51 protein-coding genes and 1 riboswitch (2 of these 52 running past the window's edge) are annotated in these 57671 nt (G+C 51.0%); of the genes, 45 read left to right on the top strand and 6 right to left on the bottom strand.

Annotated elements, in window-relative coordinates; all coding sequences use genetic code 11:
• Positions 1–244 carry the end of a lipoyl(octanoyl) transferase LipB gene (gene lipB / locus PRIO_RS22875; protein WP_020429639.1) on the top strand. The gene continues 479 nt to the left of window position 1, outside the view, so the window shows 244 of its 723 coding nt (coding positions 480–723); its start codon lies beyond the left edge, outside the window; its stop codon occupies positions 242–244.
• 79 nt (positions 245–323) lie between these two features.
• Here the strand turns inward: lipB and prli42 are convergent, their stop codons facing one another.
• Positions 324–425, bottom strand: coding sequence for a stressosome-associated protein Prli42 (prli42, locus tag PRIO_RS35670; protein ID WP_020429640.1), 102 nt, complete (start codon positions 423–425; stop codon positions 324–326).
• A gap of 96 nt (positions 426–521) precedes the next feature.
• Between prli42 and PRIO_RS22870 the strand changes: the two genes are divergently transcribed.
• A complete protein-coding gene (locus PRIO_RS22870; RefSeq protein WP_020429641.1) occupies positions 522–1649 on the top strand; it encodes a M20/M25/M40 family metallo-hydrolase in 1128 nt (375 codons plus the stop codon).
• Between the two features lie 127 nt (positions 1650–1776).
• On the opposite strand, the gene PRIO_RS36195 is transcribed toward PRIO_RS22870, so the two are convergent.
• A complete protein-coding gene (locus PRIO_RS36195) occupies positions 1777–1950 on the bottom strand; it encodes a hypothetical protein (RefSeq protein ID WP_020429642.1) in 174 nt (57 codons plus the stop codon).
• A gap of 77 nt (positions 1951–2027) precedes the next feature.
• On the opposite strand from PRIO_RS36195, the gene PRIO_RS22865 reads away from it, so the two are divergent.
• From PRIO_RS22865 to PRIO_RS22820, 10 genes are all read left to right on the top strand, one after another.
• Positions 2028–2600 (top strand): NUDIX hydrolase, encoded by a 573-nt coding sequence (locus PRIO_RS22865; protein WP_020429643.1) that lies wholly within the window; start codon positions 2028–2030, stop codon positions 2598–2600.
• The gene (locus tag PRIO_RS22860; RefSeq protein WP_020429644.1) at positions 2591–3784 is read left to right on the top strand and encodes an endonuclease Q family protein; all 1194 of its coding nucleotides are present in this window, start codon (positions 2591–2593) and stop codon (positions 3782–3784) included. Before PRIO_RS22865 ends, PRIO_RS22860 begins: the two co-directional genes overlap by 10 nt.
• 565 nt (positions 3785–4349) lie before the next feature.
• A complete protein-coding gene (spoIIM, locus tag PRIO_RS22855; protein WP_020429646.1) occupies positions 4350–4982 on the top strand; it encodes a stage II sporulation protein M in 633 nt (210 codons plus the stop codon).
• A gap of 219 nt (positions 4983–5201) precedes the next feature.
• Positions 5202–5669: a ferric iron uptake transcriptional regulator gene (gene fur, locus PRIO_RS22850; protein WP_020429647.1), complete on the top strand. Its 468-nt coding sequence runs from the start codon at positions 5202–5204 to the stop codon at positions 5667–5669.
• 249 nt (positions 5670–5918) lie between these two features.
• The gene (locus PRIO_RS22845; RefSeq protein WP_020429648.1) at positions 5919–6152 is read left to right on the top strand and encodes a DUF4227 family protein; all 234 of its coding nucleotides are present in this window, start codon (positions 5919–5921) and stop codon (positions 6150–6152) included.
• A gap of 153 nt (positions 6153–6305) precedes the next feature.
• Positions 6306–7199, top strand: coding sequence for a site-specific tyrosine recombinase XerD (gene xerD / locus PRIO_RS22840; protein ID WP_020429649.1), 894 nt, complete (start codon positions 6306–6308; stop codon positions 7197–7199).
• Positions 7200–7387: 188 nt separating this feature from the next.
• Entirely contained in the window at positions 7388–8566 is a 1179-nt protein-coding gene (gene deoB / locus PRIO_RS22835; RefSeq protein WP_020429650.1) for a phosphopentomutase, read from the top strand.
• An 82-nt stretch (positions 8567–8648) separates the two neighbouring features.
• On the top strand, positions 8649–9473 hold the full coding sequence (locus PRIO_RS22830) for a purine-nucleoside phosphorylase (protein WP_020429651.1): 825 nt from the start codon (positions 8649–8651) through the stop codon (positions 9471–9473).
• Between the two features lie 281 nt (positions 9474–9754).
• Positions 9755–10621, top strand: coding sequence for a purine-nucleoside phosphorylase (locus tag PRIO_RS22825; protein WP_020429652.1), 867 nt, complete (start codon positions 9755–9757; stop codon positions 10619–10621).
• Positions 10621–11952, top strand: coding sequence for a pyrimidine-nucleoside phosphorylase (locus PRIO_RS22820; RefSeq protein WP_020429653.1), 1332 nt, complete (start codon positions 10621–10623; stop codon positions 11950–11952). The genes PRIO_RS22825 and PRIO_RS22820 overlap by 1 nt, the downstream gene beginning before the upstream one ends.
• A gap of 277 nt (positions 11953–12229) precedes the next feature.
• Here PRIO_RS22820 and PRIO_RS22815 read toward each other — a convergent pair whose 3' ends face one another.
• Both PRIO_RS22815 and PRIO_RS22810 read right to left on the bottom strand, forming a co-directional pair.
• Positions 12230–12685 (bottom strand): AraC family transcriptional regulator, encoded by a 456-nt coding sequence (locus PRIO_RS22815; protein WP_046504838.1) that lies wholly within the window; start codon positions 12683–12685, stop codon positions 12230–12232.
• A gap of 121 nt (positions 12686–12806) precedes the next feature.
• On the bottom strand, positions 12807–13844 hold the full coding sequence (locus tag PRIO_RS22810) for a serine hydrolase domain-containing protein (RefSeq protein WP_020429656.1): 1038 nt from the start codon (positions 13842–13844) through the stop codon (positions 12807–12809).
• Between the two features lie 719 nt (positions 13845–14563).
• Between PRIO_RS22810 and PRIO_RS22805 the strand changes: the two genes are divergently transcribed.
• The 4 genes from PRIO_RS22805 to PRIO_RS22790 all read left to right on the top strand — a co-directional run bounded on the left by PRIO_RS22805 (position 14564) and on the right by PRIO_RS22790 (position 17916).
• Positions 14564–15514 (top strand): DUF1177 domain-containing protein, encoded by a 951-nt coding sequence (locus PRIO_RS22805; protein WP_020429657.1) that lies wholly within the window; start codon positions 14564–14566, stop codon positions 15512–15514.
• 65 nt (positions 15515–15579) lie between these two features.
• A complete protein-coding gene (locus tag PRIO_RS22800; protein ID WP_020429658.1) occupies positions 15580–16248 on the top strand; it encodes an AroM family protein in 669 nt (222 codons plus the stop codon).
• A 16-nt stretch (positions 16249–16264) separates the two neighbouring features.
• Positions 16265–17209, top strand: a complete 945-nt coding sequence (locus PRIO_RS22795; protein ID WP_020429659.1) for an aminopeptidase — start codon at positions 16265–16267, stop codon at positions 17207–17209.
• Between the two features lie 50 nt (positions 17210–17259).
• Positions 17260–17916, top strand: coding sequence for an aspartate/glutamate racemase family protein (locus PRIO_RS22790; RefSeq protein WP_020429660.1), 657 nt, complete (start codon positions 17260–17262; stop codon positions 17914–17916).
• A 239-nt stretch (positions 17917–18155) separates the two neighbouring features.
• On the opposite strand, the gene PRIO_RS22785 is transcribed toward PRIO_RS22790, so the two are convergent.
• Entirely contained in the window at positions 18156–19535 is a 1380-nt protein-coding gene (locus PRIO_RS22785) for an MATE family efflux transporter (protein WP_020429661.1), read from the bottom strand.
• Positions 19536–19951: 416 nt separating this feature from the next.
• On the opposite strand from PRIO_RS22785, the gene PRIO_RS22780 reads away from it, so the two are divergent.
• The 11 genes from PRIO_RS22780 (at position 19952) to PRIO_RS22730 (ending at position 33385) form a co-directional block, all read left to right on the top strand.
• The gene (locus PRIO_RS22780) at positions 19952–20437 is read left to right on the top strand and encodes an RrF2 family transcriptional regulator (protein ID WP_046504830.1); all 486 of its coding nucleotides are present in this window, start codon (positions 19952–19954) and stop codon (positions 20435–20437) included.
• A gap of 136 nt (positions 20438–20573) precedes the next feature.
• Positions 20574–22007, top strand: a complete 1434-nt coding sequence (locus tag PRIO_RS22775) for an MDR family MFS transporter (RefSeq protein ID WP_020429665.1) — start codon at positions 20574–20576, stop codon at positions 22005–22007.
• Positions 22008–22063: 56 nt separating this feature from the next.
• The gene (locus PRIO_RS22770; RefSeq protein WP_020429666.1) at positions 22064–22957 is read left to right on the top strand and encodes a class I SAM-dependent methyltransferase; all 894 of its coding nucleotides are present in this window, start codon (positions 22064–22066) and stop codon (positions 22955–22957) included.
• Positions 22958–23039: 82 nt separating this feature from the next.
• Positions 23040–23741: a DsbA family oxidoreductase gene (locus PRIO_RS22765; protein ID WP_020429667.1), complete on the top strand. Its 702-nt coding sequence runs from the start codon at positions 23040–23042 to the stop codon at positions 23739–23741.
• A gap of 458 nt (positions 23742–24199) precedes the next feature.
• Complete coding sequence (locus PRIO_RS22760; RefSeq protein WP_020429668.1) at positions 24200–25726, top strand: PucR family transcriptional regulator; 1527 nt, start codon at positions 24200–24202, stop codon at positions 25724–25726.
• A gap of 253 nt (positions 25727–25979) precedes the next feature.
• Positions 25980–26990, top strand: a complete 1011-nt coding sequence (locus tag PRIO_RS22755; protein WP_020429669.1) for an ABC transporter permease — start codon at positions 25980–25982, stop codon at positions 26988–26990.
• Between the two features lie 21 nt (positions 26991–27011).
• Complete coding sequence (locus PRIO_RS22750; RefSeq protein ID WP_020429670.1) at positions 27012–27911, top strand: ABC transporter permease; 900 nt, start codon at positions 27012–27014, stop codon at positions 27909–27911.
• Between the two features lie 109 nt (positions 27912–28020).
• Positions 28021–29622 carry an ABC transporter substrate-binding protein gene (locus tag PRIO_RS22745; RefSeq protein ID WP_046504825.1) on the top strand — a complete coding sequence of 534 codons (1602 nt, stop codon included), beginning with the start codon at positions 28021–28023 and terminating at the stop codon, positions 29620–29622.
• Positions 29623–29765: 143 nt separating this feature from the next.
• Positions 29766–31049 carry a M20 family metallopeptidase gene (locus tag PRIO_RS22740; protein ID WP_020429672.1) on the top strand — a complete coding sequence of 428 codons (1284 nt, stop codon included), beginning with the start codon at positions 29766–29768 and terminating at the stop codon, positions 31047–31049.
• Between the two features lie 399 nt (positions 31050–31448).
• Complete coding sequence (locus PRIO_RS22735; RefSeq protein WP_020429673.1) at positions 31449–32426, top strand: ABC transporter ATP-binding protein; 978 nt, start codon at positions 31449–31451, stop codon at positions 32424–32426.
• The gene (locus PRIO_RS22730) at positions 32423–33385 is read left to right on the top strand and encodes an ABC transporter ATP-binding protein (protein WP_020429674.1); all 963 of its coding nucleotides are present in this window, start codon (positions 32423–32425) and stop codon (positions 33383–33385) included. The genes PRIO_RS22735 and PRIO_RS22730 overlap by 4 nt, the downstream gene beginning before the upstream one ends.
• A 734-nt stretch (positions 33386–34119) precedes the next feature.
• Here PRIO_RS22730 and PRIO_RS34045 read toward each other — a convergent pair.
• Positions 34120–34407 carry a hypothetical protein gene (locus PRIO_RS34045; protein WP_052741511.1) on the bottom strand — a complete coding sequence of 96 codons (288 nt, stop codon included), beginning with the start codon at positions 34405–34407 and terminating at the stop codon, positions 34120–34122.
• A 293-nt stretch (positions 34408–34700) separates the two neighbouring features.
• Here PRIO_RS34045 and PRIO_RS22715 point away from each other — a divergent pair, with 293 nt between their 5' ends.
• From PRIO_RS22715 to PRIO_RS22630, 18 genes are all read left to right on the top strand, one after another.
• Complete coding sequence (locus PRIO_RS22715; RefSeq protein ID WP_046504817.1) at positions 34701–35741, top strand: acyltransferase family protein; 1041 nt, start codon at positions 34701–34703, stop codon at positions 35739–35741.
• A gap of 320 nt (positions 35742–36061) precedes the next feature.
• A complete protein-coding gene (locus PRIO_RS22710) occupies positions 36062–37255 on the top strand; it encodes a D-alanyl-D-alanine carboxypeptidase family protein (RefSeq protein ID WP_039789900.1) in 1194 nt (397 codons plus the stop codon).
• A gap of 174 nt (positions 37256–37429) precedes the next feature.
• Positions 37430–37783: an anti-sigma F factor antagonist gene (spoIIAA, locus tag PRIO_RS22705; protein ID WP_020430354.1), complete on the top strand. Its 354-nt coding sequence runs from the start codon at positions 37430–37432 to the stop codon at positions 37781–37783.
• Positions 37780–38235: an anti-sigma F factor gene (gene spoIIAB, locus PRIO_RS22700; protein WP_020430355.1), complete on the top strand. Its 456-nt coding sequence runs from the start codon at positions 37780–37782 to the stop codon at positions 38233–38235. Before spoIIAA ends, spoIIAB begins: the two co-directional genes overlap by 4 nt.
• 11 nt (positions 38236–38246) lie before the next feature.
• A complete protein-coding gene (gene sigF / locus PRIO_RS22695) occupies positions 38247–39002 on the top strand; it encodes an RNA polymerase sporulation sigma factor SigF (protein WP_020430356.1) in 756 nt (251 codons plus the stop codon).
• Between the two features lie 791 nt (positions 39003–39793).
• Positions 39794–39886, top strand: a riboswitch (cyclic di-GMP riboswitch).
• A 51-nt stretch (positions 39887–39937) separates the two neighbouring features.
• On the top strand, positions 39938–42037 hold the full coding sequence (locus PRIO_RS34040) for an S-layer homology domain-containing protein (RefSeq protein WP_020430357.1): 2100 nt from the start codon (positions 39938–39940) through the stop codon (positions 42035–42037).
• A 25-nt stretch (positions 42038–42062) separates the two neighbouring features.
• The gene (locus PRIO_RS22685) at positions 42063–48944 is read left to right on the top strand and encodes a DUF6531 domain-containing protein (protein WP_231869738.1); all 6882 of its coding nucleotides are present in this window, start codon (positions 42063–42065) and stop codon (positions 48942–48944) included.
• 363 nt (positions 48945–49307) lie between these two features.
• The gene (locus PRIO_RS22680; RefSeq protein WP_046504813.1) at positions 49308–49652 is read left to right on the top strand and encodes a hypothetical protein; all 345 of its coding nucleotides are present in this window, start codon (positions 49308–49310) and stop codon (positions 49650–49652) included.
• 1224 nt (positions 49653–50876) lie between these two features.
• A complete protein-coding gene (locus PRIO_RS35020; protein ID WP_231869964.1) occupies positions 50877–52415 on the top strand; it encodes an RHS repeat domain-containing protein in 1539 nt (512 codons plus the stop codon).
• Positions 52416–52484: 69 nt separating this feature from the next.
• Entirely contained in the window at positions 52485–53012 is a 528-nt protein-coding gene (locus PRIO_RS22665; RefSeq protein WP_046504810.1) for a hypothetical protein, read from the top strand.
• 489 nt (positions 53013–53501) lie between these two features.
• Positions 53502–54014, top strand: coding sequence for a hypothetical protein (locus tag PRIO_RS22660; protein ID WP_046504807.1), 513 nt, complete (start codon positions 53502–53504; stop codon positions 54012–54014).
• 367 nt (positions 54015–54381) lie between these two features.
• Entirely contained in the window at positions 54382–54588 is a 207-nt protein-coding gene (locus PRIO_RS22655; protein ID WP_046504804.1) for a hypothetical protein, read from the top strand.
• A gap of 95 nt (positions 54589–54683) precedes the next feature.
• The gene (locus PRIO_RS22650; protein ID WP_046504801.1) at positions 54684–54893 is read left to right on the top strand and encodes a hypothetical protein; all 210 of its coding nucleotides are present in this window, start codon (positions 54684–54686) and stop codon (positions 54891–54893) included.
• 257 nt (positions 54894–55150) lie between these two features.
• Positions 55151–55681 (top strand): hypothetical protein, encoded by a 531-nt coding sequence (locus PRIO_RS22645; RefSeq protein WP_167345655.1) that lies wholly within the window; start codon positions 55151–55153, stop codon positions 55679–55681.
• A 166-nt stretch (positions 55682–55847) separates the two neighbouring features.
• Positions 55848–56003 (top strand): hypothetical protein, encoded by a 156-nt coding sequence (locus tag PRIO_RS36185; protein WP_167345654.1) that lies wholly within the window; start codon positions 55848–55850, stop codon positions 56001–56003.
• A gap of 185 nt (positions 56004–56188) precedes the next feature.
• Entirely contained in the window at positions 56189–56533 is a 345-nt protein-coding gene (locus PRIO_RS22640) for a DUF3969 family protein (RefSeq protein WP_046504795.1), read from the top strand.
• A gap of 624 nt (positions 56534–57157) precedes the next feature.
• Positions 57158–57337: a ribbon-helix-helix protein, CopG family gene (locus PRIO_RS22635; RefSeq protein ID WP_020432339.1), complete on the top strand. Its 180-nt coding sequence runs from the start codon at positions 57158–57160 to the stop codon at positions 57335–57337.
• Between the two features lie 140 nt (positions 57338–57477).
• Positions 57478–57671 carry the 5' portion of a DUF6809 family protein gene (locus PRIO_RS22630; protein ID WP_020432341.1) on the top strand. 103 nt of this gene lie beyond the right edge of the window, so only the first 194 of its 297 coding nucleotides appear in the window; the start codon lies at positions 57478–57480; the stop codon falls past the right edge of the window.

Raw genomic sequence — 57671 nt, 5'->3', positions numbered from 1 at the left:
CAGAGGGTTCATCACCAGCCACGGGTTCGCGTTCAATGTCACCGCAGGGATCGGAGAACGGGGGTTTCAGGGGATTATTCCCTGCGGGATTGCCGAATACGGCGTTACCTCGCTGGAGGAATGTGCCGGGCGTTCCTTTGAGCTGGGGGAAGTAGCCAGGGAGCTGGTGCCTTGTTTTCTTAAGCATTTTCCTTATGAAGCAGCGGCTGCTGTGGAACCGACGGATGTGCTGCAGACCGATTAAGAAGCGTACAGACATGTGCGGTCAAGTCAAATAGCGCCCGGAGCATCCGGACGCTATTAATAACGGGCCATGGCGGCAATTAACCGGCCAGAAAAGGCTCCAGGACGAAGAGCACGGTAGAGGCGATCATGGCGAGCAGCATAACATAGATAACGATGCGGAACCATTTTTGACGTTGCATGAGTGACTCCTTTGGAATTAGTGTAAGTTAAAAGCATATGAAATGTTTAGCACAATACTATCATTGTAACGTATCCGTGAAAGAGAGGGAAGTCCGATGATCTCACAAGAACGCTTGATTCAGGAATTCATGGAGCTTGTCCGTGTAGACAGTGAAACTGGGAACGAACGGCAGATTGCCGACGTGCTGATTGAAAAATTCGGCGCCCTGGGCCTTACCGCCATTGAAGATGATTCCAGGGAGCGCACAGGACACGGGGCGGGCAATCTGTTCGTGACCTGGCCTGCCGAGGAAGGAACGGCTGCACCCAAGCTGCTGTTCACCTGCCATATGGACACCGTTGTTCCCGGCAAAAATATTCAGCCTTCCCTTGGTGAAGACGGCTGGATTACCAGCGACGGCAGCACGATTCTGGGCTCGGATGACAAGGCCGGACTTGCAGCCCTGTTCGAAGCCATCCGTGTCATTCAGGAGCAGAAGCTGGCACACGGACAAATTCAGTTTGTCATTACCGCAGGAGAAGAGTCGGGGCTGCTGGGTGCCCGGAACATGGACCCGTCCCATCTGGATGCCGAGTTTGGCTTTGCGCTGGATTCCAACGGCGAGGTTGGAGCCATTGCTGTAGCAGCGCCGGCCCAGGCGAAGGTAACGATGCAGATTTTTGGCAAATCCGCTCATGCCGGTGTCAATCCTGAAGATGGAATCAGCGCCATTCAAGTCGCCAGCAAGGCGATTTCGGCGATGAAGCTTGGACGCATCGACAATGAAACAACAGCCAATATCGGCAAATTTGCCGGCGGCGGTCCGACGAATGTGGTCTGTGATCATGTGCAGCTGGATGCGGAAGCGCGGAGCATTGTGCAGGAGAAGGTAGAGCTGCAGATCGCTTCCATGCGTGAAGCGCTGGAGACGACGGCCCGTGAATACGGCGCAGAGAGCGAATTCCGCAGTGAGATCATCTATCCGGCATTCAGCTTCAATGAGCACGATCCTGTGGTGCAGCTGGCGGAACGTGCGATTACCTCTATGGGGCTGACCCCACGGCGGTTCCCGTCGGGCGGCGGCAGCGATGCTAACGTGTTCAACGGATTGAAGGTGCCAACGGTAAACCTGGCGGTCGGCTATGAAAATATTCATACTACCAAAGAGCGGATCAAAGCCGGGGATATCGTCAAGGTGGCCGAACTCGTTGTAGCTATTGTAAAAGAAAGTGTAAAAGGCTAACCCCCACGGGCGACAGCATTGGCTGCTGCTGTGAAATGCATGAAGGAGCTGTCTCCGGTAGATCCCGGGAACAGCTCCTTGTGTTTACGCGGCCTGATGCATATCAGGGCGGCTGCCAAGCGGGAGACTATCCGGCTTTGGAGGCGCTGTTCCGCGATTCAGAGTGCAGCATCAGGATGTAGGCCAGAGGCATATCACGCCCATATTGCTTGATCCACCCGGCCATGACGGCCCTTATTTGTTCCGGTTTACCTACCATTGTGACGGCGGATGAGCTTGTACGGACAAGGATATCATTCATGCCTGCATTCCTTCTTTCCTCTTAAGTTTGCTATAATACACCCTATGCATACCGAAGCTAAAGGAGACCATAAACCTATGAAAAAAGATGAAATTACCCGCAACCCCGCACTGGACGAAGAAACCTTGTCCACTAAGCCGATTTTCGTAGGCAAAATCATTTCACTGCAGGTGGATACGGTGAAGCTGCCTGACGGCAATACGGCAACGCGCGAGGTCGTGAAGCATCCGGGGGCTGTGGCCGTATTGGCGCTGAACCAGGGCAAGATGCTGGTCGTTGAGCAGTACCGCCAGCCGATGCACCGCACGGAAGTAGAGATCCCCGCAGGCAAGCTCGATCCAGGCGAAGACCCGCTGGCTGCGGCCGGGCGTGAGCTTCAGGAAGAGACCGGGTTTCACAGCGGGGAGCTGAAGCTGCTGAAGTCCTTCTATACCTCTCCCGGCTTTGCGGATGAAATCATTCACTTATATGTGACGGATAATGCCCAGCCTGGGGATATGGCGCTGGACGAGGATGAGTTTCTGGAGGTATCCGAGCTTACACTGGAGGAAGCGTATCAATACATTGCGGATGGGCGCATTGCCGACGCCAAAACAATGATGGCGGTCTACGCCTGGCACCTATTTACGCTTACAGGCCAATGGCACTAGGGGCTAAGCTGCGGAGTTATTATTGCGACCTGCATGTGCATATCGGGCGGACATCGGCAGGACAAGCTGTCAAAATCAGCGGCAGCAGCAGCCTTACCTTCGCCGGAATCGCCAAGGAAGCTGCGCAGCGCAAGGGGATGGAGCTGATCGGCATCATCGACAGTCATGCGCCGGGAGTGCTGGCGGATATCCGCGCTCTGCTCGCCTCCGGCGAGATGAGCGAAGCGGAAGGCGGCGGTATTGCCTACCAGGGAACGACCATTGTGCTGGGGACGGAAATTGAAATCCGCGAGCCTGGGCGAAAAGAGTGCCATGTCTTGGCCTTCCTGCCGGACCTTGCAGCCATGGAGGATTTCAGCAGCTGGATGGGCAAGCATATGCGGAACATTAATCTGAGTTCCCAGCGGCTGTATGTTCCGGCCCGGGACCTGCAGGATGAGATCTGCGGCCGGGGCGGCATTCTGATTCCGGCACATATTTTTACGCCGCATAAAGGACTGTACGGCTGTACAGCCGAGCGGATGGCCGAGCTGTTTGACCTGGAGCGGATCGCTGCAGTGGAGCTTGGGCTGAGCGCCGATTCGGAAATGGCCGGGTATATCTCAGAGCTTGATCCTTTTACCTTCCTGACGAATTCGGATGCCCATTCCCTTGGGAAGATCGGCCGTGAGTATAATGTAATCGAAATGGAAAAACCTTCGTTCAATGAGCTGAAGCTCGCCCTCGCGAGGCAGGAAGGACGTAGGGTCAGCGGCAACTTTGGGCTGAATCCCCGGTTGGGCAAATATCACCGCACCTATTGTGCGGGCTGCGGCAGCATAGTCGATGAAGCGTATGCTACTTCGGAGCGCTGCCCGTATTGCGGCAGCCAGAAGCTGGTTCAGGGTGTATTCGACCGGATTCTGGTCATCGCCGACCGCGAGCAGCCTCTGATCCCGGCGCACCGGCCACCGTATCACTACCAGGTGCCGCTGGAATTTATTCCGGGGCTTGGCAAACGTAAGCTGGAGGCGCTGCTGGCGGCTTTTGGCACGGAGATGAGAATCCTGCACGCTGCCGGTGAGGCGGAGCTGGCTGCTGTCGCCGGAGCAGAGCTGGCCGCGCATATTGTAAAAGCCCGTTCCGGCACGCTGGAGCTGTCCTCCGGCGGCGGCGGGACTTATGGCAAGGTAGTAAAAGGGTAGGATGGAGCTGTTTCATGAGCAGGTGTATCTGCTGCGGGTGAGGCAGCTTTTTGTTTCATCAGCAGAAATGCCGTTGCTGAGGCCGCTGGCGGGAATTAGGCGAAACAACGGCGGAGACTCCGTTGTTAAAACACTGCCGGAGGGGAACGTGCAATGAGAGGTAAAAATACCCTTGATTTGGCCGCAAGCGAGCTAAAGGAGGGAATGAGAGGTAAAAGTACCCTTGATTTCGCCGCAAGCGAGCTAAAGGAGGGAATAAGAGGTAAAAGTACCCTTGATTTGGCCGCAAGCGAGCAATGGGAGGGAATAAGAGGTAAAAGTACCCTTGATTTCGCCGTTAGCGAGTTATGGGAGGGAATGAGAGGTAAAAGTACCTTTGATTTCGCCGTAAGCGGTCTGCCTGCAGAGGAGATGGTTATTCGGCATAGACGGCCCCAAAGCAACGGCATAGACGCTGTTGGCTCACACACTAAGCCCGGCTGCTGTTCAGGCCTGCAAGGACAAGTCATAGAGCGGGGCGTTTTCTCATATGGTGTAACATATGACCGGAAAGGAGAACGTCCCGATGCGCAGTTTGCGGCTGATGATGAAGGAACAGACGCCTCTTTATATTTTTGTCGCGGTATTGTTTTTGGTTGGGGTCGTTTTCGGGGCCTTAATCGTAAGTGCGCTGACGCTGGATCAGCAGCAGGAACTTGGAGATTACCTGGGGAATTTCTTTGTCACCGTGGATCAGCAGGGACTGCCTGCAGCGCCAGACTCCTACTGGGACATTGCTGCGCTGAATCTGAAATGGATTGCTCTGATCTGGATTCTTGGACTATCTGTGATTGGCCTGCCGGGCATTCTGATCCTCGATTTTCTCAAAGGCGTGCTGATCGGCTTCACCGTCGGCTGCATGGTCAGCGAATACTCCTGGCACGGCATGCTGTTCGCGCTGGTCTCGGTTGCGCCGCATAATCTCGTGCTGATCCCGGTGCTCCTGGTAGGCAGCGCGGCAGCGATTGCCTTTTCCCTGCTGATGATCCGCAGCCGGGTGCTGGGCCAGCGGCGCTCTCCGGTTACCCGTCCTTTTGTCATGTACACGGTGTTATCTTTTGGACTGGCAGTGCTTGTGCTGGGGATTTCCGGCTTCGAGGCCTGGGTGACCCCGACCATGATGCGTTGGGTTACACCCCTGCTGGTTTCCAAAGGCTAAGAAAAAAGGAACGCTGCATCCCGTCATTTTAGAAATTGGAAATCAGCTTACATAAGGGGAAATGTGCCCAAGAAAAGACCTGCTGCCGCATTCGCTTGCTCCTCCGGTTCTGCTGACCGCCCTGTTCCAAAAGCGTTTGACTTCTCAAAGGCACTCACCCTATAATGGAAGAAGTGATTTGAAGCCCGGTGCGGTAATTTTCCAAGGGGGAGGCAGACAATGGAAGCCCGGATAGATAAGATTAAGCAACAGCTACAATCCCAAGGATATAAGCTCACACCCCAACGGGAAGCAACGTTAAGAGTACTGCTGGAGAATGAGGAAGATCATTTAAGCGCAGAAGATGTTTTCATGCTGGTGAAGGAGAAAGCTCCGGAGATCGGTCTTGCCACTGTCTATCGTACCTTGGAGCTGCTCAGCGAGCTTCATGTCGTGGAGAAGATCAATTTCGGAGACGGCGTGGCCCGTTACGATCTGCGGACAGATACGGCGAAACATCATCATCACCATTTGATCTGCGTGCAATGCGGCACGATGGATGAGATCCGCGAGGATTGGCTTGGGCCGCTGGAAGAACGGCTTGAGAAGGAATTTAATTTTACCGTACTTGATCATAGACTTGATTTTCACGGAATTTGCTACCGTTGCAAGGACAAGAACAACACAGACAGCAATCCTTCCGAATAAGCTTATATAGAAATAGAAGTTCATCTTGTGTAGATGAGGATTTACCGCATAAGCTCTCCCCGGTACGGTTACCGGAGGGGGCTTTTTAAATGATTCAGTTAGTCTTCATACATAATAGAAGCCGCCGGCGCATACAGTGTAGGACGAGTCAGCAGAGCTGACGGCTGCAGTTTTTTGCCGTGGGTAGTCCAAGCATACGGAGCAGTCTGAAACTCATATTCATTCCACTATTTTTTAGGAGGAATCCCCATGATCGTCTCGGTGCCCAAAACCATGCGCCGGCTGTATTTTATGACAATGCTGGTGACCTTGAGCTGTCTTGCTTATTATGGTATGAGCTGGATCAGCAGCTGGATTAATCCTTTTGAACAGAGCGAAATCCCCGAAGGCACAGCCATCCGGGCATTCCGGGAGGTTCCGCATTCCCCCGAAGGGCTGAGCGCCGGAGAGAGGCTGCGGTTTTATTACTGGTACGGAGAGTAAGGAATGTGCCGCAAGCAGGAAATGGCTGTGAGTCCGTCGAAAATGCTAAGACGGGGCCCGGCATGGCCTGCTTTTACATAGCCGCCCTGGGTCCCGTATCAAATATGCAGCAGAATGCTGAGAGCAGCCTGAGTCTGACAGGAGCGTGGATTGATGAGGTCACATTTGCAGCCGTTTATGCAGTATTTGTCCGAGGACAAAGGCTTATCGCCAAGCACACTTGAGTCCTACGGACGGGATATCTCGCAGTTTATGGATTTTGCCGATGAGCGGGGGTTGTCCTCTCCGGAAGACATCAAAAGATCACATATTATGCTCTATCTCGCGGCACAGCGCGGAGCCGGGCGCGCAGCCGCAACGGTGAACCGTAATACGGTGTCACTCCGGGCTTTTTTTCATTATTTGCTGAGAGAACGCTTGATCGGGCAGGACCCGACGCTGGATATGGACAAAATCAAACCAAGCAGCAAGCCGCCTATGGTGCTGAGTGTGGAAGAGATGGACCGGCTGCTGAACGCACCGGGCGACGACACTCCCCAGGGCAAGCGCGATAAGGCGATGCTGGAGCTGCTCTATGCTACGGGCATCCGTGTCTCCGAGCTGATCTCGCTGAACGTGGAGGATGTGCATACGGAAATGAAATATGTCCGCTGCACCGGGGCTTCCGGCAAGGAGCGGATCGTTCCCATTGGCGCGATGGCCGCTGAAAGTGTAGCCCAGTATACCACGGGCATGCGGGACAAGCTGCTGCGCGGCAATCTGAATGAACCGGCCTTGTTCCTGAACAGTCTGGGCGGAAGGCTGACCCGCCAGGGGTTCTGGAAGATTATTAAGAAATACGCCCGGGAAGCCCAGATTGAGCAGGATATTACACCGCATACCTTAAGACATTCGTTTGCGGCTCACCTGCTGGAGGGGGGAGCGGATCTGCGTTCCGTGCAGCAGATGCTTGGGCATTCCGACATTTCGACTACCCAGATTTATAGCGGAATTGCCCGCAAGAATATGAAGGAAGTCTATGAGAGCTATCATCCTCGGGCGAGATAGCCGGTTTTAGTGGAGAGATAGCAGCTTACCTTAACCCTATTTATGCTTAGGAGCAAGCAAAAGATGCTTTTTGTGAGTAAGATCGCTATGATGGAATCATACTTAAACCTAAGGCTCCACTTGGTGGAGCTCTCTTGTTTGAGCTGTGCCCCAAAGACTTGCATACTATCAAAGGAGTGAAGACGGCAATGTCCTCATTTAAACGAATCGGATTTATTGTACTGGACAGTGTAGGTATCGGTGAAGCGCCGGATGCTGAAGGTTTTGGAGATAAAGGGGCCCATACCCTGGGCCATATTTTGGAGCGGGTGCCGGGTCTGAAGCTTCCTAATCTGCAGCAGCTAGGCCTTGCGAATATCGCACCGCTGCCGCCGCTTGCCCCCGTGCCTGCCCCAACCGGATATTACGGTAAAATGCAGGAGGTTTCCGTTGGCAAAGATACGATGACCGGCCACTGGGAGCTGATGGGACTCAAAATTGAGATTCCCTTCAATACCTACCCGGACGGCTTCCCGGCCGAACTGATCGAGAAATTTGAAGCGGCTACCGGCCGCAAGGTCATCGGCAACAAGCCGGCCTCCGGCACCGAGATTCTGGTGGAGTACGGCGAGGAACAGATGAAGACGGGCGCCTGGATTGTATATACCTCCGCAGACAGTGTGTTCCAGCTTGCCGCACATGAAGATATTATCCCGCTGGAAGAGCTGTACCGCGCCTGCACAATCGCCCGCGAGCTGACAATGGCTCCCGAATTTTCAGTAGGCCGCGTGATCGCCCGCCCTTATATCGGCGAACCGGGGAAATTCGTGCGCACGCCGAACCGTCATGACTATGCCGTGAAGCCGCCGGAGCCAACGGTAATGAACGCGCTGAAGGATATCGGCAAGGACGTGATTGCCGTCGGCAAGATTAACGATATTTTTACGGGTGAAGGGGTTACGGCAGCCTACCCGACCAAAAGCAATGAGCATGGTATCGAAACTACGATTGCGGAGCTGCGCAAGCCGTTTGACGGCTTTTTATTCACCAATCTGGTCGACTTCGATTCCCTGTACGGCCACCGCCGCGATCCAGAGGGTTACGGACATGCACTGGAGGTGTTTGACCAGGCGCTGCCGGAGCTGCTCTCCACACTGACGGAGGACGATCTCCTGATCATCTCGGCAGACCATGGGAACGATCCGATCCACAGCGGAACGGATCATACGCGTGAATATGTGCCGCTGCTGGTATATAGCCCAAGATTCAAGCATCCGGACAGCCTGGGTATCCGCCAGACCTTCTCCGATGTGGCCGCAACGATTGCGGACAACTTCGGGGCGAAGGCGCCGCAGTACGGGACAAGCTTTTTGGCGGAATTGAAGTAATCAAGCCGATGCTTGCGATGTGAATTCGTACGATACTGTTCAGAGAAGAAGTTCTGACAACTCTTTAGGAGGCAATATAACCATGAACGTAGTAACCCAGAGCAACATTCAGGAAGCAGCCGTCTATATCAAGGATAAATGTCCCGTCGCCCCGGAGATTGGCCTGATTCTCGGTTCCGGCCTTGGCGTCCTGGCGGATCTGATCACCGATGAGGTGGTTATTCCCTATCATGAAATCCCGCATTTTCCTGTGTCCACGGTAGAAGGGCATGAAGGGGAACTGCTGATCGGCATGATCGAGGGACGCCGTGTAGTGATGATGAAAGGCCGCTTCCACATGTATGAGGGCTATGGGCCGGAGACGACGGCTTTTCCGGTTCGCGTGATGAAGGAGCTGGGCGTAGCCAGCCTGCTGGTCACCAATGCCGCTGGCGGCGTGAATACGGACTTCACACCCGGCGATCTGATGCTGATTACCGATCATCTGAACCTCACCGGACGGAATCCGCTGACCGGACCGAATGACAATGCGCTGGGCGTGCGGTTCCCTGACATGTCTACCGCCTACAGCCCCCGCCTGATTGCGGTGGCCAAGGAAGCTGCGGCAGCACAGGGTTTTGAATTCAAGGAAGGCGTCTATGCCGGTCTGCTGGGGCCTTGCTATGAAACCCCGGCCGAGATCGTGATGCTGCGCCGCCAGGGAGCGGACGCAGTAGGAATGTCCACGGTTTCGGAGACGATTGTAGCCCGTCATGCCGGTATCGAAGTGCTGGGAATTTCCTGCATCACCAACATGGCCGCCGGAATTCTGGATCAGCCGCTGAACCATGCGGAGGTTATGGAGACGGCGGATCGAGTGCGTGAGCACTTTTTGAAGCTGGTGCTGGCGCTGATTCCGAAGATGTAGGCCGGAACATCCGGCTGAACTATATAAGTTGAACTTGAGAACTTCATAAATAGGGTAAAAGTGCGGAGGGGAAGTTTGGAACTGGAAGAGCGGTAGCGTCCGCCTTTGTCACCGGATTTCAACCGCAAAAGGCGGTTCCAATCAAGAAATTCTTACGACAACAGCGGCTGGAAGTCCAAACATTCTCCGTAGTCCCGACGAAGTCCTTAATGTAAATATCTTAAGTTCGCTCTATATAACCTATTAACCATACACAATTGAGATCCGGGAGGATGTTACTGATGACACAACAACATGCAAATACCCCTTACGGCATGCAGGTGAAAGAAGCCGCTGAATATATTCAAGCCAAATTGGGGGCCTACGCGCCAACAATCGGTCTGATTCTGGGCTCCGGCCTTGGCGATCTGGGCGATCAGATTGAAGATGCGGTGTACTTGCCCTACGAGGAAATTCCCCACTTTCCGCGTTCGACGGTGGAAGGCCATGCCGGACGGTTCGTGATCGGAAAGCTGGAAGGCAAGGATGTTATGATTATGCAAGGCCGGTTCCATTACTATGAAGGCTACGCCATGCGCAAGGTTGTATTGCCTGTATATGTAATGGCCAAGCTCGGCATAGGTACGCTGGTGATTACCAATGCGGGCGGCGGCATGAACCGTTCGTTCAAGGCCGGCGATCTGATGCTGATTACCGACCATCTCAACATGACCGGCGACAATCCGCTGATCGGACCGAATGATCCGGAGCTGGGTGTGCGGTTCCCGGACATGTCCCGGGCGTATGACCCTGAATATATTGCGCTGGCCAAAAAGCTGGCGGGTGAAGTAAAAGGCGTGAACGGCGAAACGCTGGTGCTGCAGGAAGGCGTCTATGCCGGAATCAGCGGCCCAACCTACGAAACACCGGCTGAACTGAAAATGCTCGCAGCCCTCGGGGGAGATGCCGTGGGCATGTCCACTGTGCCGGAAGTGATTGTTGCCAGGCACAGCAGATTGCGTGTGCTCGGCATTACCTGTATTACAGATATGGCGATTGGAGATGAGCTGGAGCCGTTGACGCATGAGCAGGTGGTACAGGTAGCGAACCTCACGAAACCGAAATTTATCGGCCTGGTGCGTGCCTTTGTGCGTGAGGTACAGGCATAATGCGGGCAGTTGACCTGATTCAGAAAAAAAGAGACGGCGGGGAATTAAGCCGCGAAGAAATCGCCTACCTGATCCAGGGCTACAGCAAAGGCGAAATTCCCGATTATCAGATCTCCGCCTGGGCGATGGCGGTCTATTTCCAGGGGATGAATGCGCGCGAAACCGGCGATCTGACCCTGGAAATGGCCATGTCCGGCGATCAGGTTGACCTTAGCCCGATTGCGGGCATCAAGGTGGATAAACACTCCACCGGCGGTGTGGGTGACAAAACTACAGTTGTGCTTGCTCCGCTTGTTGCCTCCGCCGGCGTACCGGTCGCCAAAATGTCCGGCCGCGGACTGGGACATACCGGAGGCACACTCGACAAGCTGGAATCCATCAGCGGCTTCTCGGTAGAGATGGACCGGGAACGCTTCTTCACTCAGGTTGGCGAAATCGGAGCGGCTGTGATCGGCCAATCGGGCAACATCACCCCAGCGGACAAAAAGCTGTACGCGCTGCGTGATGTGACGGCGACAGTGGAATCGATTCCGCTGATTGCCAGCTCCGTCATGAGCAAGAAAATCGCTGCCGGGGCAGACGCCATTGTCCTCGATGTCAAAACCGGCAGCGGCGCATTCATGAAAACGCTGGACGATTCCATTGCGCTGGCGCAGGCCATGGTCGATATCGGCACACATCTTGGCCGCAACACGGTGGCCGTCATCAGCGATATGGGCCAGCCGCTTGGATACGGCATCGGCAATGCCCTGGAAATCAAGGAAGGCATCGAAACCTTGAAGGGCCAAGGGCCAGCGGACCTGGAGGAAGTCTGCCTGATTCTGGGCAGTCAGATGCTCGTTCTCGGCGGCAAGGCAAAGGACGAGACGGAGGCACGGGCGATTCTGAAGTCCCACATTGCGGACGGCAGCGCGCTGGCCAAGTTCAAGCAGATCGTTGCGGCACAGGGGGGGGACATCACTCAGGTGGAGTCTCCCGGCACGCTGCCGTCTGCGCGGACCTTCATTGAAGTGAAGGCGGTAACTGCCGGGTACGTGGAAAGCATCCAGGCCGAGAACATCGGCATCGCAGCCATGCTGCTAGGGGCGGGACGCGAAACGAAGGAATCGGCTATTGATCTGGCTGTAGGCATTCAGCTGTCCAAAAAAGTCGGCGACGCCGTAGCCGCAGGTGAAACGATAGCGGTGCTGCATGTGAACGACGCCGGAGCGGATAAGGTGCAGGAGGCCGAAGCCAAGGTGCTGGAAGCCTACCTGATTTCCGCCGAGCCGGTGCCGCCGCAGCCGCTGGTGTTCGCGCTGGTAACCAAGGATGGGGTAACGCGGTATTAATTATAAAAAGCGAACATGAAAAAGTAACAAAAGGCAAAAGGGATGGAGGGGAAGTTTGGAACTGTAGGAGCGAATGCGTCCGCCTTTGTCTGCGGATTTCCACCGCGAACAGCGGTACAAATCAAGAAATCTGTAGACAACAGCGGCCGGAAGTCCAAACATTCTCCGTAGTCCCGACGAAGTCCCTAATGTAAATATCTTAAGTTCACTCTATTTAGCTGAAGATAATCAACAGCGGCAGCCCTGGACGGGAAAACGTCCGGGACTGCCGCTGTTTTTATTGAACAGGCACACAAATTTCGCAATAATGACGATTAACAAGTTCAACGGTATACCGCTCCAGGATGGGTCTTGTTTCGTCCAGAGTTAACCCCTGATTCGCCAACTCCGTGAATATATCAACCCAGGCCTTTTGAACAGCTTCTGCAGTATGAGGGATCTTAAATACCGCATAACTTCCTCCGCTAATACTGCCCGCGCTGACTTCATCAGAATTTACACTGTATTCCTCAGGTACCACCAGACATGCATCGTACCGGCAATTTTCCGGTTCCACCAAGGCAGGATTGTCTTGGGCAATCCCGAGGATAACAGACATACTGTCAGTAAAGGAATTAGATTGTACCCACCCTTTAAATTTCTCCATTAACTGTGAGTTGGCCATTCCATAAGGACCCTTCTGTCTCATGTATACAATTTTAGAGTACGGTATGTCTTCAACGGTTACGTTCATATGATCTTCTCTTTCATATAGAGTACATCGATGCCTGAACCCATCTTATGATGCTTTAAAATGAAAAACAACACATTTTTTATAAAAAAAATGTCAGCTCAGCCTCCAGGTTTCACCTGTGTCATACATTCGTATGGGAGTTCAGGCACTCTTCTATCGCCCGCATCATCCGGTATGCGCCCCGGCTGTGGTTGCAGAGAACGGCTGTGGTAACGCCGCTGGCCGGATAGTAAGCGGAGTGGAAGGATACGCCGGGATCGTAGCCCATCACATGATATTTATAAATCCCCCCGCCGCGCTTCGTAATCCACACCCCGTAGCCGTAATATTCTTCTTTGTCGTCATGAATATGAGGGGCAAGCAGCAAGGCAGTCAGCTCCGGTCCCAGCAGCTTATGCTGAAGCAGCCCTTCCCATAGCAGGAGCATATCAGGAGCAGTGACGAACGCGCCGCCGTCCGCGCCCCCTTTTACCGGAATAGAGTAGATGTTGGTGGTCCAGGTTCCGTCTTCATTCTCAATATATCCATGGGCCGTATTAGTGGGGAGTGCATCCAACGAAAAATACCCCGAGTCTGCCATCCCGCTAGCCTTGAAAATAAACTGCTCCACATAATCCGTGAATGCCATCCCGCCAAGCTTCTCCACCAGCAAGCCGAGCAGGATGTACCCCGCGTTATTGTAATGGAACCTGGTACCTGGCGTGAATTTCATCGGCAGCTCCTGGAACATCGGCAGGAAGTCCTTAAGCTCCCGCAACTGATACATTGGCCGTGTGGTCCACAGTGAGGCGAAATCATCCATCGTCTCTTCATCAAAATAATCGGGAATGCCCGAGCTGTGGGTCAGCAGGTGATGAACGGTAATGTCACTGCTGAACCGGGGAAACTCTGCCTGCTCCAGAATATCCATGATTTTGCTGTCGAGTGCAAGCTTGCCCTGCTCCATCAGCTGGCAGACGGCAATCGCTGTGAACAGCTTGGAGCCGGAAGCATGGCCATACCGCGTGTCCGGACGGTTGGGTCTTGTGTCTGCTTTGCTGGCATAGCCGTATGCGCCGGAGACTGCAGCATGGGTGCCGCTTTTTACTAATATAGTTCCCGAAAAGCCCGTTGCTTCAGCCTCAGTTTGAATGATGGTGTGAAGTTGTTCCTGCGTCATGTTGTTGTCCTCCTGATAAATCTTCCGCTTCCTTGCCTGAAAAAGCTGGCATGATTGTATTCTCTGCAGTAAAATGCTCATTTTGCGGCGGGAAATCGCCTTCTGTTGTATTCTGTGCAATTGATTTTCGCGAATGAGGGCTAAAAGCGCCCTTTCCCGGAGATCTGCTGCAGAGAGTGCAATAGTTTCTGTTATTAAGTGATTTGAAGGGGAATCTGCTGTATGAAGTGCAATAGAGTGTGTCTGTATGTGTTTCAATATGTGACTGTATGTCTCTGGGGGAAAACATCGAAAGCCCTGCATCTGCAATTCCGGGCTCCTGCTAACTTTCCGTGACCAGTATCCGGTGTCCGTTTATCCGCTTACTTCTTGTTCACGATATCATGCTGCCTGCTGAATAAGATATACCGACTTCTTTTAAGAATGGTTTATTCCTTGTTTATACTCAGTGCCTCCCCAGTGTATACCTAGTTCCTGCCTGTAATACCATGTAATTCCATGGGCCTTCCCCGTATGCTCTCCGTTTGGCTCTATTGCTTCCTGTTTGCTCCCAAGAAAACGCCGTCCGGGGCAGAGCGTACGCCTTGAGTAAGGTTTATCTGCAAAGGACAAGAAAAGCAGTGCAGTTTTGGCAGGACGGTACATTGTGGAGCGTTTGGAATTTAAGATAGTATAACTCTAACAGATTGAGAGAAAGCACATCCGGGGAGGAATTATAAATGGCACTTCATCAGACGATTACGGTTTTGAACACGATGGACAGCGCTTTTGTGAATGGAGAGCAGATCAGGCAGCTGTTCGCTGCGTATCCTGCGGTTCAGGTAGAAGTGAGGAAAGTTGAAGGCGATAAAGGCAGCACAGAATTCGTGAAAATTACAATCCCGGGCAGTGAAGGCAAGGGAGCAGGCGGCAATGCGCCAACGTTCGGCATTGTGGGCAGACTAGGCGGGATCGGGGCGCGTCCCGGGCGGATCGGGATTGTCTCGGATGCGGACGGCGCGGTGGCGGCGGTAGCTTCGGCGCTGAAGCTGGCCGACATGCAGTCCAAAGGGGATGTTCTGAAAGGCGATGTGCTGGTCACGACACATATTTGCCCGGATGCGCCGACCCTGCCGCATGAGCCGGTGGATTTCATGGACTCTCCGGTCGATATTCTGCAGATGAATGAGCATGAGGTGCTTCCGGAGATGGAAGCCGTTCTGTCCATTGACACCACCAAAGGCAACCGCGTGATCAATCATAAAGGAATTGCGATTTCGCCTACCGTCAAGGAAGGCTACATCCTGCGGGTGAGCGAAGACCTGCTGCGGCTTCTGGAAATGACGACCGGCCGGCTTCCGGTGACCTTTCCGGTGACGACCCAGGACATCACCCCATACGGCAATGACCTCTACCATATTAATTCGATTCTTCAGCCTGCCGTGGCTACGGATGCTCCAGTGGTCGGTCTGGCGATTACCGCTGAGTCCATGGTTCCGGGCTGCGGAACCGGTGCCAGCCATGAGGTCGATATCGCGTCGGCGGTCCGTTTTGCCATTGAGACGGCGAAGGAATTCACCCAAGGCCTGTGCTCGTTCTATAACCCTGCCGAATTCAAGCGCATTACAGAGCTGTACGGCTCTATGAAAGTACTGCAGACCTCCGGCAAGCCAGCGGTCCCGACTGCCTGATGTGGTGCGCATCCATTCTTAGCGATGAGACGGGGCCGGAGCAGAGGCGTAAGGAGGGAGCAAGGTTGAAGCAAATAGGGCTGATTACCATTGGGCAAGCCCCGAGGACCGATGTGGCACCCATCCTGGAAAAATACCTGGAGGGACGTGCGGAGCTGGTTCAGTCCGGGGTGCTGGACGGCTTCACTCCGGCACAGGTCCGGGAATATTACACTCCCGGTGAAGGAGAATATGTCCTGACCTCCCGGATGCGGGACGGCTCGGCCGCTGTTGTCTCCAGAGAACGGATAAAGTCCGTTCTCCAAGGGAAAATTGATGCCATGGAAGCATCAGGAATTAAGACGATTCTGCTGCTTTGTACCGGCGAGTTCCCGGGTCTGCGCACAGTCCGGGCGCATTTGATCGAGCCGGACCGGATTATTCCTCCGGTGGTGCAGGCTTTGACCGGCAAGCGCCGCCTGGGCCTGATCGGCCCCTTGCCCGAGCAGGAGCAGAACCTGAACGAGAAGTTTGCCGCGTCAGGCAGTGCCCTTCCTTTTGCCGCCGTCTCCCCATATACCGGAAGCGAAGCCGATTTCCGTGCGGCGGCAGAGAAGCTGAAGGACCGGGCAGATGTGATTGTACTTGACTGTATGGGCTATCTGGAGCAGCATAGACAGTGGGCGGCATCAGCCGGGGTCCCTGTCGTGCTGTCCAATGCGCTGATGGGGAAGCTGATCGCTGAAATGGTGTAATCAGGAGGAAGTTAACATGAGTGAACAACGGATCACAATCAGTATGAATGTCCTGAAGGACTGTCTGGGGCTTGGCAGCCATGAGCAGCTTGTTGTAGTTGCGGATGACGACAAGCGGGAGCTTGCAGAATCGGTCTACGAAGCAGGCAAACGGCTTGGTGCCGAGACAGTGCTGATGATTATGAAGGAACGGACCCGGTCCGGCGAAGAGCCGCCGGCCGCTATTGCCGAAGCGATGGCCAAATCGGATGTGGCAGTATGCATTACGGCTCATTCGATGACCCATACGGCGGCACGCAAGCAGGCGGCAGCCGCTGGCACCCGGGTAGCTACCATGCCGGGGATGACCGATGATATGTTCAGTCAAGGGGCGATAACAGCGGACTACGGGCAGGTAAAAGTTTTGACCGAGCGGGTAGCCGCGCTTTTGTCCGGCAGCCGCAGTGTCCGCATTGAGAAGGATGGATTAAGCTTATCCTTCTCCACTAAGGGACGGGAAGGCATCCTCAGCACAGGCCTGTATCTGAATCCCGGGGAATCCGGCAATCTGCCTTCGGGTGAAGCCTATATCGCACCGCTGGAAGGCACGGCTTCGGGGCGCATCAAGGTAGACGGCTCCGTTGCCGGAATCGGCGCCCTAAGCAGTCCGATGGTGCTTACCGTGGAGCAGGGCCGTCTGACCGCAGCCGAAGGTGAAGGCGGGGACAAGCTGCTGGAGCTGCTGGGCGCAGGCGACGGCCGGCTGCTCGGCGAATTCGGGATCGGGACGAACAACAAGGCGAGAATCACAGGCGTTGTGCTGGAGGATGAGAAGGTGTACGGGACGATTCATGTGGCTTTTGGCAGCAACAATACCTTTGGCGGAGTGGTAGCCGCAGGGGTGCACATCGATGCTGTGGTGATGAAGCCGGATGTCTATCTGGATAACAAGCTGATTATGCGCGGCGGAGAACTGCTGTAGGATGGAAATAGCGGCAAACGGCTAAAAGCTGCCGGACAGGAGGGATAAGGATGCTGGGAATTATACGCGTCATTACACTGGAGGAGGAAGCGGCGGTTCATCTGCACGGCGCGCTGATTGAGCGCCGCTTCGGGCTGCCCGTCATGAGCCGCTGCATTCAGGATCAGCCCCTGGGGGTATTTGATGAGGAGACAGAAGCACAATCGGTCCCCAAAATTATTGCACTGGCCCGCGAGCTGGAGCGTAGCGGCTGCACGGCCATCGGGATCAGCTGCGCGGCTGATCCCGCGCTGGAGGAAGCCAGAGCCGCCGTCCGGGTGCCCGTACTGGGTGCGGGCTCCTGTGCCGCGCATGTTGCGATGGCTTATTCCGCACGGGTGGGAGTGCTGACCATCCTGAAGGAGGTTCCGCCCTTGATCCGAAGCATACTAAGGGAAGCTTACGTGGGGATGGACCGTCCGGACGGAGTACGGGCGACCCTGGATCTGAACACGCCCGGCGGACGGGCCGGTGCGCTTACTGCGGCTACGCGGCTCAAGGAGCGCGGAGCGGAGGCCATTGTTCTCGCCTGCACAGGCTTCGCTACCATCGGGCTGGCGGCAGAACTGGAAGAGAAGCTCGGCATCCGCGCGCTGGACCCGATCCTGTCGCTCGGCGCGATGGCCGCATCTGCGGCCTCACTGCCGGAGCTTCTCCGGCGGCAATGAGAATGTTGCGGACTGGAGAAGCGTTATTGTGCGGGATCTGCCTATGTTCAAGCTTGCGGACTCAAAATCGAGTGGGAGACCGTGGCGGTTCGAAAACACTATTTGATGAACATCATATTCTCCTTATTAAGACCTGAGGAATGAAAATTAAGAAATGAAAAAACGGTTGAAGGCAGAAATACCCGAATAAAATCCTTCCTTGGCAATAGTCCAAGTTGAGCAGTCTTCACATGGTCATATCATGAAAGTGATCTATGCTCTATTACTTCAGCTTGATGTTGTTCAGCTTTACCAAGTCTTTTGATCTCTCTTGCGACAAAAACAATGGCAACACTGCATGAGATGAAATCTGAAGTTGGTGCTGCTGCCCAAACTCCGGTCAGTCCAAAAAAATTGGGGAGGATAATTAGCATTGGAATTAGAGTAATTACTTGTCTTAGTAAGCCAAGAAACATAGCTTTTTTTGCTGCTCCGACAGCTTGAAAATAACTTGCTCCTACAATTTGTGCACCAATAATAGGGAGCATCAGCAAGAAGATTTTCATTCCATGGCTTGCTGCGTTGATCAACTCCAAGTCATTACTCAAAATACGGGCAAGACCAGTGGGGAAAATTTGTACCATTAAAAAGGTGAGTACACAGATGGCTGTTACTAAAGCTAACTCCAGCTTCAGAGTCTTCTTAACACGATCATACTGCTGTGCGCCGTAGTTGAACCCGAGAATAGGCTGGGCTCCCTGTGTTATTCCCATAGCTGACATTAGGAATAAAATCATAACAGCATTGACAACAGTCATAGCACCGATTGCCACATCTCCTCCATAGGTTTTGAGTGCGTTATTTGAAATAATACCGACAATAAATGCAGAAATCTGCATGAAAAATGGGGAAAGCCCAATGCTCAAAATATCTTTAACAATTGGTAAACTGAGTTTTAAATTCACTATACGAAGCTTTAGAACACTTTTCTTACCAACAAAATGGGCAATGACTAAAATAGTTGTTACAGTAGCCGACAGGACGGTCGTCCATGCTGCACCGGCAATCCCCATATTAAAGGTGAAAATGAAAAGTGGGTTAAGAATCATATCCAGTACGGTACCAATTACTAGTACTATTGTAGCTTTGGCTGGATGTCCCTCCGCCCGAATCACATTACTGAGGCCCGCCCCAATCCCCTGGAAAACACTCCCTATTAGGATTATGGTAATATAGTCCGAGGCATAACCCATTGTCAATTCGCTAGCTCCAAGCAATGTTAAAATGGGCTCCTTAAATATCAATCCAATTGCAGTAACTACTAGCATAAGGACGGTGAGCATAGAGAAGGCATTGCCCAGCACCTTTTCCGCATCTTCTTTCCTGTTTTGACCCAGTCGCATGGAAACAATAGCCGAAGTGCCGATGCCAACCAATGAGGTAAAGGCTGTGAGCAATGTCATAAATGGCAATGTGAGACCGATCCCAGTCATTGCGAGAGCGCCAAGCCTGCCAACAAAGATGCGATCTAGTAGATTGTAGAGCGAACTCACCAGCATTCCAGCAATAGCTGGAATCGAAAATTTAAGAAGCAGTTTTCTGATTGGTTCCGATCCCAGTTGTTCGTTCAATGTACTCATGATAAGTCCTCCTATTTTCTGCCTATACTCAATAGAGATAAATTCCTAAAGTAATTTTCGTTATCATGTTCTTTTTTGATTTTTAAATAAGTATATTAAAGGCTTTTAATATCCATAATTATGATATAGTAATATTTCTTAAGCAAAGCATGACAGACTGTTCTTTACATATTTTCAAAAGAAATGTCTTCTTTACTTCATATTATCTCTCCCTGACTAAAAAATAAAGACATTAAAGATATTGCATATCTATATAAACAGTATTCCTTTGCTTTTGTCAATAGATGATTTAAAAAATAGCGAAGAAGTTGCTGCGGTGTAATGCTGAATTAAAAAAATATTGCAAATTGGTGTTTAATCATCTATTGTAGATAACATAGATCTATATTAATTTCATTTTTTAAGGGGGAGGTTACATGCAATTCTCCAAAAGTACAGATTACGCACTACATGCCCTGGTTCATCTGGGACACTCGGAGCGTTGCCACAATGTCGGCATTAAGGAATTATCTTCAGCGCTTAGTGTCTCCGAAAGTTACTTATCCAAAACGTTATCCAAACTGAGGCAGGATGGAATCTTACGTGCTGTGCCAGGAGTGAACGGAGGATATGAGCTTGCAAGGCCAGCGGATCAGATTACGTTTCTTGATGTAATTCAAGCAATTGAAGGAAGACAGCAGTTATTCAGATGTTCCAATTCAAGTTCACAGCAGCATCGGTTGTTAGCAGAAGATGAGGCTACACTGCAAGATCAGAAAAATTTAGGAACAAATGGTTGCCTGATTGAAAAAGTGATGTATGGTGCAGAACAACATCTGTACCAATATTTGCGGGAACAAACAATACAATCGTTATTGGATGAGGCATTCAAACGGTGTAACCATGAGGCAAACAAGAAGTGATAAGCTTCTTGTGCTTTTATTATGGATATTATAAGTCTATAAAGGATATGTTTCAGAAAATGAAGGGCACTTTCGTCTCCCGTATTATGACGGTTAGGATTAATGATTTAGACACAGAAAATTGGAGGAGAATTAAATGATTGATTTAAATAACATCAGGCGCGGTCCCATCATGCTTGCGCTGATCATCGGAATGTTTGTTGCCGCTTTGAACGAGACACTAATGGGTAATGCTCTCCCCGCATTAATGCAGTCGTTTGACGCATCCGCAGCAACGGTTCAGTGGCTTTCCACCGCCTACATGCTCGTCGTTGGTGTGCTCGTTCCGATAACGGCCATTTTGCAGCAGTGGTTTACTACCCGACAGTTATTCTTGTCAGCAATGGGTTTATTTTTTATTGGTACGGTGATCTCCGCAGTGTCGCCGGTATTCAGTGTATTGCTGATTGGTCGGATTATTCAAGCAGTGGGAACGGGTATGCTGCTGCCACTTGTCATGAATGTTATTATGACCATCTATCCGCCAGAAAAGCGGGGAGGCGCAATGGGGATGTTAGGGCTCGTTGTCATGTTTGCTCCAGCGATTGGCCCGACTATCTCGGGGCTAATCGTTGACGGACTTTCATGGCGCTGGCTGTTTTACCTCGTTATACCATTTGCACTAATTTCCATTTTTGTAGGAGCTGCAGTTTTGAAAAACGTGTCGGAGGTCACCAAACCGCGAATAGATTTCTTATCCATCGTGTTGTCAACGATAGGGTTCGGTGGAATCGTCTACGGATTCAGTAGTGCTGGCGAACATGGGTGGGCGGTTCCGGAAGTCATCTGGACGATCGCGGTAGGCGGTGTTGCGTTGCTGCTGTTTGTCTGGAGACAGCTCAAATTAGAGCAACCTATCATGGATTTACGGGCGTTCCGCTACCCGACATTTGCGCTAGTCGCTGTGTTGCTATTTGTGCTAATGATGACATTTTTCTCATCGGCAATCATGCTTCCGATGTTTATGCAAGGTGTACTCTTGATAACGGCATTCAAGTCTGGTCTAATCCTCCTTCCCGGTGGGATTGTCAACGGGGTTATGGCTCCGATTTCAGGTAAGCTATTTGATAAGTTCGGGCCACGCATTTTGATCATTCCGGGGCTGACTATTGCCGTCATTTCGTTGTGGCAATTCACCCGTTTCAATGAAGCTACAAGCACGGGTTTCATCGTCTCCGTTCATATTGCGCTGATGATTGGTATCGCACTGGTCATGATGCCTGCACAAACAACGGGGCTTAACCAGCTGCCACGGAATCTGCACCCGCACGGGACAGCAATCTTGAACACGCTGCAGCAGGTGGCCGGTGCAATAGGTACGGCCCTGTATATCAGTATTATGTCGGGAGGACAGAAGCAGTACCTGAGTGGAGTAAGTGACCCATCGGCTTCGTCAGAGATCACCAAAGGACTTGCAGCCGGTATCAACAATGCGTTCTGGTTTGGAGTCATCGTCGCGCTTATCGCGTTAGGAATCGGTCTTTTTCTCCGTAAAGGGAAGTCTCCAGAACATGAACAGCTGGCAGAATGAATCAGGACATCCATTAGGGAAATCTCTAAATCTTAAGGAAAGCGAGGAGAACAATCATGAACGATGATTTTTTTAATGCAGCGATGTGGGAAAAGGTATGGAAAGACGAGTCAGATTTGAAAATCGATAGGATGAAAAAGAGCGGAATTGATCCTACCCGGTCATTTGACCATAAAGCCAAGGTATTCAACGAACAATCATTTAACGAAAAAGGAAGACAACGAACCAAACGAATTATAAGCTGGCTCGAAGGACAAGGAGTACAATTCGAAAATGCCTCAGTACTCGATATTGGCGCGGCGTCGGGCGTGTTCTCGGTTCCATTTGCAGAGAAGGGAGCCCGTGTAACAGCAGTAGAGACCTCTCCCCCGTTAATCGAGCTGCTGGAAGAAAACGTTGCAAACTTCGCCGAAGGCCAAGTGAAAATTGTACCCGAACCGTTTGAAGACATTGATGTAGCGTCCATGGGCTGGAACCAGACCTTTGATCTTGTCTTCGCTTCAATGATTCCAATCATTCACAATTGGGAAAGCGTGGAGAAGATACTCCAGTGTGCTCGAAAGTTCTGTTATATCAGTATGCCGGTTCTTCATACGGAGCACAGTCTAGTTAAAGAAATTTGGCCGCTTGTTACCGGTCAATCCTATCAATCGAAACTTACCGAGATGGGTTATTTGCTACACCTACTGTATCTGAAAGGATATGCCTACGAAACGCTGGTTACTGCAGAAGGGAAAACTAGGGAGATCCCTGGAGAGATGGCTTTGCAGGAAGTCATGACGTGGCTAGGACATCACCGGTTACCTGCCGATGAGCGGAATATGCGAATTGTAGCCAACTATTTGGAGCAGTCCTATCCATCAGGAAAAGTTGTCGTTCAAGAGGGAGGACGCTATGGCAAGGTACTGATTCGGTTGCAAGATCAATACATGTATACGAGAAAGAATTGAGGCTGGAAGAGCGGCTTAAGAATGTATTATTGCTTTGGGTTTAAGAGATGAAATATTCTTAAATGATTGAGAGGAATAGACGATGAGAATCGATATTTGGTCGGATTTTGGATGCCCCTTTTGCGTGATAGGTAAAAGAAAATTTGAGAATGCACTGGGCATGTTTACGATGAAGGATAAAGTAGACGTTGTATATCGCAGTTATCAACTCGATCCTAATGCAGAGAACAGGACACTTAGTAACGAACAACTTGCTCAGGAAAAGGGAATGAATGTCGAACAATTGAAAGCCAAGCAGGCACATGTAGCCAATATGATAAAAAAAGAAGCCGGATTCGATGTCAGTTATGATCAAGTTGTTATTGCTAATACTTTTGATGGTCATCGTTTGGTTCATTTTGCAGATAAAGCGGGAAAGGGAGCTGAGTTAACAGAACGCCTTTTTCGCGCCTACCTTTCACAACGCATGAATATCGCTGACCACAACGTACTTGTAGCCTTGGGTAGTGAGGCGGGGCTGAATGAACAGTATGTAGCGGAAATGCTTAAATCTGATGCGTATAAAGATTCGGTTAAAGCAGACATCGCCGAGGCAAGAAATTTGAATATTTCAAGCTTACCTACCTTTGTGTTTAATAATAAATACGTCATTTCAGGTGCTCAGTCTGAAGAAGTTTTTTTGAACGCTCTGAACTCGATTTGGGAGAAAGAGAAGGTATTACAAGAGCTGGAGAAAACGGAGCAATCAAGCGGTGAGGATGGATGCGAAGTTGGTCAATGGTAGGGGCGGGCTGGCTCTGCTGTAGTTCTTTCCGAGTTCTTCCCAACGTCTAAAAATGGCTTCTTTTTTGATCATTGTCGGGAAGTCCGGCAGGCTCTGAATTCAACACAAAAACCCGCGGAAAACCTTGATTCTAAAAGGATTTTCGCGGGTTTTTGCGACTCAGAATCCGTTAATTGAGGATTTGCGCCGCGTTCCGGGTTTGAAATAACGAAATAGTCTCCTGAGTCCGCATTAATCGTTTTCCTATGCCTCCATCTGATACCTCGTATTCCCACCACGACCACGATTATAGATTGATATTCCTCTTCTTAACGTACATTTCCCCTTGCAGAGGAATGCACAGCCGATTCTGCTTGTGGTAATTCGACAAATTCTGATAAACTATTCGGAAGTTGAAGTTTGGCATATTCCATGAAAATTCATGAAATACTGAAGACAGCAGAAGGGGGAAGGGACCAATGAATACCCGGGGCATAACCTTAAGAGAGCTGATGCAGCTTCCGATTCTGTCCAAAGCGACCGTGATTAGCGGGATGCAGGGGCTGGACCGGGTGGTGAGATTTGTGGATGTTATGGAGGTTCCTGATTTGAAGGGCTGGATCAGCGAAGGCGTGATGCTGCTGACCACAGCGTATTCTATCCGCCATGATCCTTCGCTGCTGACCGAGCTGATCTACACCTTGGACCAATTAGGCGCAGCGGCGCTGGCGATTAAGCCGGCGCGTTTCCTCAAGGAAATTCCGCAGGGGGCGATTGAGGCGAGCAATGACTGCGGACTGCCGATTGTGGAGATTCCGCCGGAAATCCCCTATACGGATATTACACAGCCTGTCATGGAGCTGCTGCTGGGCCGCCAGGCGATGCTGCTCCGCCGTGCGGAGGAAGTCTACCGGACACTGACCACGATGGTGCTGGAGAATAGCGGGATACAGGCGGTGAGTGACAATGTGGCTGATTTCTTAAAAGCGCCCGTAGCTCTGTTGGATACGGAGCGGAACATCATCGTTTCTTCGCCGTCCCAGTTCGACTGGTCGCTGGCGGAGCGGCCGCTGAGCTGGAATATTCATGTCGACCGGCGGACGGTAGCCAGGCTGCTGGTGGATAAAGAACAGCTGGATGATATGGAGGAGGTCGGGATTGAGCAGGCCCGGCTCGTGTTCGCCCTGGAGCTGATGCGGAAAAAAGTAGCCGAGGATACGGAGTTCCGGCTGCGCGGCAACTTCATTGATGAGCTGCTTACGCCTCCTTTGCCCTCCAGGCATGAGGTGGAGCGCCGGGCGCGCCAGCTGGGCATGAATCCCGAGCATAAATGGGAGGTAGCCGTGATTGAAGGGGAGACTGCGCCGAATGAAGAGACGGTGAACCGGCTGCTGGAGCAGGAAGCGCGCAAACGCGGCGTCACCCCCCATGCGGAATTCCGTTCGAACCGGGCGGTGCTGTTTCTGCCGACGCCGGAAGGCCGCAAATTCGGCGTTGCCGGCGACAAGGGAACATCGTGGGCGGTGACACTGGAAGGCTGGCTGTCGGACAAAGCGGAAGGTCTGGGCGGCTACCGGACGGGAGTGGGGACACCGGAATACCTCTGGGATATTCAGACCAGCTACAATGAAGCCCGCAAAGCGCTGTCCGTCGCCAAACGCCTGGGCCAGGGGACGGGCGGGGTGACCCGCTACGAAGAGATCGAGGTATATCATCTGCTGGAGGGGCTGAGCGGAGAGGGCTTTGCCGCCTTGTTCGAGCGCAAGCTGGGCAAGCTGCGGCAGTATGACCAGGAGCATGACAGCAACATGCTGCTGACCTTTTATCATTATCTGGAATGCCGGGGGAGCCTGATTGAGACGGCGAACAGCCTCTATATCCACCGCAATTCGGTCAAATACAGACTGGAGCGCATCCGCGACATTACGGGCTTTGATCTGAATGATCCGCGCGAGCAGTTTGTCTGTCATTTGTGCCTGATCTACTACTACCTGCAGGAAAAATAGAATGGATTGACATTTTTATGGCTTTCGCGTCAGAAAAGATGACATATAAGCATGGTTGTAGTGCACAATCGACAAACGGTTGTGCTTTTTTTTAGCTGAACGGGACGTAGTGAGGGGTTCAAAATCTATGTAGAATTAGCACAACTACTACAGAGATTCAAAAAACCGCATGGTACCTGACATGGAGCCTGCGGCAGCAGCACAGGTGCGGCTGAGAATATGAAGATAACAGAGCCTTAAGGGGGTTGATTCATTGTTTGCTTACACATTAAAAAGACTGGCGCAGATGATTCCGGCCTTGCTCGGGATTATCGTGATCACGTTCATTCTCTCCAGAGTATTGCCGGGCGATCCTGCAATCATGCTGGCCGGGGAACAGGCCCCGGAGGAGACAGTCAACAAAATCCGCCAGGACATGGGACTGGACAAGCCGCTGTACATTCAATTCTTCAGTTATTTCGGACAGCTGTTCCAGGGGAATATCGGCTACGCCTATCATACGGGGCATTCGGTCGCAAGTGATCTGGCCACGCGGTTCCCGGCGACGCTGGAGCTGACGATTGCGAGCATTCTGATCGCTATTCTGGTGGCGATTCCTGTAGGCATTATCGCTGCTACCCGCAAGGAGTCGGTTCTGGACCATATCTCACGTGTCTTTTCACTGATAGGCGCTTGTGTACCAATCTTCTGGCTCGGTCTGATGTTCATTTATATCTTTTATTCCATTCTTGGCTGGGCGCCTGCTCCGATGGGGCGAATCAGCGGGGACTTGAATCCGCCGTCGCATATTACCGGATTGTATGTTTTGGACAGCATTTTATCGGGAGATATGGTTGCGCTAAAAAGCAGTATCGTCCACCTGGTGCTTCCGGCGATTTGCCTTAGCACAGGCACGATGGCCATTGTGGCCCGGATGACCCGCTCCAGCATGCTGGAGGTCGTCGATCAGGACTTCGTCCGTACCGCCCGGGCCAAAGGACTCAAGGAATCCGCCGTTATTTACAAGCACGCGCTGGTCAACGCTCTGATTCCAACGCTGACGGTACTCGGATTGCAGTTTGGTTATCTGATGGGAGGCGCGGTGATCACCGAGACCATCTTTTCCTGGCCGGGTATCGGCGGCTATGTTACGGACTCCATTCTGGCTGCGGATTATGCGCCGATTCAAGCCTTTACGCTGGTCAGCGCCATCCTCTACTGCGGCATCAACCTGGCGGTTGATCTGATCTACGGCCTGATTGATCCGCGGATCCGCTATGAATAAACAGACAAGGAGGAGATTAGATTGAGCACGGCAGCACACTCAGCCCAGGGCAGTCCTTCAGCGCCCGCAGCTGCTCACAAACCCAAAACACTGATCCGCCTGCTTCTGCATAACCGGCTTGCCGCAATCGGCCTTGTCCTCATTGTGATCTGGACCGTGACCGCGCTGATCGCACCATGGATTGCTCCGCATGATCCCTATCTGACAGACATGGCGAACAAATTGCAGGCACCTTCCGGCAGCCATTGGTTCGGAACGGACAACTTCGGACGGGATATTTTCAGCCGGGTGCTCTACGGAGCACGAATCAGCATCTGGACCGGCCTCATCGCCGTAGCCATCTCGTTTCTGATCGGGGTCCCGCTTGGCGGGGTAGCTGCCTACTACGGTGGGAGGACCGGAACGATTATCATGCGTCTGATGGATGTTCTGCTCTCCTTTCCGTCGCTTGTACTGTCCATGGCGATCGCTGCTTCCATCGGGGCGGGCCTGACCAGTGCGATGATCGCCGTGGGCATCGTCGGCATTCCGGAGTTTGCGCGGCTGATGTTCGGCCAGACCGTCTCGCTCCGGGAAAAGGAATATGTGGAAGCGAGCCGGGCCATCGGGGTGAAGAACTCGGTAATTCTTTACCGGCATATTCTCCCAAACGCCCTCGCCCCGCTGATGGTACAGGCCACGCTGGGAATGGGCTTCGCCATCCTGACGGCATCGAGCCTCAGCTTTCTCGGCCTAGGCGTCAAACCTCCGATCGCCGAGTGGGGCGCGATGATCTCGGAAGGCCGGGAGTATATTATCTCCGGCCAATGGTGGCTGGTCACCTTCCCGGGCCTCGGGATTGCCACCTCGATTCTTGGCTTTAATCTGCTCGGCGACGGGTTCCGGGATGTGCTTGATCCACGGTTGCGTTCGGGCAAATAAAAGGAGCGCCGGTGGCCGGTGCCGCCAGTGCTCCGAATATACAGCCCGGTATAGATAAATCAGCAGCATCTTGTTTGTAGCCAGTGTATAGAAAAGGGAGGAATTATTGATGAAAAGAGTAAAACTGCTGTCCACACTCACCGCTTTTTCAATCCTGCTGGCAGGCTGCGCAAGCAGCGCCAATCCACAGACGCCTGCTGCCACTACGGCTGCTGAGAGCACCGCAGCACCGGCGGCTGCAGCCAAGCCTTTTCTGACGGTCGCTTATTCTGAAGGCGGTACAACGCTTGATCCGGCGGAAGCCAACGATTTGACCTCGGATACCCTGGTGCTGGCGGCATACGACCAGCTCGTCACCTACGGCATCAAGTCCGACAATGGCGCAAATATCGCCAACACCGAAGACATTAAGCCCATGCTTGCCGAGAGCTGGGAAGTGTCCAGCGACAATACCGTCTATACCTTTAAGCTGAAATCTGGCGTGAAATTCCAGAGCGGCAATCCTGTAGATGCAGATTCGGTGGTGTATTCTCTTGACCGTGTGGCGAAGTCCAGCTCCGGCAGTTTTCTCTACGGAATGGCAGCCATTAAAACCGTAACCGCCAAAGATGATTCCACCGTTGAAATCGCCCTGACGAATGCCAATCATAATTTCCTGCAGATTCTGGCGATGTATACCTTCTCCATTGTGGACAAGAAGACGGTTGAAGCCCAAGGCGCCGACTACCTCAAGACCCATGCGGCCGGCTCCGGTCCGTTCACCCTTGAGAAATGGGACCCGGCCACCGAGGCCGTTTTTACACCGAACGATGATTACTGGCAGGGTGCGCCGAAGCTCGGCAAGGTGACGATGAAGTTCACCAAGGAAGCTTCCAACCGTGTGCTGCTGCTGAACAAAGGCGATGTTGACATGGCGATTGAAATTCCGCCGAAGGATGTTGATACCCTGAAGAGCAACAGCAATCTGACTGTAGCCTCCAATGCGAGCAACCGGATTCTCTATTTTGCGATGAACAACAAAGTGAAGCCTTTTGACAATGAAAAAGTCCGCCAGGCGATCAACTACGCGATTCCCTATGACGAACTGCTGACTGGTGTAATGTACGGACAGGCCAAGCAGATGAAGAGTTCGGTGGCCAGCAATACGCCGGGCTTCTCGGATGCAGGTTATGTCTATGAGCATAATCTGGATAAAGCGAAGGCACTGCTCAAGGAAGCGGGCTACGAAAAAGGGTTTACCTTTGACTTCACGCTCGGCTCCGGCTTCGATGACTGGGAAGATGATGCGGTCCTGATTCAGGCAGAGCTGGCCAAAATCGGCGTCACCATGAACATCAACAAGCTGGCCCGCGCCCAGTTCCTGGAGCAGCAGAAAACAAAGAACCTGACCGCGTATATCTCCAAATGGACTTCTTTTGTCAACGATCCGGGTTATCATCTCGGATTCCTGATGTACGGCAAAGGCTCTTCCAACTACAACAATTACCAGAATGCCGAAGTAGACAAGCTGTGGGAGCAGGCCAATACCGAGACAGACGCAGCCAAACGCGCAGAGCTGTACAAGCAGGCTCAGGAGATCATTACAACGGAAGCACCATGGGCTTACCTGTATGAATACAACCGCATTGTCGGCATGAGCAACAAGATCAGCGGCTACGCGTTCTATCCGGATGAAGTCATCCGCTTCTACCCGCTGTCGATTCAGGAGTAATACGCACAGCAGACATCCATGCTGCTCATTAGCGGCACTTCAGATCAAACAAGACTTATATTTTGACAAAAGAGCGGACGGGCCTTGGCGGCTGCGGTCCCTCTTTTTCCAAATTACAGCGGACATAAAGGAGATTGGAACTCATGACAGACTGGAAAAGCAAGGTGCTGAGCGCGATTGATGCGGAGCAGGAGCAATTGCTGGAGCTGTGTTCACAGCTGATCCGTTTTCCCTCTGAGAATCCTCCGGGCGACTCGCGGGACATCAGCAGCTTTATCATGGAGTATCTGAAGCAGGCAGGGATAGATACAGAGGTGCATCCGGCCACCGAAACGATGCTGAACCTCGTCTCAACGCTGAAAACCGGGGCTGCGGAGCCTTCGGATAAAAAACTGATCTTTTGCGGACATACAGATGTGGTTCCCGCCGGTGACCGGTCGCGCTGGGATTTCGATCCGTTCTGCGGCGACATCGTCGATGGCTACTTGCTGGGAAGAGGCGCCTCTGACATGAAGGCCGGATTGGCCGGGCTGATCTATGCCATGGGGCTGCTGTCCAGACTGGGCGTTCCCCTGCGCGGCGATCTGGCGCTGCTGGTAGTGCCGGATGAAGAAACCGGCGGCCACCTGGGTGTGCCGTGGGTGCTTGAGCGTGAACTGGTCACAGGAACGGCTGCCGTCATCGCTGAGCCTTCCGGCCCGCTGAATCCGACCATTGGCCAGAAAGGCAGCTGCTGGTTCGAATTCACAGTGGAAGGCACTCCCGGACATGGAAGCCTGGCCCCGGTGGTGGGCGAGAGCGCGATTGTCAAAGCGGCCAAAGGGATTGAAGCCCTGCAGCGTTTATGGGACATCAAGCCCGATATTCCGGAGGAGGTTCAGGAGATCATCCGCATCTCCCAGGATTATGTGAAGGAACGTGAACAGGACGGCTCCATCGCTTACCAGGTGTTCGACCATGTGACGGTCAACATCGGAACGATTCAGGGCGGGACAAAAGTGAACGTGGTGGCTGACCGGTGTACGGTGCAGGTAGATTCGCGGGTTCCTTTTGGCGTCGATTACCGTGATGTGCTGGACCGTGCGCGTTCACTGCTGCTTGAAGCGGGCATCGAGTCCGAGGTCAAAGGCTTCGGCTTCCAGGGCAATGCCAACTGGACTTCTACGGAAGAGCCGATTGTCAGCAATCTGGTGGAGAGTATCTGCGAGGTAAGCGGCGAAGAAGCCTACGGAGTGCTGCAATGGGCCTCCAGCGATGCCCGCCATTTCCGGACCCATCAGATTCCGGTGCTGCAATACGGCCCGGCTGAGCTGTCCACCATTCATAATTTCAATGAAAAAGCGCCGGTCTGGCAGATCATCCAGTGCGCCAAGGTATATGCGTTGACCGCCCTGAAGTATCTTGGAGTCGAAGAGAGCGGAAAATAATTCGGAACGTGAAGTTTACTGACAAATTTTACGCCGAAAGTCTGAGTGGGATTGATGTTACGATATATATGGTAAGGGATTTGTGTAACTGATTGCATTTGGTGCAATAGAAAGTTCATTGTTTGGGGTGAAATCGCCATCTGCTGTATTTCGTGCAACAGAATTATCGATTTATAAGTAAAAACGCGTTTTTCGCTGCTTTCTGCTGTACAAAGTGCAATAGAATCTGTTTTCTGGCTAAATGGGGGGGAATCTGCTGTAGAAAATACAACAGAATCTCCATGCCGCTGCGGCGCCCTTGAGAATGCGAATAGAAGCGTGAAAATGAATTGCAGGATAGAAGGTGTCTCGCCTGCTCAAATACAGACTAATATAAATCTAATGCCGGGAGGGATAAAGATGACAGAACTGCTTGAAGTCTCCGGGCTGTGCACCGAATTTTCAACGGCTGCGGGTACGATCCGTGCGGTTGACGGCATCAGCCTGTCCGTGCGCAAAGGGGAGACGCTGGGCATCGTCGGCGAATCCGGCTGCGGTAAAAGCATCACCTCGCTGTCGATCATGCAGCTGCTGCCGAAGCGGATCAGCCGGATTGCCGCCGGGCAGATCCGTTTTGAAGGCAAGGATATGCTGAAGATGCCGGTGAAGGAAGTGCGGGGTATCCGCGGCAACCGGATTGCGATGATTTTTCAGGAGCCGATGACCTCGCTGAATCCGGTGTTCAAGATTGGCCGGCAGATTTCCGAATCCGCCCGGTTTCATCTGAAGCTGAGCAAGAAGGAAGCGGACGAGCGTGCGGTTGAAATGCTGCGCAAGGTCGGAATTCCCCGTCCGGAAAAAATCGCCCAGCAGTATGCCCACCAGCTATCCGGCGGGATGCGCCAGCGCGTGATGATCGCCATGGCGATGGTCTGTAGTCCGCAGCTGCTGATTGCCGATGAGCCGACGACAGCCTTGGACGTGACGATCCAGGCGCAAATTCTCGATCTGATGCGCGAGCTGCAGCAGACCGAAGGGATGTCCATTCTGATGATTACCCATGATCTGGGCGTCGTGGCCGAAATGTGCGACCGGGTCGTGATCATGTACGCAGGCCAGATTGTCGAGGAGGCGGATGTGGCGACACTGTTCGGTAAGCCGCTGCATCCTTACACACAAGGGCTGCTTGCTTCGCTGCCCCAGCTTGCCGGGGAGAATGACCGCTTGACCTCGATCCCGGGACAGGTCCCGAATCCGGCCAATCTGCCATCCGGCTGCCGGTTCGCACCACGCTGCCCGGCGGCGGTTGACCGCTGCTGGGCAGAACGCCCGGAGCTGCTTGAAATCCGGCCAGGACACAGCTGCCGATGTCTGCTGCAGCAGGAGGAGGTATCATGAGCGCCATTCTGGAAGTCCGCAATTTGAAGAAGCATTATCCGATCCGCAAAGGCTTTTTCGCCAAACAGGTGGGGGCTGTAAAAGCAGTGGATGGCATCACCCTCTCTGTAGAGAAGGGAGAAACCCTTGCTGTTGTTGGTGAATCCGGCTGCGGCAAGTCCACCACGGGCCGGGCTATCCTGCGGCTGATTGAGCCGACGGACGGCGAGATTCTGTTTGACGGCACAGATGTCCGCAGCCTGGATACCGAGCAGCTTCGACGGTTCCGCACCGATATGCAGATGGTGTTCCAGGACCCATATGCTTCGCTGGACCCGCGTTGGACCGTGCAGCGCATCCTGGAGGAGCCGCTGCGGACGCATGGAGCGGCCAAGAGCAATGAGCTGAAAAGCCGTGTCGAGGAGCTGATGCAAGTCGTGGGTCTATCGCCTTATCAGGCCCACCGCTTCCCGCATGAATTCTCAGGCGGCCAGCGGCAGCGGATCGGTATTGCCCGCGCGCTGGCGCTGAATCCAAAGTTCATCGTCTGCGATGAGCCGGTCTCCGCGCTGGATGTATCGATTCAGGCACAGGTGCTCAATCTGATGCAGGATCTGCAGGAGCAGTACGGTTTGACCTACATGTTCATCTCCCATGACCTCTCGGTCGTGAAATTTATCAGCGACCGGGTGGCGGTGATGTATCTGGGCCGCATCGTAGAGCTTGCTCCGACCAAGGAGCTGTTCGCGAAGCCGCTGCATCCGTACACGCAGGCCCTGATGTCCGCCGTGCCGGTGCCGAATCCGGGACTCAAAAAGTCGCGGATTGTGCTGACCGGCGACGTGCCGAACCCGGAGACACCGCCCTCCGGCTGTGCTTTTCATCCCCGCTGTCCCTTCGCCATGGACAAATGCCGCAAGGACGAGCCGGTGCTGCGCCAGCTGGACTCGGGACATCAGGTATCCTGCCATTTGTACTAGCAGTAAGTTTGGAGCCACCCGGAGACGGGTGGCTCTTTGAATTGAATGCCGCCGGGGCGCCAGGGACGAAATCAAAGGTAAAAATACCTTTGATATGCGCCGCCGTGGCGCCAGGGACGGAATCAAAGGTAAAAATACCTTTGATATGCACCGTAGGGGCACCAGGGACAGAATCAAAGGTAAAAATACCTTTGATATGCACCGTAGGGGCACCAGGGACAGAATCAAAGGTAAAAATACCTTTGATTTGCGCCGCCGGGGCGCCAGGGACAGAATCAAAGGTAAAAATACCTTTGATTTGCGCCGCCGGGGCGCCAGGGACGGAATCAAAGGTAAAATACCTTTGATATGCACCGCCGTGGCGCCAGGGACGGAATCAAAGGTAAAAATACCTTTGATATGCACCGTAGGGGCACCAGGGACAGAATCAAAGGTAGAAATACCTTTGATTTCCCTGCACGGGGGCCTCCCGGCGGCAAGCCAAGTGGAAAAAGGGAACTTAAATTTCTCGAAAATCAAGAAATCGCGAGGGTTAGGTGGAAAAAGGGAACTTAATTCAGCGCTAATCCTTTATCTGGGGCGAATTGGGGTGAATTAGTGATACTTTTTCCACTTAGCTACCGAGTTACTTGATGCTCGGTCATATTAGTGATACTTTTTCCACTTAACTTGCTAACTTAACCAGCTTATGAAGCGCCAAGAAGGTAATTCACTTACACAACTTTTTTTGGACACTACCCGGGACTCAAATCAAAGGTCGAACGACCTTTGATTATCCCGCACTGGCGCCAGGATCCCCCCTTCTTCCCACACACCCCGCCGTCTGTCCCCCACACCCCGCCGTCTGCCCCACACACCCCGCCGTTTGCCCCATACACCCCGCCGAGTGTCCCACACCCCGCCGTCTGTCCCACACACCCCGCCGTCTGTCCCCACACCCCGCCGTCTGTCCCACACACCCCGCCGTCTGCCCCATACACCCCGCCGTCTGCCCCATACACCCCGCCGTCTGCCCCATACACCCCGCCGTCTGCCCCACATACCCCGCCGTCTGTACCACACAGCTTACTCGCGAGACTTCCCGCAACTTGAAAAACTTAGTTCAACGCTCCTATATAGACCACTTCCAGGCCTATTTCTAACCCCTCAACCGAAGCACCCAGAAGCGGCTGTTTTACAAAAGGTCCTACCCCTGTTCCATCTGCGACTTCTGATTCAATTATGACAAAAAAGTAACTTTTGGTTTGAAATGAAAAGTAAACTCCCCTATAATTACAATAAATATAAATCTGAACTGGGAGGAGATGGAATAAAAGTGAATAAACAACGAGAGCTGTGGATTGACGCGGCCAAGGGTTTCAGCATTATTTTTGTGGTCATGGGGCACTCCGGCGATGCGGCAGCCAACCATTATCTGTCCTGGTTCCGGATGCCGTTGTTCTTTATACTCAGCGGGCTGGTCTTCAAACCGGTAGATTCCTGCCGGTACCTGGGCTGGGCGGCCAAACGGACCAAAGGTCTGATGACACCCTATGCAGCCTATGGAATGCTGATCGCCACTGTGCTGCTGCTCTTCAGCTTCAATTTTAGAGACTTTGCCGAAAATATCGCCAGGCTGCTCTACGGGGGATTGTCGCTGACCGGCCCGTACGGTGTATTCTGGTTCATCACCTGTCTGCTTTTTACCCAATTGCTGTTTGGATATATCGTCCGTTACCCGATGAGAACACAGCTCCTTCTGATCACCGCCGCTTATTCACTATCCCATCTGATCTCTCTCACTTCGCTCCACACCTTCAACCTTCCCTGGAACATCGACGTTTCCCTATTGGCTGTGACTTATTATGCTGTCGGCTATTATGGCAAAAAAGCGATCCCCGCGCTGATCCGCCGCCGGATTACATTGCCGCTGCTGCTCCCGCTGTGTGCAGGTGTTTTTGCTCTGGAGCGTGCCGGAATGATTCACTATAGCCTGAATATGAAATACAAGGAATATGATGCTGTGGTGCTGGATCTTTTCATTCCGCTGCTGGTCTCCCTGACCATTTGCGCCGGGGTGTACTGGTTATCCAGGCATTTTCAGCTGCAATGGCTGGGCAATTTGGGCCGCAATACGATCGCCATCATGTATCTGCATCTGCCGGTCAATTACGCGCTAAAATATCTGGTCGGCGCAGACTACGGCCTCGTGCCTTTTACATTGGTTGGCGTAGGTGTCCCGCTGCTCGCCGCCCTGTGGATCAGCCGCTTCCCGCTGCTGTCCAAATTGTACCTGGGACATCATGGAGGCAGCCGTCCTGCCGTCAGCTACAGTGAACGAACCGCGGTTCGGAGCAGTGTTTCTCCCGGAGACTAGCAGCCATTTTCAAAATATAAGGCTTTATATGCTGAGCGCCATAAAGTACCCTTCTATTTCTCGCTGAAACGGGTACCTGAAAGCGATACGAAGTATCGCTGCTTCGGAAGCATAAGCTTTTTTAAGGCCGGCGTAGCCGTTTCCACTTGGCTTATCACACAAGCACAATAGCCTTCAAAATTTCCACGCCAGCAGATTGAACGATGTTGCCGCGCATTTTTACAGTTAAATGGAATAATTTTCACCCGTTCTGACCAGACTGGAACACAGTACCTGTGAAATGAAGGTTAATGTTCAGGAGGGGAACCATCGTGAGAAAAATGCGTTATGTACTGCTCGTGCTGTGTGTTGCTGCTTCGGTTCTGGGATCAGCTTCAGGCGCGTATGCAGAGGAAAAAGCCAAAGCCAAGGACACCGGCAAAAACGCCGCTGTTGTGAATCTCGCGCCCGGAGCGCGCTCCGCGATTCTGATGGATGCGAACACGGGCACGGTGGTTTATGAGAAAAACAGCCATGATAAGCTGCCGCCGGCAAGCATTACCAAAATCATGACCATGCTGCTGACCGTGGAAGCACTGGATGAAGGCAAGCTGCAATTGACTGATAAGGTGCGGACGAGCGAATATGCCGCGTCGATGGGCGGGTCGCAGATTTTTCTGGAGCCCGGCGAAGAAATGACTGTGGATGAAATGCTCAAGGGCATTGCGATGGCCTCGGGTAATGACGCTTCTGTGGCAATGGCCGAGAAGCTGGCCGGATCGGAGAGCGCTTTTGTGGATCTTATGAATCAAAGGGCCGGGGAGCTTGGCCTGAAGGACACGCATTTTGCCAACTGCAACGGTCTGCCGGCCGAGAATCATTATTCCTCCGCGCATGACATTGCCGTCATCAGTAAGGAGCTGCTGAAGCATGAACGGATTATCAAGTACACCGGCTCCTACCAGGATTATCTGCGCAAGGATACGACCAAGCCGTTCTGGCTGGTGAATACCAACAAGCTGGTGCGCTTTTATACGGGGGCTGACGGTCTGAAAACCGGTTATACGGCGGAAGCCAAGTTTTGCCTCTCCGCAACTGCTGCCAGAGACGGACTGCGTGCCATCGCGGTTGTCTTAGGCGAACCTAACACCAAAACGCGCAACAGCGAAGTGTCGGGGATGTTCGATTATCTCTTTTCCCAGTACAAGGTTCATACGATCCACAAAGCGGGAGAAGCCATTGGCAATGTGAAGATTGAGAAAGGTGTAAAGACAAAGCTGCCGCTGACTGCAAAGGAAACGTATAGTGTGCTTTTGAAAAAAGGAATCACCCAGGAAGGCATCCGCCATGAGCTGGTTGTGCCCGAAAGCATAAAAGCTCCTGTAAAGGCAGGACAAGCCGTCGGCAAGCTGGTCGTATATCAGGGCACGGACAAGATCAAGGAATATGAGCTGAAAGCAGACACGGATGTGCCGAAGGCAGGCTGGTGGAAGCTGTTCAAAAGGACCGCAGGCTCTATGTTCAGGGTGGATTAAATTCGGTTTTTTTGTAGATTGGCCTCAGGCTTTCTGTTGATTCGTAGGGGTTTTCTTCTAGTTTTGTCGTGAGGCAGGATTATAGATTTCCCGCGTAGAAAACCTTGTCCTTGTAGGGGAAAGAACTGATGTGCAGGACGGTTTTTCAAAGCAACGAAGAGGAGAGTGGCAAGCATGAATTCTCATGTGGAGATGGAGCATCACCGGGGTGTGCTGATTGTCCGGCTGTCTGGAGAGCTGGATCATCATGCAGCCGAATATGTACGAATGGATATGGATGAAGCCATTATGCGGGGCCAGGTGGAGCATCTGATTCTCAGCCTGAAGGAACTGCAGTTTATGGACAGCTCAGGGCTGGGCGTCATTCTCGGGCGGTACAAGCTGATCCGCAGCAAAGGCGGGAAAATGGTCGTCTGTGATGCTGCACCGCCTGTACAAAGGCTGCTGGAAATGTCGGGCTTGTTCAAAATCATGCCCCTATATGACGACGAGAGCGCTGCACTCTCGGATTTGGAGGTTGCGTTATGACTAAAAGCGAAGCGGGTAACTTCATGAACGTCCAGTTTGCCGCATTGTCGGAGAACGAATCGTTCGCGCGCGTGGTGGTGGCGGCTTTTGTCTCCCGGCTCGATCCGACGATGGAGGAGCTGAATGACCTGAAGACGGTTGTGTCGGAGGCGGTCACCAACTGTATTATCCACGGGTATGACAGTGATCCTGAAGGCATTGTCAGCATCTCTGCCTCCATCGAGCATGAAACTGTGCATCTCACGATTGAAGATAAGGGCCGGGGCATTGAGGATCTGGAGCTGGCCCAGCAGCCGCTGTATACGTCCAAGCCGGAGCTGGAGCGCTCGGGCATGGGTTTTACGATTATGGAAAATTTCATGGATGAATTCGAAGTCACAAGTGAACCGGGGCGCGGTACCTCCATTTCAATGAAGAAAACCATCGTCTCGAAAAAAGCTTTATACAATTAGGGGTTGGAGCCATGGATGCAGAGTCAAAAAAAGCTCCGCCGACCTATTTGGACGATGCGGAGGTCAAACGTCTGATCGCACTCAGTCAAGCCGGAGATAATCTGGCCCGCGACACGCTGGTCAACTGCAATATCCGCCTCGTCTGGTCGGTGGTGCAGCGGTTTATGAACCGCGGGTATGAGCCTGACGATTTGTTCCAGATCGGCTGTATCGGACTGTTGAAGTCCGTAGATAAATTCGACCTCAGCTATGAGGTCAAATTCTCCACCTATGCCGTGCCGATGATTATCGGCGAGATCCAGCGTTTCCTCCGGGACGACGGCACCCTCAAGGTCAGCCGTTCTCTCAAGGAGATGGCCAACAGGGTCCGCAAAATGAAGGACGAAATGTCCAAAACGCTGGACCGGCTGCCGACCATCGGCGAAGTCGCGGAGGCGCTGGGGGTCACACCCGAAGAAATCGTGTTCGCCCAGGAGGCCAACAAGCCGCCGACTTCGATCCACGAGACCGTCTTCGAGAACGACGGCGATCCGATCACGCTGATCGACCAGATTGCCGACGAGACGCAGGAGCGCTGGTTCGACAAGCTCGCACTCAATGAGGCCATCGGGGCCTTGACCGAGCGCGAGCGCCTGATCGTCTACCTGCGCTACTACCGCGACCAGACCCAATCCGAAGTCGCCAGCCGCCTCGGCATCTCGCAGGTCCAGGTGTCGAGGCTGGAGAAGAAAATCCTCGCGAGCATCCGCGAGCAGATTGCGCAGTAGATGGGCTGGCAGGGTACAAGCGGGGAGTTAGACGAGGGGGAAGCAAGACGAGCGGGAAGTAAGGCGAGCGGGAAGTAAGGCGAGCAAGGAAGTAAGGCAGCAGGCAGCGGAGGCAAGTAAGGAAAACAGTACGTTACCAGCTTTTGCAAGTAAGTATGAGCAGTGAATGTGACGGGTGAAATAAACGGTTGTAGGAGGCCGCCTCGGGAGAGGCGGCTTTTTGTGTGTGGTTTGGTGGGGCGCAGCAATGAATCGGACAGAGAGGAGAGAACAAAGCCAAACGGCTCATACAGCAGAGGATCGAGTTCTCCCAGCCTCCCCTGAAAAAAAGGGGGGACTTCCCCTAATGGACCCAGATGCCGTTAATTGCTTGAAATCGGTTTTTGCCGGGCACTTACGGACCCGGATGACCCTATTTCATGCAATTCCACCATTATGCTCCGGGAAATGCCAGCTTAGCGTCTCCTGAGTCCGTTAGATTGAATAAAAAGCCCGGATTGTTGAAATAACGGCGCTGGAGTCCGTAAGGTCGTGGTTCCCTTTAGGTTCGAGTGTAAAGCACCCATCTGATTATCTACAAGATGGATGGCGAGGAATCCGTCAATCTAGCCTTCCGGGTTGTTCTACTAGTTTCCATGCGTGCTCCGCTCCATTAACGGATTTCCTGTCCGCATCCCTGAAAAAGGAAAAAATAGAACATCTTAAGTCGATAGGAATAAATTCCGATAATAAGAGTGTCCTCTACATCTAAAGTCTCATTTACATAAGCATACAAGGACAGAAAACCGAGTTTGGAACAAGGGCAAATCCGTACGAAAGTCGGAGACGCAAAGCCACGGGCCTACTTCATCCGGGAGGGATGTCAGGGCAGCCGGGCCGCTCAAGGCACTTGGTTTTTTGACGTGCCTACAAATAGCACTGGGGGAGAGAAGTGAATGAGGTTCGGAAGGAAAAGGAAGTTTACGCAGACGGTTACAGCTGTTTGCGCGGCGGTGATTTTGCTTGGGGGGCTTGCCGGCAGTGGTCTGGGCATAGGGCAGGCATCGGTTTCGGCTGCGGCTGTGACGGCGGCCAACCCGGGCAGAACGGACTATAGCGTATCGGGTGATCGGCTGTTATGGCTGGAACCGGATGCAGACGGAGTTAAGCAGGTGCACGCGCTGAATCAACGCAGTGGCGCAAATACGGTGCTTACATCCGGTCCATCCGCCAAGGATGCGCCTTATGTGCATGGAGCAGTTGCGGTGTGGGCGGACAAGGGAAGTGAGCCGGGATCTTCACTTCACTGGGATATCTATACTGCCGATCTGGAGACAGGCAAGAAGATGAAGCTCAACAAGCAGGCCGGCCAATACGGCAATCCGACAACTGACGGCGCAGGTGTGGTCTGGTATGAACGCAAAAATTACGGCAGCATGATCTATCATGATCTGGCAACCGGGGTTGAAGCGGATCTGGGCGAAGGCCGTTTCCCGGTGCTGGCCGGCGGAAATGTCGTCTACAAGAATGCCCGTGACGGGGGCCTTAGCCTGCTGGATGTGAGCAGTGGCGTCACCCGCCCACTGGTTAGCCTGGGTGGTGCGAATGCGGTGGACTGGTTTGTTTTTAACGGCAGCCACGTGCTGTACAAGCAGAAAAACAGTGCCACAGGAAGCAAATATGTACTACTGAACATCAAAGACCTCACGGCACAGCCAGTGGATCTCACCGGGATGAAAGCCGGGGGAACTGAATATGCCTTTATGTCCATAGGTGAAGAACAAGCTGTGTTCCAGGAGGAGGTTGACGATGCTGTCACTCTGAAGCAGGTAGACCTCACTACATATGCAGTAAAACCGCTGCCGATAGATGCCGGGGTGAAGCTGATCGGAATTAGCGGGAACAAGCTGCTGTACAGCAAGAAGGACGATTACATAGAATCAGTGGATTTAAAAGAAAACCCCAACCCGACTCCTGGGCCGGAAACGACTCCACCGCCAGGTGCAACCCCAAATCCAGGCCCAGACGCTAACCCGGGTCCGGCTCCGGGGACTAAGATCCCTGTGATTACCGGAGCCAAAGACAGCCGGATTATTGGAAGTTCAGGCGGCATCTTGTCTGCAGTGAATGGTTGGGCACGGCTGGAAATATCTGCTGGAACCTTCCCGGACAATACCAGCGTAAGCCTGGCCCAGGCTGAACTGGAAACGAAGGAACTGCTGGATGCAAGCGGCAAAAAGCTGCTCAAGGCTGGTTCCGCCTGGCAGGTGCAAGCGAGCGCTCCATTCCTGATCCCGGCCAAGTTGGCGGTCCGGTATCCGCAGGAGGAGCCTTGGACGTCCAAGCGGGAGAAGCTTGGAATCTACAGCTACAATCCGGACAAAGGCATCTGGAGCTATATTGGCGGGGTGACTGCGGCGGAGGACGGTTTTGTTCAGGCTAAGATATCAGCCTCTGGGCTGTACGCGGTCATGCTGCGCGAGGCACAATTCACGGATATTTCAGGCCACTGGGCACAGCAAGATGTGGAGGTCCTGGCAGCAAGAGGCATCGTGAACGGAATGAACGGAACCGTATTTGCGCCAAAAGCTGTACTGACCCGGGCTGAATTCACCAAGCTGCTGACAGCAGCTCTTGGACTCCAACCGGTACATACGGATAAGCCAACCTTCCGTGATGTTTCCGCTGCGCACTGGTCTTACCCGTATGTGGAAGCAGCAGCGGCGGCAGGAATTGTAACCGGAGACGCAGGGCTTTTCCACGGCAATGCTCCGCTGACCCGTGAACAGATGATGGTGATGCTGATGCGGGCGATTGACAGCACTACTGCCCACAGCCCGGCATCTGCTGCGGACTCAGTCAAGCTTCAGGCAGTACTCTCCGGATTTAAGGACAACGGCACCATTAGCCAATGGGCACGGGAATCCGTAGCTGCGGCGGTTGACAAGAAGCTGGTGCAGGGCAGCGGACAGTTTTTGAAGCCCAAGGATTCTTCCACAAGAGCCGAAGCGGCAGTCATTATGTACAAGCTGCTGGCTGAGCTGAAATTACTCTAACTTATCACGGATAGGAGATCGGTCTATGAAATTCCGAGTATTAAAAAGGAAATGGCGCAGCGGCAGCTTGAAGGCGCGTGTGAACCTCATGCTTGCGCTGCTGCTGGTCATATCTTACATCCCGGTTCTTCCGGGAATTGCCAAGCTCACATCGTCTGCCTATGCGGCTACCAATATGCGGATTGAACCGAGTGAGCTGAGTCCGGGACCCGGTAAAAGTGTGGAAATTTCGTTCAGCTTCAACGCAGCGGATGACGGCCAGGACCAGCATGAGACTAACATCAACCTGTGTACTCCGCAAAAAGACGGTTCTGCTCCGCTCCTTGGGGATCTGATTACGAGCGGCGTGTATCCGACGAAGAAGGACGGGCAATATATCGTTCATAAATATGTCTGGGATGGCAAGATCGGAGGCGTGCCGCTGGACGAAGGGCGTTATAACATCTGCATCTCTCCTGCTGAATATAACGGCTCTGGTGTGTATTACGGCCAAATCGCCAGCTTCGAAATCCTTGGCGGTGACGAGGTGCAGCCACCGGCAGCCTTGCAGATCAGACCTGCGGCCTCAGGACAATCTGTAGTATCAGGGACTGCTGAACCCGGAACGCTGCTGGAAGTGGAGCTCTACTATCCCTCCAGCGGAGAAGACAAGCTGTACCCCAATGTTGCAGTCAACAGCGCAGGACAATGGAGTCAGCAGCTCGGGATCACACCGGGCGTAACGGCGCATATTACGGCGAGAGCGAAGAAGGACGGTAAGTTCTCCGGGTATTCGGAGCCGCTTGCGGTGCTGCGTGCGCCTATGCCCGCTTTTACGCTGAGCTTGGAAGCCTTGGCTGCCTATTATTATAAGCTGGATTCTGTTCAGGCAATGAAAGAAAAAGCCAAGGACATCGCTGTACTGAACCAGTCTGCGGCCTCGTCGGGAACAATCAGCGGGTTGACCTCTATTCTGCTGACAGATCCTCAAACTGCCCGTGCTATTTCCAGCGGGGATCTGACGCAATTTACGGAAGCGGCCATCCAGGACCGGCTGCGGATCGTGAACCCGTCGGGGCAGGCGCCGGTTGATCCGGCCCGGGGGGATTTTGTCTACTCCAGCGATTCGATTAGTCTGCAGGCCTTGATGCCGCTGCAATTCGGACTGAGCTATTTAAGCCGTGACCCTTACAAGGGGGTTAATGGACTGGGGTGGCATCACAGCTATGAATGGAAGCTGAACCCGCTGAACGGCGGCAAGGTGGAAGTCATGAGCCCGGACGGTTCGCTTTTTGAATACGTGCCTTTGGCGGGAGGCCAGTATCTGACACCGCGAGGTACCGACTGGACGCTAAGTGCCCCTTCTTCAGGGGAATATACCCTTGCATCGCCGCAAGGCGATCTTTACCGGTTCAATGGTGAAGGGCTGCTGCAATCGGTCACGGATTTAAACGGGAATCAGATCGCTTTTGCTTATCAGGGTAAGAAGCTGGAAGAAGTCAGTACAGCCGGGGCTTCTCTAAGCTTAAGCTATGACGGGGCAGGAAAACTGATTGCTGTAAGTGATCTAACCGGCCGACAGATGTCATTTCATTATGATCCGGCAAGCGGAGACATGACCTCGATTACTGATGTGGATGGGGCCACAACCAAGCTTACCTATGATGACAACCATCACGTACTGAGCGTAACCGACGCCAAAGGAACTGCGGTGATGAGTGTTGCCTATGATGACCATCAGCGCGTGACCAGTTTCACCGATTTCTATGGCAATACGAGTTCCTCCGCCTATGAGGGGCGTGTGGCCCCAGTGGTCCGGGGAGAAGAGCCTGAAGGCGGCGGGACGGGAATTGATCCTGCGAACGGACGGGATATACCGGAATCTAATGAGGTGATTTTGTCCGGGACGATGAATAATCTGGCCCATGCACCTGCATACCGGAAGGTTGAAGGGCTGAAGCCGCTCATAGCTGACTATTTGGCAGGCAGCATTGGAACGATCGAGAGCAAACGGAATGCTTTTAGTGCCTCAGCGGTTGCCGCTCCGGGCGGGATTGCTGACATTCAAAGTGCGATAGCGGCCAGCAGCGCATCACCGGCTGTTGTGAGTTCGGGCCATTTGAATGTTGAAGAGAGCGTAACGTTCGGGTCACCGGGCAAGCCTGTCGTCCTGATCGTGGACGGGATGAATACGAACAAGGATATCACCGTGCGTGTATACGGCACGCTGATTCTGAAGCAGGGACTTAACGCCAACACCAAGCTTGCGCTCGATGTGCAAAAGGTTCAGGGCTTATACGGCAATCTGTGGTCCGGGGGGACCATCCATCTCAATAATGATTCTTCCGTAAAAGTGGGGGATACGCTGCAAACAGGTAGCCTGACCTACAACAGCGGCGGGCTGACCATTGATGCCCAGCGGATTCTTATTGCCGGGGACTTGTCGATCAATACACGCGTAGAGATGAACATTGCCCAGGAAATGACCGTTGGCGGAATTGTGTCCAACAACCAGACGGCGAATCTGACCGTGACCGGCGGTGACCTGTTCGTCCGCGACAACGTCAGTGTTAATAATAATTTGAAGGTGCAGACGGGCGGGCTGTTCGTGCTTGGGGGAGATATGACCCCGAACCAGACTCCAGTTGTCCGTACCGGGGTTGGCTCAGGCAAAACGATTCTGACTTATCCGCAGAGCAGTGCCGGCAGTGCTGGTTCCGTGAACACCAACAATGCTAGTTTTGGGAAAGTCAGCAGTGCAAGTCCGGAGAAAGCCGGCAGTGCAAGCTCCGAAAACGCGAGAAGTGCCAGTTCCGGAATTTCTGCAGCGGCGAGCCCTGCCGGACTAGCCTCTTCAATCGCCACTACCGCGAACAAGACTACATGGACCAATGCGCTTCATCAGGATACTTCATATATATGGAATAATCATTTCCAGATTGCTCAGCGGCAAGCGGCCAATGGCGCCGTCGTCAAATACAGTTATGACAGCAGCGACCGCGTAAAGACAATTACAGACGCTAACGGCAACAAAGGCAAATTTGCCTATGACGAGAGCGGGAATCTGACGCAGACGACAGACGAGAGCGGATACTCTTCACTCACCCGCTATAATGCAATGAACCGTCCGGTTGAAGAGATCGATGCTCTGGGCAACCGGGCCACCTATGAATATGACACAGCAGGCAATCTTGTCAAAAGCACGGATGCCCTCGGCGGTGTGGTCACCATTGCCAGAGACAGTGCCGGGGTCCCGGTCTCCGTTACGGATGCCGAAGGACACACAACGGCCTACACTAACGATGCTGACGGATTCGCCAAGGAAATCAAAGACCCGAGCGGATACACGACAATTATTGAACGCGATACTCTGCACCGGACAACTAAGATCACGGATGCGGAAGGCAAGCTGCAGGCTGTCGACTATGACCAGAAAGACCGTGCAGTTGCGGTTACGAATGCGCTGGACCAGACAAGCAGCGTTACCTACGACGCGAACGGTAATCCTGTGGAACACACTAACGAAGCTGGTAGTAAGACGGTCAGCAATTATCAGGTGTACCGTCTGAGCAGCACAGAGGACGCGCTTCAAAACAGCACCACCAAGACCTATGATGCGCTCGGCCGCGTCATAGAAGCGAAGGACGAAGCGGGAGCAGTCACGGCTTACAACTATGACAGCGTCGGACAGCTGGAGGAAGTTACAGATGCCGAAGGCCAGTCCAACACGTATACCTACGATGATAACGGAAATATGCTCACCCAAAAGGATGCGAAGGGCAACATCACCTCCTACACGTACAGCAAGCGCAATGAACTGCTGAGCGTAACCGATCCGCTTGGAGCCAAGACGCGTTACCGTTATGATGCAGCAGGCAATACTATCAAAGAGACTGATGCGCTCGGCAACAGCACCTACTATGACTACAATGCGCTGGGACAACTGGTGAAGGTAACGGACGCACTTGGTGCGGTAACTGAATACCAGTATGACAAGAACGGCAACCAGGTCGCAGTGATTGATCCCAACCATTCGATCTGGACGACCAAATATGACAGCCGGAGTCTGGATGCGGGAACGATTAATCCGCTGAAAGAGGAAACTGCAGTCACACGCAATGCGCGCGGACTAATGACCGAATTCCTGGATGCGGCAGGACAGAAGACTACTTACGAATACGATGCTTTGGGACGGAATACACGGGTGCGCAATGCACTGGGGTACGAAACCATTTACGCTTACGACGCGCAGGGCAATGTAGAGAAGATCGTGAATGCGAATCATCACGAGACGGCTTTTACGTATGATCCGCTGGGTAGATTAACAGAAGTAAAGAATGCGGAAGGCAGTACCACTAAATACTCCTACGACGCCTCCGGCAACCTGCTGGACAAAACCAATGCCCTCGGAGCTGTAACATCCTACCGCTACGATACACTGAACCGGGTCATTGAATCGGTGAATCCGCTGCAGGAGATAACCAGCCTTGCCTATGATGAGAACGGCAATCTGCAGAAGGTCACAGAACCGGACAGCAATACAACCGTCTATGCCTATAATAAGGGCAATCAAGTGGAACAGATTCAGTACGGCAACGATCTCACGGTAAAATATAAATATGATCTCGCGGGACGCCGCTCCCTGATGACTGACAGCACCGGGGACACCCGGTACACCTATGACGCACTCAACCGGCCAACCTCGGTGATAGATCCGCGGGGCAACAACGTGCGTTATGAGTGGACTGCAACCGGACAGCGCAGCCGGATCATTTATCCGGATAATACCGTGGTCAGCTATGACTATGACAAGCTTGACCGCATCAAGCAAGTAACGGATGCACAGAACGGGATCACCAGTTACCTGTATGATGCAGCCGGCCGTCTGAAGGAGAAGCTGCTGCCGAACAAAGGTCAGAGCACCTACAGCTATGACGGGGCGGGACAACTGCTGGAGATGAAGCATACGGCCCCAGGCGGCGCACTGTTGGAGCAGCTGACCTATGTGTACGATCCGGCAGGCAATAAAATCCGCAGTGAACGCCAAGAAGGCGGAAGCGATGAGGACAATCCTGCTGGAACGCCGCGTCCGGCGGACATTGCGGATTATGCCTACGATGCGCTGAACCAGCTGGTTCAAGTGCAGAAGCAGAACGGCTCCAGGGTCGTCTACTCCTATGACACCGTGGGCAACCGGCTGGGGAAAGAAACCACCGGAGCCGGAACCACCATCAAGGAACTATACACCTACGATGCGGCGAACAAGCTGACCCATTTTGAAAAAGGCAGCGACTACAAGGACTACACCTACGACAAGCGCGGCAATCTGCTGGAAGTGAGCGGTATCGACAGCGAAGCGGCTCTGGGCCTGTTCACGGCGAAGACGAGGGCGCAGAAGACCACAGTGCCGGACAGTGTCTACTCGAATACTGGGACAAGCGGACTGGAAGCGGGCGGGGATGCAAAGGTCAAGGCAGACCCAAGTGCAAGCGCAGGTGGAGGTACAAGTGCAGGTGCAGCCGTTGCTACAAATGCGGACGCAAATGATGCAGCCACAACCGCGGCTACAGATCCGTTGGTTGAGCTTTTAGATCCGTTGTCATCGATTCCAGATCCAGCCTCAAGCCCTGCCGGAACGATACCAACCGATGTTGAAGGAGCTTCATTATCCGGTCTGCCGGATGCGGATGTTAAAGCAGGAGTAACAGGGGATGTCTACGGCGATAAGGCTCTAACTCCCGAAGCGCTCTTGAAAGCTGCGCAGGCCGCAGGCCCGCAGGTGCTGGAGAGCAACCGCTGGGATGCATCGAACCGCCTGATCAAAAACACCAATACGTACGGCGACATCACCACGTACCAGTATGACGGTGACGGCAACCGGGTCAGCATGCGGACCACCCTCGGTGACGGTGCGGTTCAGGATGCCTACCTGCCAGGAAACCCTGCGGGTACCCGTGACGGTTGGGAGCCGCAGTATAAGAAACGGCAGCTCGAGCTTTATTTTACCAATGATATCACTATGAGTATTCCGCAGCCTCTGATGGCTACTGGAGCTGCAGGACAGAACTGGAAGCAGTCCTATGTCTACGGAGCCGGTGAAGAGCGGATCAGCATGAGCTATCTGGTCAGCGGAGATAAGAGCAACGATTGGGAACCGGCGACCGGAGCCAGCGCTGCTGGCACGGCGGCGGGTGCGCCGAAGACACTCTTTTATCTGAGTGATGCGCAGGGCAGCGTCATCGGGCTGGAAGGCCAGGACGGCAGCATGTCCGCGCGATACCGCTACGACGAATTCGGCGTGGCCGAAGCTCCGGAGAAATTCGACCTGAACTGGTCCGGCCCGGACAACTTGTTCGGCTATACCAGCCTGGGCTATGATTACTACAGCGGCTACTCCCATGCACAGGCGCGGGATTTTGACTCCAGCATTGGGCGGTTTATCAGTGAGGATACGTATGAAGGCCAGCTGATCGATCCGCTGAGTTTGAATTTGTATGCGTATGTTAAGAACAATCCGCTGCGGTATACGGATCCAAGTGGGAACAAGCCATGGGAGCCTTATGATGTAAACGAACTAAGACTCTTACTGAATGATGCAATAGCGCATAAACTGAATAAAGGAAGCGACCTGTATAATGCATATTATAATAAAATATGGGAACGGTACGGCTTTGAAGACTTTATGGAAAAGAGTCAGTACAGTTACTACTTTAAGTTATTAACAGGAAACAGTTCTGGCAAAAACAACGCGAGTAACGCAAACGCAGCAAGAGAAGAGCTAGTTTCAGCATTTTTCGATGCAAATCTGGCAACGTATATTGCATCTATGGCAATGGAGGGGTCAACTCATGTAAGTACCGTTAAGATAAAAAGTCCTACGGTGACGGATAGTGAGGCGGTAGTTACTAAGGGGACGGGTAAAAGTTAGGACTTTTACTTCAACCGACAAGTATGTAGGCGAAACTGCAAATGCAATTGAAGCAAGATACCCAGGAAAAGTTGTCGATGTTAATAAAAAAGTTTATAGGCAGGATGGAACTCCATTAACTGATTATGATATTGAACTTGATAATGCGATAATACAAGTTAAACAAGGTGGCGGAAAAGGTGCGACGCGGCAAGCAATTAATACTGCCACAAGTACGAGTAAAGAAGTTGTTGTTTATTTACCTGATCAGAGTCCAAATTCCGCTGTTGTAAAAGGGCTTCAAAAAGAAGGATTCCGTGTGTTTACAAATCAAGAGGAATTAATTAATTATGTTGGTAGATAACAAGGAAGGGAGCATGAGACGTGCAATGGATAATTCTAATAGGCAATGAACATTTTAATCTAAAACTAATTCGTGATCTGCAACATGATGGTGAGAATACAATCACCAGTCTTAATACGAATAGATTTGTTGTAGATTATGGTAACGATCATGTGTTTTATGAGAGTGTGGAAGATATCATTAATGATTATGAAGAAGATGATATAAAGCGAATTCCTTTTCCAAATCCTCATTTCATTATGATGACGTATACGAATGGAAAATTGATGAAACAAATATTATCCCAAGACAATTTTCCACGGGGCATCTATATTGATGATGATAACGGGAATATATTACCAATAGAGGAATTCATAGTATCTTAATTCTATATCACTTTCAATCTTGATCGAGTGTGCGTTAAACAAGGAATTCTTATTTCTTTAAGGTTTTGGGGCTACCCAGTGCCGAATGAGCCCAACATTCAACCAATACACATATAACCCATGTAATACCCGTATAAAGATTTAGTCATTTCGTTTGTACGTATAGTAATGCTTGAAAATATAACCTACTTAACGCTAAAGAGTTACAAAAAACAGGTCGATTATGGTCTGATACTACCATGATTGACCTGTTTTTTGTTAGGTTCAATTTCTTGCAGTTTTTCCAAATCTATCACATCTGTAACAGATTGTGCTTATCTTGGCGGTGGTGGAACTTGGATTGCAACTTTCACGATGGATAGAACGACCACTGATAGTAAGATCATTCGGCGAAGCGTGGCAATTTGTTCGCAACTTAACTGCCATTGTAACGATGGTTATCGTGTAGGCACAATCTGGTGACTACCAGTCAACATATACAGGTAAGGATACGTTAATATAGTCCGGAATTCGTTAAATAATTTCGGTTGGGGGCTACATGGAAGGAGTACATTCGATTGACCGTATTGTAGTAGAGTTTACAGACGTGTATTGGGATTTTTTTAATCCTTTTCGGTTACGTCTTTGTGAGCAATTAAACGCTAGTCTTCGCTTGAAGGAGAAGGGGGTTAAGTACCATTTGCATATAAGAGATGTTGGGCATTACCTGCATATCTCTTATCAATTAACCTTCGTTCCAAAGTCGAGAAAGAACACGCTAAGAATCGAGTGTCACCCTGATAGTCTCGTTCATTTCTATTCTTGGCTTAAGCCATTAAAGGACAATGCCACAGCCATATTGTTTGTTTGATGCGATGTAGCCTTTGACATACCGTTACCCATATCAGAGTTGTTTACTTTATCGCGTACAGGGAGGAACATGCACCAATGGAAAGGAACTCGATGCTCCAACAAGTCAGAAGATAGTTATTGGGGAGAAGACAATAATCCTTTAAGTCTGAATTTGTACACCTATGCGAACAATGATCCGATTCCTCGACCCGACAGGACAATGGGCGGAGGGCGACCAATATCCATTCCTTTATGATATTCTTAAAATTCTCTGTACGTACCAACAAGATCCGTTGACGATGGCTCCTCCGCCCTTTTGCCTGAGGCTGAGGGTGCTACCGACACTGAAGTTAAGAGGATGTCTATGGAGCTGACAATGTCCTGAACTTGGATGTGCTGCTTCAGGCTGCTGCACTGGCCGCAGGTCCGCAGGTGCTGGAGAGCAACCGCTGGGATGCATCGAACCGCCTGATCAAAAACACCAATACGTACGGCGACATCACCACATACCAGTATGACGGTGACGGCAACCGGGTCAGCATGCGGACCACCGTCGGTGACGGTGCGGTTCAGGATGCTTACCTGCCCGGCAACCCTGCGGGTAACCGTGACGGTTGGGAGCCGCAGTTTAAGAAACGGCAGCTCGAGCTTTATTTTACCAATGATATCACTATGAGTATTCCGCAGCCATTGATGGCTACTGGAGCTGCAGGACAGAACTGGAAGCAGTCCTATGTCTACGGAGCTGGTGAAGAGCGGATCAGCATGAGCTATCTGGTCAGCGGAGACAAGAGCAACGATTGGGAACCGGCGGCCGGGGCCAGCGGTGCTAGCGCAGCGGCGGGCACGCCGAAGACACTCTTTTATCTCAGTGATGCGCAGGGCAGTGTCATCGGGCTGGAAGGCCAGGACGGCAGCATGTCCGCGCGATACCGCTACGACGAATTCGGCGTGGCCGAAGCTCCGGAGAAATTCGACCTGAACTGGTCCGGCCCGGACAACTTGTTCGGCTACACGAGCCTGGGCTATGATTACTACAGCGGCTACTCCCATGCACAGGCGCGGGATTTTGACTCCAGCATTGGACGGTTTATCAGCGAGGATACGTATGAAGGCCAGCTGAACGATCCGCTGAGTTTGAATTTGTATGCGTATGTTAAGAACAATCCGCTGCGGTATACGGATCCAAGTGGGAACAAGCCATGGGAGCCTTATGATGTAAACGAACTAAGACTCTTACTGAATGATGCAATAGCGCATAAACTGAATAAAGGAAGCGACCTGTATAATGCATATTATAATAAAATATGGGAACGGTACGGCTTTGAAGACTTTATGGAAAAGAGTCAGTACAGTTACTACTTTAAGTTATTAACAGGAAACAGTTCTGGCAAAAACAACGCGAGTAACGCAAACGCAGCAAGAGAAGAGCTAGTTTCAGCATTTTTCGATGCAAATCTGGCAACGTATATTGCATCTATGGCAATGGAGGGGTCAACTCATGTAAGTACCGTTAAGATAAAAAGTCCTACGGTGACGGATAGTGAGGCGGTAGTTACTAAGGGGACGGGTAAAACTGGTACAGTATGGGATTCAATGAAAGCTACGCAGCCATTATACGAAGGCACACAAATACCGAAATCTTTTGAGATTAGTGTCGGAAATCAAAAAGTATGGGTTCATGGGAATGCAACAGAGCATATGTATGAGGACGTTGCAAAAGTTATGAAAACTCCTGGAATAGACCCGAAGTTATACTCTCAGCAATTGCTGACAGATTTTCAAGGTTCATTACAACAGGCAACACAAAATGGTATTAAGTATGGAGAATTGATGAATGTGGGCAAGTGGGAGTTTAAATTTTCTCCACCGAGAGAGCAGGGGCAGTTGCCAGCACTAATACATGCTCAGTTCAATGGATGGGGAAAATAATCATTTAAACTGGGTGCTAGGGGATTTACAGTATGTAAGTCCCCCACTAACTAAAAGGTAGGTATAAAAATGCTTAACGTAAGAAAACTAGCAAACATTGTAGAAGAATTATTAGAAATTGACCCATACATTCCAATAAAGATTAGGTGGGGAAAATGGAATGAAATACTCGACCCAACTATTTACTGGAGAACTGGTGATTTTAAAAAGTCCCTAATTGAGATTGGTATTTCTTCTGAATCAGGCTTAATTCGTACTGTAACAGTTGTACACTCAGATAAAATTATTAGCGATTCTACAGGTATTAATTGGCCTGATATAGTTCAAGAAGGTACCCCAATATTTAAAGTGTCAAATTGGCCAGAAAACGGAAGATTGGATGAAAACGGTGCATTTGAAATTTGGCTCAGCAAAACTGAAGTTAATCTGGTACTATCCAAAAATACAATTGTTAAGAAAGTTATTTCAGGTAGAGTATGCTTTGGACTGGATAGCTGTTCGAATGTTTGTTTAGTAAGTGTATGTACGCTATCAGATGAAGAAGAGATGCAAGTAAAAGATACTCTTGAATATATGATTAGACAAAATCAAATATAGACGATCGAATTTCAAAGTACCCTTGATTGGCTTCGTGCCTCTCAAGGTTTATATTTTGTGGGGCTACCCAGTACCGAATGAACCCATCATTCAACCAATAACTCATATAACCCATGTAAGACCCGTATGAAGATTTTGTCAGTTTGCTTGTACGCACATCAAAGCTTGAATTTTATAACCTAAATAACGCTATACCGTTACGCTCTACAGGTCGATTATGGTCAGATACTACCATGATTGACCTGTTTTTTGTTATCTTCGCTTTCTTGCGTTACGAGGTATACTACAAAGACCTAATGTAGTCAAATCTCCGGTTACAGCTATACAGGGTGGTCAGTATGTTAGAATTGTAAATACAGGCGAAGTTGTTGGGAATTCAGCTCTTAAGTTTGGTGGAAAGAAAACTACTTGGATTAAAATTTTTACTGATAAGGCTGGTAATTTGATAACAACTTATCCTGTACCAGCACCAAAATAGGAGGGGGCTCTATGAATTTTATTTTGTGGGAAAGTTTCATGGATTGTTTGGAGAATCCTGAGGGCACAAAAAATTATATAAATTATTATTCAGTATTAACTTTATGGTTACGGAATAATAAACATTATTTTTCGGAAGCTTTATTTAAAAAAAATCGATTGGATATACTTACGAATCTAAACCCTAATATATATGTCATTGAAGATCCAGGATTCCCGATTGCTAGCGAACTGCAGAGATTCGAGAGAAATAAACCAAAAAATTTAGAAGTTTTTGCTATGATATTAGGAAATAGGTTGTGGGATATGGTGACCATTAGAGGAAAAGCATGTCCTAATTGTGAAGGCGATGAAATGAGATATCTTCTGGCAGAGGAATTAGCGAAGAAAAATAAAAAGATTATTTTAGAGTGCAATAGCTGTGGATGGACTGAGAATATTGATGGAACATCTTGGGAGCAGGCAGATAAAGTAGTAATATTACCAGTAAGTAAGAATGAAATCGAGAAATTATTAATATCCTAAATGATGCTTAACAATTACATTGCACAGGTTGATTATTACTCGCAATTATTGCTAGACGACTTTTCGGGTGTGTTACAACAGGCAACAAGAAATGACATCCAATATGATAAACTTATTACTGTTGGAAATTGAGAATCAAATTTAGTCCTCCTAGTACGGTAACTGGATTACAGATAAGCACAAGAGTCAAACAGGTACTGTAATAAAACTGAATTAGTTCATATTGTGGAGGGCGGGGGAATATCCTCCTTCCATTTTATACAATTATTTTAAAGACACAACTTTCTGTTATGATGTTCAAGTTTGGACGAATGAGGGAATATCTTTTTTGACGATAGAAAACCAACGATTATTTAGGAGGGATTTAATGGAAGATAAACAGGTGTTTATGAGGGGTTACATAAACAAAGATATCAAGATAACATTTCTTGATAACTTATATGTAACGGGAGTGTATGTTGATTATTATTATTCTAATAATGTCATAGTTTTAGTACCTGAAGACGGGCATGATGATGCACGGCTTTTAATTCCGCTAAGTGCAATAAAAACTTTAGCTCCCTGGATCCATTAATGAATATGATTACTAGAAAGAATTTTAATAACTTTACTTTAATTTTGGATATGGCAAGATGGAAATTACTTACTTGTAGTATTAGGAGGGGTATCATGGAAAAACAAGAGATTTTTATGGAGAATTATTTAGATAAATATATTAAGATAACATTTCTTGATAATTTACATGTAATAGGAATGTATATTAGTTATTATTCATTCAACAATACTATCGTGATAATGCCTGAGGAAGACCATGATGATACACGGCTTTTAATTCCGCTAAGCGCAGTGAAAACGATTGAGCCATGGCCGATTGACTAATGTGAGGTTTGGAATTTAGATTTAAATAATATAGCTAGAACCACATGTGATTAATGCCCATGTGGTTTCTTTTATTAGTTATAGCTCTATACGGTGCCTAAAGAATCGGTCGAATCTAAAGTAGGTTATGTGAAATATGTACGATTTATGGATGAATTAACTAAACGGGGTATTAAATATATTATATATGACATATGAGGTGATCCCTTTTGTATCCGAAGCTAGTAGCACCATTTGAAATTATACCCTTTGAAATAATGACAAAAAAAGAAGCCAAACAATATTTTGATTGGTTCGTTTTACAGATACCAACGAGAATAGACACATTAATCGCACATTATGTAGAAACATTGGGGGGAGGAAAAGAGGAATTAGATTTATCTCAGGAATCATTAGTTAACCTATGGAAGTGGTTTATTCAACGAATAGAGATGGTGCCTAAGACGAAAGAAGAGTTAGAAGAAGATGTAGATGCTGCTCCTGATTGGTTAAAAGAAGAAGTCGCTAACAACACCCTGAAGTTTAGTGAATTTACGAGCTCATTAATCATTGATGTGGGTATCTATTTTGGATCAGTGTTTTTAAATGAAATGCGTACATTGGAATGGGGAATAATACACAAGCCTAAAAATCATGTGGATATTAACCGACCAGTAATAACAGGGTTTAAGAAAATGGAGTTAAATCCTATTTCAGTAGTCAATAATAGTTCCCTAGCTATAGTTGAAAAAAATTCAAATGAAAATCAACTATTTGAACTTTATAATATCTGGAAAGAATATTTATAAAAGTATGGATCTAACCATATGTAGTTTATAACTATATGTGGTTTCTTTTTGTGTACTGGGGAAGTCTTATGTATTCGGAGCTTGCGCCAAGTCTGCAGAGCCGAAGACACTCAATTATCAGTGATGCGCAGGGCAGCGTCATCGGGCTGGAAGGCCAGGCGGCAACATGTCCGCACGGTACCGTTACGACGAATTCGGCGTGGCCGAAGCTCCAGAGAAATTCGACCTGAACTGGTCCGGCCCGGAGAACTTGTTAGGCTACACGAGCCTGGGCTGTGATTACTACAGCGGCTACTCCCATGCGCAGGCGCGGGATTTTTGACTCCAGTATTGGACGGTTTATCAGCGAGGATACGTATGAAGGAGTAGACATATGAGTTGGGATTCAGGATTACTTGCGGAACTACGAGCTTGCTATTGAATCTGGTAAAACAAGTGTTTAATATCAAGGTGAAAAATGGATGGAGCAACTCGTCAAGTCAAATGCCTTTATGAAGGAGTGGTATATTGAATTTACAAATTGAATTGAAGCATTCAGGCGAAATTCAAAAGTTTTTATGTATATTAAATCTTGGCATGCTTGATTCCTTGCTTGAAGGAGCATTAACATTTGAAGATGCATATTCGTATCTATACCGTCCTTATGTAGGACAACTTCTAAAACAAAATAATGCCAACAAAGAAATAATTGAATTGTTTGAAGAATGCTGTATGTTGGAAGATATACGAGACATGGCTCCGGAAAAGCTACAAGATGCACTTGAACTGAAAAAGGAAGAAACATTAGATTTACTTAAATCCTTGTCTAGTACAGAAAATTCGATGTATTGGCTTAACAAATTTGACGAATGAGGCAATCCTCAAGGTTTTTTCTTTTATCCCTACCCAGTCACGATTGAATGTATCTTTAAGGAAAAGAAAACCCAAATCCATCGGGGCTAATCATAGTCGTCTCAAGTGTCAATATGTAGCTATGACACGAGTGAAAGCGCTTTTATGTCTTGAATGCCGATAGAGTTTGTAGATGAGAAAATAAAGAAAAGGTTAGAAGATGTAGGATGGACATTGAATATTATATCTTAGGAGTCTGTCTGACGGGTACGGATAATTGTTGGCATAATTTCAAAAAGTTTGCTTTTATAGTGTATCCCGCATGTCAAAGGTGTCCCACTGGAAAGCCCCTTGCTTATTCAACTTAGGGCTTTTTTCACTTGAGGTGATACATGTGCTGAAGTGGTGATCGACAAGGTTCGGGTGCTTTGAGTATCACACAAGCAGAGGGGTCTTAGGGCGGATGCCCCTAACAAGCGAATTTGGATATCCAAATTCAGTGCTTGCTGTAACACAAGACAGAAGCATTGTGTTGTAAAATGCCTAACCAGCCGAGAAAAAACAAGCACAAGGATTAATGAGTGAGTTGATTTTTTGTTGCTACAATAATATACTTGTTATGGACACAAAAAGTGGGGTGAAGTGATGTCGTCCAAAAAGATGGGGCGTCCACCGTCTGATAATCCCAAAAGCGAATTAATTCGCGTACGTGTCGATCAAGCCATTTTGAGTAAGCTGGACGCTTGCACCAAAAAGCTGAATACGACCCGTTCCGATGTAATTCGCAGAGGAATTGAAAAGGTGTATGACGAGCTCCAAAAATAAAGAAGGAAGCAGCGTGAGTCCCGAGAAGAACACCGCTACTTCCTATCCCGCAATCGCTTGGATAAGCAGACTGCATAAATATCCTACCATGTGCAGGAATCTCATTCAAGCGATGCGATGATAATAATGGGAGGATGAACATGAAAACTATATTGGAAGCCCTCTACCGTGGACAAATTAACCCCGACGAGGTGATTATTCCGTCTCAGCCGGAATACCGTTCTGTAAGCCGACAAGTGTCAGCGCAGACGATGCAATGGCGTGAACGGTTAGGTGAGGAAGCGTTTCGTGAACTGGAGGAATATTTTGACTTGTGCGATAGATTGGATAGTAT

Source organism: Paenibacillus riograndensis SBR5, from assembly GCF_000981585.1.
Lineage (GTDB): Bacteria > Bacillota > Bacilli > Paenibacillales > Paenibacillaceae > Paenibacillus_AQ > Paenibacillus_AQ riograndensis.
The sequence above is the reverse complement of the archived record's forward strand: the minus strand, read 5'-3'. Positions and strand labels throughout refer to the sequence as shown.

What these genes read in the sequence shown, in the direction of transcription:
- prli42 (WP_020429640.1), bottom strand. Translation starts at nt 425, where the DNA reads ATGCAACGTCAAAAATGGTTCCGCATCGTTATCTATGTTATGCTGCTC.
- PRIO_RS22870 (WP_020429641.1), top strand. Translation starts at nt 522, where the DNA reads ATGATCTCACAAGAACGCTTGATTCAGGAATTCATGGAGCTTGTCCGT.
- PRIO_RS36195 (WP_020429642.1), bottom strand. Translation starts at nt 1,950, where the DNA reads ATGAATGATATCCTTGTCCGTACAAGCTCATCCGCCGTCACAATGGTA.
- PRIO_RS22865 (WP_020429643.1), top strand. Translation starts at nt 2,028, where the DNA reads ATGAAAAAAGATGAAATTACCCGCAACCCCGCACTGGACGAAGAAACC.
- PRIO_RS22860 (WP_020429644.1), top strand. Translation starts at nt 2,591, where the DNA reads ATGGCACTAGGGGCTAAGCTGCGGAGTTATTATTGCGACCTGCATGTG.
- spoIIM (WP_020429646.1), top strand. Translation starts at nt 4,350, where the DNA reads ATGCGCAGTTTGCGGCTGATGATGAAGGAACAGACGCCTCTTTATATT.
- fur (WP_020429647.1), top strand. Translation starts at nt 5,202, where the DNA reads ATGGAAGCCCGGATAGATAAGATTAAGCAACAGCTACAATCCCAAGGA.
- PRIO_RS22845 (WP_020429648.1), top strand. Translation starts at nt 5,919, where the DNA reads ATGATCGTCTCGGTGCCCAAAACCATGCGCCGGCTGTATTTTATGACA.
- xerD (WP_020429649.1), top strand. Translation starts at nt 6,306, where the DNA reads ATGAGGTCACATTTGCAGCCGTTTATGCAGTATTTGTCCGAGGACAAA.
- deoB (WP_020429650.1), top strand. Translation starts at nt 7,388, where the DNA reads ATGTCCTCATTTAAACGAATCGGATTTATTGTACTGGACAGTGTAGGT.
- PRIO_RS22830 (WP_020429651.1), top strand. Translation starts at nt 8,649, where the DNA reads ATGAACGTAGTAACCCAGAGCAACATTCAGGAAGCAGCCGTCTATATC.
- PRIO_RS22825 (WP_020429652.1), top strand. Translation starts at nt 9,755, where the DNA reads ATGACACAACAACATGCAAATACCCCTTACGGCATGCAGGTGAAAGAA.
- PRIO_RS22820 (WP_020429653.1), top strand. Translation starts at nt 10,621, where the DNA reads ATGCGGGCAGTTGACCTGATTCAGAAAAAAAGAGACGGCGGGGAATTA.
- PRIO_RS22815 (WP_046504838.1), bottom strand. Translation starts at nt 12,685, where the DNA reads ATGAACGTAACCGTTGAAGACATACCGTACTCTAAAATTGTATACATG.
- PRIO_RS22810 (WP_020429656.1), bottom strand. Translation starts at nt 13,844, where the DNA reads ATGACGCAGGAACAACTTCACACCATCATTCAAACTGAGGCTGAAGCA.
- PRIO_RS22805 (WP_020429657.1), top strand. Translation starts at nt 14,564, where the DNA reads ATGGCACTTCATCAGACGATTACGGTTTTGAACACGATGGACAGCGCT.
- PRIO_RS22795 (WP_020429659.1), top strand. Translation starts at nt 16,265, where the DNA reads ATGAGTGAACAACGGATCACAATCAGTATGAATGTCCTGAAGGACTGT.
- PRIO_RS22790 (WP_020429660.1), top strand. Translation starts at nt 17,260, where the DNA reads ATGCTGGGAATTATACGCGTCATTACACTGGAGGAGGAAGCGGCGGTT.
- PRIO_RS22785 (WP_020429661.1), bottom strand. Translation starts at nt 19,535, where the DNA reads ATGAGTACATTGAACGAACAACTGGGATCGGAACCAATCAGAAAACTG.
- PRIO_RS22780 (WP_046504830.1), top strand. Translation starts at nt 19,952, where the DNA reads ATGCAATTCTCCAAAAGTACAGATTACGCACTACATGCCCTGGTTCAT.
- PRIO_RS22775 (WP_020429665.1), top strand. Translation starts at nt 20,574, where the DNA reads ATGATTGATTTAAATAACATCAGGCGCGGTCCCATCATGCTTGCGCTG.
- PRIO_RS22770 (WP_020429666.1), top strand. Translation starts at nt 22,064, where the DNA reads ATGAACGATGATTTTTTTAATGCAGCGATGTGGGAAAAGGTATGGAAA.
- PRIO_RS22765 (WP_020429667.1), top strand. Translation starts at nt 23,040, where the DNA reads ATGAGAATCGATATTTGGTCGGATTTTGGATGCCCCTTTTGCGTGATA.
- PRIO_RS22760 (WP_020429668.1), top strand. Translation starts at nt 24,200, where the DNA reads ATGAATACCCGGGGCATAACCTTAAGAGAGCTGATGCAGCTTCCGATT.
- PRIO_RS22745 (WP_046504825.1), top strand. Translation starts at nt 28,021, where the DNA reads ATGAAAAGAGTAAAACTGCTGTCCACACTCACCGCTTTTTCAATCCTG.
- PRIO_RS22740 (WP_020429672.1), top strand. Translation starts at nt 29,766, where the DNA reads ATGACAGACTGGAAAAGCAAGGTGCTGAGCGCGATTGATGCGGAGCAG.
- PRIO_RS22735 (WP_020429673.1), top strand. Translation starts at nt 31,449, where the DNA reads ATGACAGAACTGCTTGAAGTCTCCGGGCTGTGCACCGAATTTTCAACG.
- PRIO_RS22730 (WP_020429674.1), top strand. Translation starts at nt 32,423, where the DNA reads ATGAGCGCCATTCTGGAAGTCCGCAATTTGAAGAAGCATTATCCGATC.
- PRIO_RS22710 (WP_039789900.1), top strand. Translation starts at nt 36,062, where the DNA reads ATGCGTTATGTACTGCTCGTGCTGTGTGTTGCTGCTTCGGTTCTGGGA.
- spoIIAA (WP_020430354.1), top strand. Translation starts at nt 37,430, where the DNA reads ATGAATTCTCATGTGGAGATGGAGCATCACCGGGGTGTGCTGATTGTC.
- spoIIAB (WP_020430355.1), top strand. Translation starts at nt 37,780, where the DNA reads ATGACTAAAAGCGAAGCGGGTAACTTCATGAACGTCCAGTTTGCCGCA.
- sigF (WP_020430356.1), top strand. Translation starts at nt 38,247, where the DNA reads ATGGATGCAGAGTCAAAAAAAGCTCCGCCGACCTATTTGGACGATGCG.
- PRIO_RS34040 (WP_020430357.1), top strand. Translation starts at nt 39,938, where the DNA reads ATGAGGTTCGGAAGGAAAAGGAAGTTTACGCAGACGGTTACAGCTGTT.
- PRIO_RS22685 (WP_231869738.1), top strand. Translation starts at nt 42,063, where the DNA reads ATGAAATTCCGAGTATTAAAAAGGAAATGGCGCAGCGGCAGCTTGAAG.
- PRIO_RS22665 (WP_046504810.1), top strand. Translation starts at nt 52,485, where the DNA reads ATGCTTAACGTAAGAAAACTAGCAAACATTGTAGAAGAATTATTAGAA.
- PRIO_RS22660 (WP_046504807.1), top strand. Translation starts at nt 53,502, where the DNA reads ATGAATTTTATTTTGTGGGAAAGTTTCATGGATTGTTTGGAGAATCCT.
- PRIO_RS22655 (WP_046504804.1), top strand. Translation starts at nt 54,382, where the DNA reads ATGGAAGATAAACAGGTGTTTATGAGGGGTTACATAAACAAAGATATC.
- PRIO_RS22650 (WP_046504801.1), top strand. Translation starts at nt 54,684, where the DNA reads ATGGAAAAACAAGAGATTTTTATGGAGAATTATTTAGATAAATATATT.
- PRIO_RS22645 (WP_167345655.1), top strand. Translation starts at nt 55,151, where the DNA reads ATGACAAAAAAAGAAGCCAAACAATATTTTGATTGGTTCGTTTTACAG.
- PRIO_RS36185 (WP_167345654.1), top strand. Translation starts at nt 55,848, where the DNA reads ATGTCCGCACGGTACCGTTACGACGAATTCGGCGTGGCCGAAGCTCCA.
- PRIO_RS22635 (WP_020432339.1), top strand. Translation starts at nt 57,158, where the DNA reads ATGTCGTCCAAAAAGATGGGGCGTCCACCGTCTGATAATCCCAAAAGC.